The following is a 57671-nucleotide window of genomic DNA, read 5'->3' as shown; positions in this document are numbered from 1 at the left end:
GCGCCGAAGAGCATCATCGAGAGATTCGTTTTTCTTAACGACTGTCTTTGCCATATGATATCCCTCCCTCCGACACTGTGTAACTACTGACAGATTACCCCACCAACAGTTCTAAGCTATGATACCAAACCTGAGAAAACGCGTCAATAAGCCATTACTGATTTTCGACAAAAGTTTCACTCATTTCACAGCAGCATGTGCATGTCGACGGCGGCTTTGAGCTATTCCGCTGAAATCGTGGCGAATCAAAGAAACCCCATCAAAAATGTGCTAGAATGAGCTTATCACCAATAAAAGCGCTCTCAGCGTTAATCAATCTTGGAGGATCGTCAATGGCAGAAGAACTCAACTTCTACATCATCTCAGACTCAGTGGGTGAAACTGGCTTGAAACTGGCCCAAGCTGTCGCCGCCCAATACGAAGACGTCGCCCCGCGGTATTTACGCTTTCCTTTCGCGCATACCGAAGCGAAACTGGAAGAAATCATCGACCAAGCAAAAAAGGACAATGCCGTCGTGATCGCAACCTTAGTCACCCCAGGCCTTGGGCAATACGCCAAAGCCTACGCGAAGCAACAAGGCGTGACCTTCAATGAAGTCATGGCCCCACTGCTAAAAGAAGCCACCGCGCATATTCACCAACAGCCTTCTGGCGTCGCGGGTACCGTGCACAACTTAAACGCCAAATATTTCGATCGCATTTCCGCGATGGAATTTGCCGTGTTGTACGATGACGGTAAAGATCCGAAAGGCTTTTTGGAAGCAGATATCGTCTTGCTTGGGGTTTCTCGCACCAGCAAGACGCCATTGTCTTTGTTCTTGGCCAACCGCAACCTCAAAGTCGCCAACTTACCACTGGTGCCAAACGCGCATATTCCAGATGAAATCTACAAAGTCGACCGCAAAAAGATCTTCGGTTTGACCACTGATGCGTCGGTCTTAATGGAATTTCGCCGCCAGCGCATGATCGCTTATGGCTTAAATCCTGACACCGCCTACTCCGCCCGCGATCAAGTCAACGAAGAGCTGGGCTTTGCAGAAAAGTTATACAAAGAACTTGGCTGTGAAGTGATCAACACGGCGCATCGCTCGATTGAAGAAACCGCGACTTTGATTTTAGAAAAACTCGGCTTAGACGAATTCGACAATCAATAACCATGCCACTCAAAAACGGCGCTTAAAACCAAATCGGTTTGGTTTTAAGCGGCCGTTTTTTTTTGCGCCTTGGCAACGTGTTAATTGATGTGGCCGTCGTGGAACAATTGCGGCTCGCGCGGCCGTGAAAAGAAGTAGCCCTGGCCTCTGGTGATGCCAAAATGTGAAGCCAATTCAATGTCTTTTTGATCTTCTATGCCTTCAAACGTAAATAACATTTGTTGTTCTTCTGATTTGCGGAACCAAAAAACCAGTTCTTCGATTTCCGCGGGTGTGGTCGGCTCGCCGTGGCGCAGATTTTGCATGGCAAACTTCACCTTATTCACATAAGGCAGCATGTCTTTGACGTTCGCATACATGTTATCTGAGCCCACATCATCTAGCGCCAACAAAATCCCAGCAGCGCGGTAGCTGGCACTGACATGTTTGAGGACGGCAAACTCTGGACACGTGACCAGCTCCACGGTCAGCTGGCGCGGTAACATGTTTTCGCGGACAAAATCGGTGATTGCCAAAGTAAACACGGGATCGGCAAACTGCTTGGCCGTTAAGTTAATGCTGACGTGGTGATCGTCGAGCTTGGCGAGTGCCGTTTGAAGTAAATGCACCAGCGTTTGGGCGTTGATTTCAAATGACGCCGGCGTTTGCCAAGCTTGGCGCTCATCGCTCCATTCGCGCAACAATAATTCGTACAAAATGATGTGATTGGTGCTGATATTTTCAATTGGTTGTGCGAAATAACTGTATGTCCCCAAGATAATGCCCCCATAGTCATATATGTTTCACATTATACCGCTATTTTGGCAAACAATGTCACAAAAGCTGTTCTGAGATTCGAATTTCTGCCACCTGAATTTTTCCAAACTGATCAATTGTTGGATTCAAGCTGGGCTGATAGCGCCTTAAGGTCTGGCAGTTCACTCAAAGGTTGCACCGCAGTTGGCGCTTGTAAGTGATCGCGATTGATCCAGAACCGCTGCCAACCGCGGCGAGTGGCTGGCATGATATCCCACCAAAAGCCGTGCGCCACATGGATGTGTTCACCTGCCGGCAGATGGGCGTCGACATAATCAAAAAATGCGGTTTGTGGCTTATAACAGCCAGTATCATCGGCAGTGATCACTTGATCAAACACCGGCGCCATGTGCTTCAAGTGTGCGTTCATCAAAGCGCGCGTAGAATTTGACATTAAAATCAGCTGATGCCCAGCGTCATGGAGTTGTTTCAAGGCTGGATTAACATCTGCAAATGGGACCAATGCCTCATACGCGGCCAGCACTTGCGGAAATGCTTGTTGAAACGCATCTCCAGTGTTCATTTCCATATCGACGTAGGCTAAATTCGTGCCAATGAGCTGACTGTAGGGCGTCACTGATTCGACATACATCAAGCGATCTTCATAGGCTGAATATGTCGCCACTGCTTGAACGGGGCCCACTTTTTACTGGCGAGCAAGCGCCATCAGGCAAGTATCGACACCACCATATTCAATAAGGTCCCATAACAGTCAAAAGTTAAAATCATCGTTTACGCTTCTTTCCACAGTGCGGTCAATTCATCGGGTTGGTATTGGCCAGTCTTGAGCCAATTGATTTCTACGCCATAAGGCGCAAAATCACGTGACTCGTTTGCGCCAACATACGGTGTTTCCAAAATTTTAGGAATATCGACAAGTGCAGGGTGATGCGCAATCCGATTGAGCACGTCAAAGCCTAATGTGCCCAATCCCAAGTTCGTGTGGCGATCTTTATGCGCGCCTTGCGGATTTTTAGAATCATTGAGATGCAAGACTTTGAGTTTATCCAAGCCGATGACATCATCGAATTCTTTCAACACGCCGTCAAAATCATCGCGCACTGGATAGCCGGCATCTGACATATGACAGGTATCCATACAAACACCCACTTTATCCTTTAAATCCACGCGGTCAATGATCGCAGCCAATTCTTCAAAGCGCCGGCCGACTTCTGTGCCTTTGCCCGCCATGGTTTCCAGCGCAATGATGACGTTTTGATCAGGCGTCAGGATCTGATTCAAGCCGTCCGCGATTTGTTGAATCGCAGCGTCAGCACCTGCGCCAACATGCGCCCCTGGGTGAAAAGGCATGGCATACGCATGCAGCGCATCGGCCCGCGCCACTTCTTCTTTCATGAATTGCACCGCAAAGGCAAAATTTTTCGGCTTTTTCGTGTTGCCAAGATTGACGATATAAGGGGCATGGATCACCAAATGACTCAAACCGCCTGCTTGCATCTCGTCTAAGCCGGCAGGAATTTTCATTTGGTCGATCGGCTTGCGCCGGGTATTTTGCGGGGCGCCGGTGTAAAACTGCAACGTATTGGCGCTATAACTCAAGGCTTCTTCAACGGCACCGGGAAACATTTTTGGGGCTTTCATCGACACATTAGCCCCAATCAAAAATTCAGACATGGTCATCCTCCATTTTAATCATCATAGTCATCGCCGTGATATTGCGATTCTTCAACCGGATCCGCCAAGCGCAAAATAGATTTGGTTTTCTCTGGCGGATATGGTGCAAGCAGCGGTGAATAGTAGTCCATCGCCACGATCGTACCATATTGCGTTGAATAAGTTGTCGGCACCACCACGCGATCACCGATGGCAAAATCTGGGGTCGTCAGATAACTGTATGGATGCTCACCGTGATGAAAAACCACTTTGGCATACAACAAGTCACCAGGCTGCGGTGTGTGTCGAGTAATCAAGCGCTGATCGATCATATTGGGATAAAACCTCATTAACCACTGACCAATTAAGCTAGCGACATCTTGCCAGTTGATGATCGGGTGATCTAGACTCAGCGTCCCATAGAACTTCTGGGAGGATGTGTAGCGATAACGGGCCGTCACCGCCAATGGCAATGTCGCATCTGGCGTTGTTTGGCCAACAAATTTCTTGTGTAGCAGCGCATCCATCAAAACCACGACTTGCGGATCCGCGACTGCCACGCGACTTTTAGTTTGGCCGTGCTTAGTCGTTAAGCTCAAAGTTTGGCTATGCCGATCGATCACCAATTTCTCACGTGTCTTTGTATTTGGCGTAAATTCTGCGATCAGTCGCGTCAAGTACTCTGGCGCGTTATCAAATAGCAGCAATTGTGGAAATGGCAGAACTTTGCGAATCGCTTCAGACAATTTAGGATGTTGATCCAAATCGCCAGACATCGTTTCAGTTCCACCTTCGCCTTGAAGCGTTAACTGCCAAGTGCCGGGAATCGCTTTGACTTCGGCTGGGCTGGATGCTTCCAGTGTCGACAGCCATTTAATTAAGTTTTTCGCCTGAACGTCTGAAATCTTTGCGTTTTGGTGGTCAATGTACCCACTACCAAACTGAATCTTTAAGCTGACGTCCCCCGTGTCTTGAAGTTCAAGTTGTTGGCTGACCAGCGCACTTTCGGCAAAATGAAAAGGTTGCGTCCGCCGTGAATCAACGGTCACTGCATGGATATCGCCTAAAGGTTGCGTCAATTTGGCCAATTGCGCAAAAGCAATGTCAAACCACTGGCGGTTGACGGTATCTCCTAACGACTGTTGATGCCAATAAGTCACTTGCCGCCACATGGAATAGATCCCATTCCCCAATGCTTGGCTATCCGTGACCGCTTGGATAAACGCGTTCGTCGCCGAAACGTCTTGTTTATCCGGCAATTGCACCTGATCCGGCGTCAAACTAGCAAACTGGTCCATCTCAAAGCCTGCCGCCTTCAAATCATCTTCAAGTGTCTGACTGTAACCAGCACTTTGAGCGACGGCGTTGGTTTCAAACAAGTGTTGCCACTTTTGAGCAAAGGTATGAATTTCTGCGCGCATGACCATCAGCTGATTCCTCCAAGGTTTGAATTAATTCCATTGTCCCCGGAATCGGCGCAAACTGCAACCACGAAAAAAGCATCCCCTAGAATCAGGAATGCTTTGTCGGTTAATCTGTTTTCGGCTCATAAAAGCGGCCCATGATTTTGATCGAATCGCTCATCGACACGAACGCATAAGGATCGCTAGTTTTCATCGCTGTTTCAAAATCGTACATTTCCGCGCGTGAAATAATCGTAAATAGAATCGTTTTTTCTTCGTGACGGAAGGCCCCTTCAGCGTCATGGACAATCGTGATCCCACGGCGCAAGGTGTTTTGAATTTCGTTGATCACGGCCTTGGGATGTTCCGTGACGATCATCACTTGTAAGCGTTGCTGGCGGGTGTAAACTGAATCCAAGATTTTCCCGTTGATGAAAATGGCCAAGGCGGAATACAAGGCATGTGGCCAGTCATTGACAAAGCCGGCAAAAAACAAGATCACGACGTTGACGGCAATATTCACCGTCCCGATAGTCGTGCCAGTTTTCTTGCGCAACACAATACCGATGATGTCCAAGCCACCCGTCGACAAATTATTCCGCAGCGCAAAGCCAGTGCCTAAGCCGTTGACGACCGCCCCGAAGATCCCGCAGACGATCGGATCGGTGGTGAGGGGTTTGACAATGCCCAACCAACGAATAGAAATCGAACTGAAAATAACCGCAAGGAACGTGAAAATCGTGAAGCGGTGGCCGATTTTGCGCCAAGCTAAAACGAATAATGGCACGTTCAACAGGAACAATAGCGTCCCGGTATTGAGCAAGTCCGTGGTGCGCAACCCGGCGATTGGCGTGGCAAAATCAAACCATTTGCGCACAATGGTCGCAAGCAGCTGAGCGGCCCCAGTGACCCCACTGGCAAAAACCCCAGCTGGTTCCCAAAACATATTCAAGGCAATGCCGACACAAATCGCGTAAAAAATGGCGGCCGTAAAGCGACTCCAATTTTGATGGCGGCGAATGAGTCGATCAATTTCATGCATGACGAGATTCCTTTCTGAAAACGCAATGCGAGTAGTATAACACGCTACTCAGAAAATAGCGTAAGAAATTCCTCATAACCGGCTTTTTTTAGCTCATCAACCGGGATAAATTTCAACGCTGCCGAATTGATACAATAACGCAAACCACCTGCATCCACTGGTCCATCGGTAAACACGTGACCGAGATGCGAGTTGGCTTTGCTGGATCGGACTTCAGTACGCGGCATGAGTAACTTGTGATCAACGTGCTCGGTCAATTTTGCGATCGGTTTGGTGAAGCTCGGCCAACCACATCCTGCATCGTATTTGTCCAGTGAACTAAACAACGGCTCGCCAGATACGACATCCACATAGATTCCCGGTTCGTCAAAATCATCGTACTCACCTGTGAAGGGATGCTCGGTGGCGGCATGTTGCGTCACTTCATATTGTAACGGCGTCAATCGTTTCTTCAAATCATCTTCAGGCATCGGCGTAACCTCCCTTTCCCCTGATTGTACTAAAAGCACGCTCACAATGGAAATTTCAAACTTCTGCGTTCTTAGGCAAATGACCAAAAAAGCCGTTTTCGATCAAGGTTTCCAAGTTGTGTTGCGTGCGGCCTTCATCGATCAAAATATGTTGGCCGCTATCGATGCCGAAGCGTTCGACTTGACCTTCATAAGTGAGCGTCAACAAAAAATAATTCCATTCAGCCGTTAATGACCAGTCGGACGTTTCTGCCAAAGGGATGCGGGCAATCTCCGGTTCCGGTTTGGAAAAACGCAAAATGACGGTCAATTCTGTTTCAGTCATGATCAATAAAACACTTTGGTTGCCAAAGAAAGCATCGGTGAGATCATGATGTAGCCACTGTCCCCATCCCCGACGAATCGTCGCAAACAGCATCAAAGCATTTTCAGAAAAACCGGCATGAGCTAAAGCATCTGATTCTTGTTGTCGTAGATTGCGCATCGCTATTCTCCTTAAAACTGCGAAGAGGTCATTGAAAGTTCCAATCGCGTCGTGTATCGTGACACTGTAAATTAAACATGGGACAATCTGACAAAACTGAAATGAGGCGATTTCCCAATGTCCCAGGAATTTGTAAAAAAAGTTGAGTTATGCGAACATAAAACCGCCGTGATGCATGGCTTTGTCGCAATTGAGCGCGAATTTAACCATACGAGAAACCGTCTTGATGAAACTGATCGGCAAACTTAGACGACTCACCTCTGCCTTGGAAGACTCTGATCTGAAATCACGACGCCAGCAAAATCAAATCGGGTTTCTGCTAGGCGCGGTGACCGGGGCAGTCCTTTGGCTCATAGCCTTTTCATCTTTGTGATGGCGAGCCATTAACCATTGGACACGGCTTCACCTCCAGTTAAGCATATTCTACCCTACTGCCACCCATAAGCAACCAAAAAAGCCTGACTCAATGCGAGTCAGACTTTTTTCAATTTCGGTTACGCTTCTGGATCGTCGTCATGTTCGTGTTCTGGATCAACACCAGCACGTACTTCGATACCAAGGTCAACCAATTGCTTGTCAGCAACTGGATAAGGCGCTTTGGTCATTGGTTCGGAAGCTTTGGAGTTCTTAGGGAAGGCAATGACATCACGAATGTTGTCACGACCAGTCAAAAGCATGGCAAAGCGATCCAAGCCGATCGCCAAGCCGCCATGCGGTGGGAACCCGAAGTCTAACGCACTCAATAAGAAACCAAAGGCTTTTTCAGCCCGTTCTGGGGTGAAGCCCAAGGCATGAAGCATTTTTTCTTGGATCTCGCGCGTGTGAATACGAATCGACCCGCCGCCTAATTCATAACCGTTCAACACGATATCATAAGATTGGGCATGCGCCGCGTGTGGGTCGGTATCCAGCAAGTGGACATCTTCAACATTAGGCATGGTGAATGGATGGTGGGCTGGGACCCAACGATCGATCCCGTCATCATATTCAAACAATGGCCAATCGACGACCCAGCAGAAGGCAAATTGACTTTCATCGATCAAGTTCAAAACATGTCCAAAATGCGTCCGCAAGTAGCCGAGTGATGCCGCCACAACAGCTGGTTGATCTGCAACAAACAAGATCAAGTCTCCTGACTTCGCAGATAAAGCGCTAGTCAATTCTGCCCCATCGCCAAAGAACTTGGCAATGGGCCCAGTGATGCCATCATCGGTGACTTTAAGCCATGCTAAGCCTTTAGCACCGAAACGCTTGATGTAGTCTTGTTGGGCATCGATCTTCTTGCGCGAATAGGCAGCAGCCGCGCCTGGTGCGACGATTGCGCGCACTTGGCCACCGTTGGCAACAGCGCCTGCGAAGACTTTGAAATCAGAGTCTTTGACTAAATCAGAGACATCTTGAATTTCCATGCCGAAGCGCAAGTCAGGCTTGTCAGAGCCGTACTTGTCCATCGCATCTTGCCAGTTGATCCGTTGGAATGGCGTTTTGACGTCGATGCCTTTGACATCTTTCATGACCTTTTTGATCAAGCCTTCCGTCAAATCTTGGATTTCTTCAGCAGACAAGAAGCTGGTTTCCATATCGATTTGGGTGAATTCTGGTTGGCGATCGCCACGCAGGTCTTCATCACGGAAGCACCGCGCGATTTGATAATAACGATCAAAGCCGGCACCCATCAACAATTGTTTAAACAATTGTGGGGATTGTGGCAAGGCGTAGAAGCTCCCAGGATAGATCCGAGAAGGCACCAAATAATCGCGGGCCCCTTCTGGTGTGGACGCGGTCAAAGTTGGCGTTTCCACATCGATAAAGCCTTCGGAATCAAAGTATGCATGCGTTGCGGTCATGATCTTGGAGCGTGTGATCAAGGCTTGTTGCATTTCCGGACGGCGCAAGTCCAAGTAGCGATACTTGAGCTTGGTTTCTTCAGATGCGTTCACGCCATCGACGATGTCAAAAGGTACCGTTTTGGCTTTGTTCAAAACCGTCACATTTGAAATGGCCACTTCAACTTGGCCAGTTTTCATTTTGTTGTTGATGGCAGCAGCATCCCGCGCGCGCACCAATCCGGTGGCTTCGATCACATATTCACTGCGCAAGTCTTCAGCAACTGCCAAGGCATCGGCGTTGATTTCTTGAGAGAATACCAATTGGACGATCCCGGCACGGTCGCGTAAATCGATAAAAATCAAATTCCCCAGGTCGCGGCGCTTTTGCACCCAACCTTTTAAGGTAACAGTTTCACCGATATGTTCTTCGGTGACGTCGCCTGCATAATAAGTTCGCTTAGCCACGATTAATCCTCCAATGTTTCTTTGTATAAACTAGCAAAATTTTCAATGACGACTTTTTGATCGACCGTTTGCTGTTCACCGGTTGCCATGTCTTTGACTTGCACCGTGCCATCAGCGATTTCACTTTCGCCTAACGTCAACACTAAGCGAGCACCGGCTTTGTTGGCCGACTTGAATTGGGCTTTGGCTTTGCGGCCTAAGTAATCCATATCCACGGCATAACCTTGCTTGCGAATGGCAGTGGCGAGTTTCAAAGCAGTTGGCGCGCTGGATTCGTCGATTGAGACAATGTAAGCTGGCAACACACTAGGCTTTTGTTTGCCTTGCATCAACAGCATCAAGCGTTCAACACCCATCCCGAAGCCGACCCCTGGCGTTTCTGGGCCGCCGAGTTCTTCAACTAAGCCGTTGTAGCGTCCGCCGCCTAAAATCGTGGTATAGCCACCACCAAATACGGGATCGCCTGACATCACTTCAAAAATGGTGTGGTTGTAATAATCCAACCCGCGCACCATATCAGGATCCACAACATATTCGATGCCAAGGTTTTCCAAGTTGGCTTTGACGGCATCAAAGTGTGCTTGGGCTTCTGGGGTCAAGTAGTCCAAGATTTTTGGCGCGTTGGCCACGATTTCTTGGTCATGTTTATCTTTAGAGTCTAAAACCCGCAATGGATTTTTTTCTAAGCGGATCTTAGAATCTTCAGATAATTCATCCTTGAAAGGCGTCAAGAAGTCGATCAAAGCTTTGTGGTAAGCCGCGCGACTATCCGGATCGCCTAATGTGTTGATTGCAAAGCGTAATTTCGTGGCACCCATACTTTCCAGCAAGTCTTTGGCCAAAGAAATCACTTCGGCGTCTAACACTGGGCTTTCAGAGCCGAATGCTTCCACGCCGATTTGATGGAATTCGCGTTGACGCCCAGATTGAGGCCGTTCGTAGCGGAACATTGAGCCCATGTAAAAGACCTTCACCGGCTTGGCATGTTCTGGTCCGTATAATTTGTTTTCAACATAGGCGCGCACAACGCCGGCAGTCCCTTCTGGACGCAACGCCATGGTGCGGCCGCCTTTGTCGTCAAAGACATACATTTCTTTGGTGACGATATCTGAAGTATCGCCAGCCGAGCGGGAGAAGACTTCGACGTTTTCAAATAACGGCGTGCGGATCTCTTGGTAGCGGTAGCGCGTCAAAATGTCGCGCGCTGTCGCTTCAACTTGTTGCCACAGTTCACTTTGGCCAGGCAGAATATCTGCGGTGCCTTTTGGTCGTTGGTAGCTCATCTAACTATCTCCTTTTTTCGTCCATCCGTAAAAAAAGACACCCCTCGATTGAACGAAGGGTGCAAGCACGGTACCACCTTGTGATTTAACTCACGCCATAACGGTGGCGACCGGAGTAACTCTGCCTCCACTGCGTCTTGTCGATCATTGTCAGCTTTCACCAGCTCTGACTCGCTTAGGCGATCTCTCTTACAGTTTCTATGGCTCGGATGTCTTAATTACTTATTGAGAATAGCCCAGATAATGCGTGATTGTCAAGGGTTTTCGCCGGGATCGCCTGGCACTTGCTAAAAATCTAACGGAATCCTTGAATTGCCTGAATTGGTGTCGTGTTCATAGGCAAAATTTGGTATAATTATGACAGAAAATTAAGGACTGATACGATGAAATTCAAACAATTACACCGCTGGCCGCTGATGATCCTGTTGGCTGTTTTAATCGGGATCTCAGCGGCGACCACAGTGGTATTAGCCAATAACAACACGTTGACGGTCACCGCCAGTGTCGTCAACGTGCGCTTTGGCCCAGGGCTTTCTTATAACACCATGGGGCAAGTGCAAAAAGGTGGCAACCTCACCATCCTCAAAAAACAAAATTCATGGTATCAAGTGCGCTTGGCTGGCAATCGCGTCGGCTGGGTCGCCTCTTGGCTGGTGCATGAAGATGCTGCGACCACCAGTGCTGCCAAAGTCGCGCGCACCACGACGAATGTCAACGTCCGCCAATACGCGTCAAGTTCGGCTAAACAACTAGGCACCTTGAGCAGTGGTAGCACCGTCAGCGTCTTGTATCAAAGCAATGGTTGGAGTCAGATTCAATACAACAACACAGCGGCTTGGGTCGATTCCAGTTTACTGCAATTAACTGGTGCCACCACCACGATCAACCCGACGCAAACCGCGATCGCCACGGCAAAAGCGACCACCCCGACCTTGAAAGCGACTACTACCTTAGCCGCTAACGTGCGCCAAACGGCTGGGTTAAACGCCGCAGTGGTCACTCGCATTGCCAAAGGTGCCACGGTGACAGTACTCAGTCAATCCGGTGATTGGTATCACGTACGGACCGCCGATGGCAAAACCGGCTACATCGCCAGCTGGATCTTATCCATGCCTGGGGCGTCGACGAATAAAGCTGCCACGAAGTTATCTGAAGCGACCATCGTGATCGATCCAGGTCACGGCGGCAATGATACTGGGGCATTGTCGACTTCTGGCAAATACGAAAAGACTTACACCTTGCAAATGGCCAAAGCAGTCGGCGCCAAACTTGAAGCCGCTGGGGCTAAAGTGGTTTACACCCGGTCAACGGACACTTACGTTGACTTAGCGCCGCGTCCGGTTGTCGCCAAGAAAGTGCACGCGGATGCCTTTATCTCTTTCCATTTTGACTCCACGCCTAATGCCAACACAGCAAGTGGGTTCACGAGCTACTACTACAACGCTTCTAAAGACAAAGCTTTAGCGACTAACTTGAACAAGGCTTTAGGGAGCAATTTGAGTTTGACCAATCGTGGCATCGCCTTTGGGAATTATGAAGTCTTACGCGACAACGATCAACCGAGTGTATTACTCGAAATGGGTTACATCAACGATGATCATGACTTCAAGTTCATCGAATCCAGCACCTATCAACAAACCGTGGCAGCTGACATTGTCAACGGGATGAATGCTTACTTTGCAGCAGGCAATCATCAATAATCACCAGAAAATGATCTCGAAATCTGAGATCATTTTTGTTTGCATGCAAACAAAAAACGCATTGCTTCTATTAAAGAAGTAACGCGTTTTGACAGCCTAGCGACCTAACAATGGCACAATGTCCATCAAGGTTTCGATTTGATGATCTGCCATTGGCGCATCATCGAGCTTGTCGATATTGAAGTAGACGCCTTGGACCTTGGCGGCCTGGCCTGCGATCACGTCTAAGCGACGATCACCGATCATGGCAGTGCGTTCAGGGTTTAATTGATAGCGATCCACCAAATACAAGACGGCATCAGGTTTTGGTTTGCGGGCAAGATGTAAATCACTGGTGACCCCACCTAAGAACAACTTGTCCAACCCGTTGCGAGCTAACAAAGTCCAAGCCTTGTCGTCGCGATGCGTCATCAGTAAGTTGTTACCACCGGCATCAACCACTGCTTGTAAGACTTCAGCGGTTTGCGCATAAGGGGTGGCTTTCATCACTTCCAAAGCTTCGCGGCGGTGATATTCAGCCAGCACTTCATCTTCGTCCAATTTTTGTTGGCGGGCAAAGTTCTTGGCGGTTTCAGTCACGGAACCATGTTTGATGATCTTGTAGAGTTCATCTTGATCGATATGGACATCGATGCTTTCTAAGGTATCGTGCAAGGCTTTGAGGATGCCAGGGTAAGTGTCATACAAGGTCCCGTCGAGGTCCCAAATCGCATTGGTAATCAAAAATTTATTTCTCCTTCGTATCGATCAGAATTGTCACTGGGCCATCATTGACCAAGCTGACTTGCATATCTGCGCCAAACACGCCCACTTCGACCGGGATCCCGGTTTCAGCCATTGAGTGGTTGAACGCGTCGTAAAGTTGTTCGCCTAAAGCAGGCGGTGCGGCTTGAATAAAACTCGGCCGATTGCCATGCGTCGTGCTGGCATAAAGCGTAAATTGCGAAATCGACAAAATACTCCCACCGATTTGGGTGATGTCGAGATTCATTTTGCCTTGGGCATCAGAGAAAACTCGCAACTTGGAAATCTTGTGGACCAAATAATCCACATCTTCCTGCGAATCTTCTGGCCCGACGCCTAACAACACCATAAATCCGGCCGATATTTGGCCGTGAATCGCACCCTCGATGGTCACACTAGCTTGCGTGACCCGTTGAATCACTGCTTTCATAAATCTCCTTCGTCGTGTTCAGCTTTGCAACGCCTTTGCGGATAAGCCGAGACCGCACTTAAAGCACGATCCCGACTTATCCTTTGGGTTAAAACTGCGAACCGTCACACTGGGTTACCCTTTGGTCCGCTTGACCTCATAAATATCTGGAATATTCTTCACAGCATCCATCATGCGATCCAAATGAGCCAAGTTACGAATCCCAACAGTGACATGAATGTCAGCCATTTTATCATGGTCGACGCGGCCAACCACATTGTTGAGGTTCTTAGTTTGGGCATTCAACGTTTGCAAGACATCGTTCAACAACCCAGAACGGTTGTACCCGTAAATTTCCAAATCGGTGTCAAACAATTGCGATTGATCGTTGAGGTTTTGCCAACCGACATCGATCAATCGCCCAGCCATTTCAGAATCTGCAGCGACATTTGGACAATCCGTGCGATGGATAGTCACCCCACGGCCTTTGGTGACATAGCCGACGATTGGGTCGCCAGGCACTGGGTTACAACATTTGGCCAAGTGCACCAGCAAATTGTCGACACCTTCGATCACGATGCCTTCTTGGGTGCGGGACGTTGGCTTGGGTGTTGGCTTGTCGCGGTTAACGGTGGTGACTTTTTGATGCGCGTCTAAAATGGCTTTCTCGCGCGCATCTTGTTCTGCCTTTTCTTTTTCCCTGCGGACTTTTTCCGTCAAGCGGTTGGCAATGATCTTTGGCGTGTATTCGCCGTACCCGATGGCCGACATCAATTCAGATTCTTGCGTGAAGTTCAAACGCTTCAACAAATCTGCCATAGCCGGTTTTGGCGCTAAGAAGTCTTTAGGCGCATAACCGAGATCGAGCAGTTGATGTTCCAACATGTCGCGGCCTTTGATGGCATTTTCTTCTTTGTCTTCTTGTTTGAAGTAACGCCGGATCTTATTGCGTGCCCGGGATGTGAACACCAAGTTGACCCAGTCACGGGAAGGCTTTGAACCACTCGCAGTCAAAACTTCGACAATGTCGCCGTTTTTCAGCTGGTAGTTCAATGGCACGATTTTGCCGTTGACTTTAGCGCCAACGGTCTTATTGCCGACATCGGTGTGGACCATATAGGCAAAGTCCAAGGGTCCGGCACCTTTAGGCAGCTCGTACACATCCCCTCGCGGTGTGAACACATAGACGCGATCGGAGAAAATGTCGCCTTTAACGGATTCCATAAAGTCATTGGCATCGTCGGCTTCATCTTGGATTTCCAAGATTTCGCGGAACATGTCGAGCTTTTTGCCAGACTTGTCGTATTGAACTTCTTGGGTTTGGCCTTCTTTATACGCCCAGTGCGCCGCAACCCCGTATTCAGCGACATGGTGCATTTCTTCCGTGCGGATCTGCACTTCCAAAGGCTTGCCTTTAGGCCCGATCACGGTCGTGTGCAAGGATTGATACATGTTGGCTTTTGGCATGGCGATATAGTCTTTGAACCGCCCTGGCATTGGCTTCCACTTGGTGTGAATGGCGCCAAGCACTGCATAACAATCTTTGATGGTTTCGGTGATCACCCGCACAGCCAGCAAATCGTAGAGTTCATCGAATTGCTTATGCTTGTCGCGCATTTTTTTGTAAATGGAATAAATGTGCTTCGGGCGACCGTAGATCTCATATTTCATGTTGAGATCAGCCAAGGCTGCATTGATTTCTTTGATGGCGCCTTGAATGTATGCCTCGCGCTCACCACGCTTGGACTTCATCAACTGTGCGATGCGGTAATACTGTTGAGGGTTTAAATAACGCAAAGAGAGATCTTCCAGCTCCCACTTGATGGTACTGATCCCTAAGCGATCGGCCAGTGGTGCATAGATTTCCAAGGTTTCGTTGGCAATGCGACGTTGTTTATCTGGGCGCAAGTGCATCAAGGTGCGCATGTTGTGTAAGCGATCAGCCAACTTCACCAAAATGACCCGCATGTCTTTGGCCATCGCCAATAACATTTTACGGTGGTTTTCCGCGAGTTCATCTTTGTGGGCAACGTAAGTGACTTTCGACAACTTGGTCAAGCCGTCGACGATCACTGCCGTTTCTTTGCCGAATACTTCTTGAATGTCACCGAGGGTAATGTTGGTATCTTCGACAACATCATGTAAGTACCCCGAAGCCACCGTCACGGGATCCATTTTCAAATCGGCTAAAATGCCGGCGACTTGAATCGGATGAATAATGTAAGGTTCCCCAGACTTGCGGCGTTGATCATGGTGCACATAAGCGGCAAAGTCGTAGGCTTTCTTGACAAAAGCGAGATGCTCGTCATTCATGTATTTGCGGCACATGTCCATGACTTGATCTTGCGTCAATTCAATTTCTTCTGCCATAATTCCCTCCTCAGACGCCACCGCCGGCGCAAAGCAGCAGCTGCGGCGTGACTTGTTTAGACAAATTCAACATGATTGCACAAAAGCCGAGCGCAGAAAGTCTGGCTCGGCAGTGCTTGTAGCTATTATACCAATGCGGTTGGGTCGCTTCAATCCTTCTTGATCCAACTCAGCATCGTCAGCAACCAATAAATGGGCAAGAACCAATAATTGTACTTGGCAAAACGCAAATAAACCATCAAGCCAAATAACACTGGCATGATCAAACTATACCACCAAGGCAAGTGGGCTTTGCGCATGAGATGGCCGATCCAAAGCGACCATAACCCATTGATGACGATAAATAACAACCCGACGCGCATCGCCACTGACGCGCCAGCAAATTTAAGGACCCAAGGCATGATCAAGGTGAGGATCAAGTCCCCAAACACGATCAAGCCAGCATTGGATTTGGACCAAGAAAGCAATTTTTGCATAAGCGATTAGATCTCCTGTAATTCAACTAGCGCACTGATGGCGCTGAGTAAGTATAGTGGTGCGGTCTCCGTGCGCATAATGCGCGGTCCCAACCCTGCTGGTACAAACCCGATTTGTTGCAATAATGCCACTTCTTGCGGACTCAAGCCGCCTTCTGGTCCAAACACCGCGATCAAACTCTGCGGATGCATTCGTACAGTTTGAACCAACTGCGCCGCTTCGCCACGCTTGGCAGCTTCTTCATAAGCGACGATCCCCACTTGATCGACGTTTAAGGTTAAATCATTCAGTTTGGTGAAGCCGACTGTCGGCACGACATTGCGATGACTTTGCTCAGCAGCCCCTAAAGCCACGGCTTGCAAGCGCGCGAGTTTCTTAGCGACTTTTTCTGGGGCCCATTTTGCCGTGCCCCACTGCGTATTGGCAAAACTGATGCCGGTTGCACCTAGTTCAGTGGCTTTTTGCACGATCCATTCGGCTTTATCGCCTTTCCCCACGCCGCACACCAAATGCACGGCGATCGGCAATTCGACTGCTTTCGTGATTTCACTTTGAATCTGCACAGTCAGTGGTGACACGTCGGTGATTTCCACATCAAAGGCGTGTGCGTCATGCACCAATTCAAAATGATCACCAGCGACTTGGCGCAACACTTTGATCGCATGTTTTTGAATCGAAGCTTCAAGTTCGACTTCAGCGCCGATAGTTAATGATTGTTCGGTAAAGTAGCGATTCATTCGTCAACCACCACTTGCGCCTTTAACGCGCCCCAATCCCCTAAATGCCAATCGGCGACCACGGTTAAGCCCACATCAGCGAGGGCTTGTTTGATCACAGTTTCCTTGTCATAGTAAATGCCAGACAACAATACTGTGCCACCGTCATTCAACCGCTCAGGAATCTGCGGGATCAAAGGCAACAACACTTCCGCCAAAATATTAGCACAAATAATGTCGGCTTGGTCATCGATTCCCGTCAAGAGATCATTGGCGATCACGTGAATGTCCGACACTGGATTCAACGCGAGATTGGATTCGGCGTTTTTAACGGCGATATCATCAACATCAGTTGCTAACACGTGATCCACACCGAGCATTTTGGCGCCAATGGCTAAAATGCCACTACCGGTGCCGATATCGATCATCGCTTCACCACCGCGGATCACTTGTTCCAAGGCTTGCAACATTAAGGCAGTGGTGGGATGTGACCCAGTACCAAAGGCCATGTCTGGGTCTAAGCGCATCACGAGTTCCCCGGCTTGTTGCGGCGTGTAGTCCAACCAGTCAGGCACGACGGTCAAATAGCGCGTAATGCGCAGTGGATGATAATACTTCTTCCACTCATTGGCCCAGTTGGCTTCTGCAATCGCGTCCACTTCAATGGTGCCAGTCCCAGCATCTAGCCCAAAGCTCGGCAGTTGGGCCACGCGAGCGGCGAGATTTTGCTTCAATTCCCCAAGATGGGTATGCGGGGCAAAATATCCTGTCACCGCAGCGCCTTGTTGTAAGTGCGGCACCGTGTCAGGATCGAGCCATTCACCGGTTTTTGTGATCACTTCATGATCAAAGTCCGCACTATCTTGAATTTGCACCCCAGCCGCACCAGCTTCCATCATAAAGTTAGCCACCGCTTCGACTGCTTCAGTACTGGTATTGACGGTTAATGCGATCCAATCGTCCATGATGACCTCCTAAAACTTGGGATAAGGTAAGAAAACTTTTTGGTTGGCGGCAGGCTGCTTCGCGTAAGCTTCATCAAATTTCGCTTGGTCGAAGTTCAATTCGAACACTTCTGCGTCGCTAGTGCCATCGACGAAATCAAAGAGATCACTTTGCCCATCGTCGAGTAAGTCTTGCAAGTAAATGAATAAGGCATCCACTTGCGCTTGTTCGATGCCATTTTTGCCAGAAAAGCCAAAGGTCGCCAAATAGTTATCGGCATAATCTTCACCTTTGAGGCGCGTTTTGTCATAAAACAAAATCGCATCGGCGTAATCGACTTCATCGCCAGCTTGTTTTTCTTCGCCATCTTGGTCTTCGACTTCAAAGCCTTCAGCGGCGTCAACGTACATGGTCATTTCCAGTTCGATCACATGGGCTTGTTTGTCCCAGTTGAGATCCAAGTCGCCATCAAAATCTAAAGCGTCCATTTTATCGCCGATATAATCCAGCATATTTTGAGTTTTCATTCTTGCCATCCTTTATTGGGTAAATTCAAGTCGCGTTTTTTCATCCCTGAGACATTCGGGTTGCCTGCCACAAAATAGCGCAGTGGCGCATCGGTCCACTCACCTTTGTTCGGCACGCCGATACGCGGGCTGACGCCGATATGTTGCGGCGTTTTGAGGCGTGGGATCAAGGTGATCGCATCACGGTTCAACAAACTGCCGTGTAAGGCGGTGGTAATGTCTAACGCTTGGCACAGTTTGCCGGGGCCATTGCATAAGTCGGTGGCTTTGCCACGTCTGGCGATCATTTGATCGACGCCATCCGTTGGCTCGAGTGCGCGCAGTAAAATGCATTCAGGAATGCCTTTGGCTTGCACATTAAAATTCATCAAACAATATTGGCGCATTTGGTACACATAAATCGTGGTCGGGGTTTCCCACAACGGCCAATTGCGCTTGGTTTGATGATTTTGATACGCATGAGCAGCGGCGTCTTTGGCCCCAAGATAAGCTTCGGTTTCCACGATCAAACCGCCGACGCCGTTATGCAAGAGTTTTGCGCCGAGAAGCTCTTGGGCCAATGTTTGGGTGTCGGCGCTAGTCGCCCAAGTTTGCCAATCGATGTTCATATGCTTAACTATACCCGACTTTTGTATCTTATGAAAGTGTGTTACGTTTACAAGCAGATAACACGAGTATTTCCATCAAATTTGGAGGATAACCATCATGGCAAACAAGGCTTTACGCCAATTGATCAGCACCCAAGCCGATCAATTAATTTCTGAAACTTATACAGAAACACATATCACCCAACGCTTACTAGACTGGCAAGCCCATAATCCTGGCGCAGATGCCACGCTTTTGGCCAGCTATCAACTCGCCGAAAGTCGCAACTTTTCAGAAGAATTGCTCGGCCGCGTATTGGAGCAGCTGTCAGACCAAGGTTACCTCAATCAACCCAAAGCCTAAAAAAGAAGCAAGCCGACGTCAAATGTCGACTTGCTTCTTTTAGATTACGAGCGTTCACGACTGAAGCTGATACTGCCATGCACTTTGATCGGCTTTTGGGCACGAGCCAACGCGACGCTGGGATCTTTTGATAACAGTTGCCACGTGGAAATGATCAACAACGCTGACACGAAAATCAACGGGAAGCCGGCAACCGAACAAATCGCTTGCACGGTTTTAAAGCCGCCGACAAACACGATCCCGAAGGAAAACAGCATGAAGATCACCATCCATACCAAGCGGTTGAACAAACTTGGCTGTTCCGTTGCACGCAACTTCAAGGAAGTAAACGCTGAGACGATGTAGGCAGAACTTGAAATAGTCGTCGCTAAGAAAATAAAGCAAGACAACGCGTAAATCACCAGCATCACATACTTAAACGGTAATGTGGACAACACTTGGGCAATCGTTGCCGCTTGCCCATAAGTGGTTAAGGTGTGGATCAAGTTGACCGTCCCACTTTGTTGCAACCACAAGGAGTACCCGCCTAAAATCGCATAAAACGCCATGCAGCCAAGCGCACCAAAGCCTAACATCCCAAAAATCACCTGGCGAATGGTGCGGCCTTTTGAAATACGGGCAATGAACAAGCCCATAAGCGGCATATAAGTCAGCCACCAGCCCCAATAAAAGACGGTTTCTGACTTCACTGGATCAACGCTTGAACCAAAACCACTGGCAAAGCCCGCGCTCATCGGCACAAACTTGGCGATCAACAAAACCAAGCTGTGACCTTCAGCACGAATAATCGTGCCAGTTGGGCCGACTAACAACACGATCACCAAAAAACCGATCGCCGTCCAAATATGGGCCGCACTCAACTTATCGATGCCACCTTTGATGCCTTTGACCATCGTCAGACCAAAAATCGCAAACAAGACGGCAAACATCGCTAGTTTCAAGTAAATCGTATCTTGAATGCCCGTAATGTTGGCAATGATCCGCGCCAAGACTGGAATTTCCATCCCCACACCTGAGCCGATCCCGCCCATGATCCCAAACACGACCAAGAAGTTGATCACTTGCCGAGCGATGTGTTTATACCAAGCATCCCCTTGCAGCATCGGCATGGCATCACTCAATGACGCCACCCGCACATGTTTGACATGCATCATATAACCGATGATCACCGCGGCAGACGCAAACATCATCCACGCCATGGGGCCCCAATCAAATTGACCGAGCATGTGGGCGTTTTGATAGTTTTGTGCAGACATCGCTTTAGCGCCAAATAAAGGTTGTTTGACATACCGCAGTGGATCGACCATGCTCAGCATTAAAATGCTGGCATCGATTGCCGTGGCAAACACCATGCTGCCCCACTGAAAGTTGGAATACATCGGCTTGCCTTTGCCTAACTTGATCCGGCCAAAGCGGCTGAACGCTATATATAGGAAGAAAACTAAATTAATGATGTAAATGCTGAGATACAACCAGCTGAGTTTGCTGGTGATCCCATCCATCATGTTGCTGAGCAAATTTTGGATCCCAGAGCCACCCATCAACAACATCAGCGACATGATCAAAAATAGCCCAACAGTAGGCACAAAAATTCGATAATCGATCTTTTGCTTATTTAAAATAAAAATGCTCCTAGTTCTCGGCGACCGTGAACTAAAATGCCTTCCTGCCAAACGACGGGTCATATACGCCGTCAGCAGGCTTATCCTGAACTTAATCAGAGGCAACCCTGAGCTGCAAAAACATTCCAGTTACCGAATTTTTCGGCTTTATTCTGCGATCACATTCCCGTCAGCATCCAAATGATGAATGATGCGCGCTGGATTGCCGGCGATCACCACGTCTGAACCAAAAGACTTGGTCACCACTGACCCGGCGCCAACGACCACGCGATCCCCTAGCGTCACCCCTGGCAAAATGCTGGCGTGTCCGCCGATCCAAATACTATCGCCTAACGTGATCGGCTTGCCTAATTCCACATCTGCATCGCGCAACTTAGCACTCAATGGATGCACTGGCGTATAAAAGCCGACGTCTGGCCCGACATAGCAATGCGAGCCGATGGTGATCGGACAAGTATCGAGCAAGGTCAAATGATAATTGGCATAGAAATGATCCCCGATATGGATATTGAACCCGTAATCGAATTCCAAACCACCTTCGACAAAGAAGTGCGCACCGGTATCGGCAAACAATGCTTTAACTTTTGCGTTGCGCGCGTCATTGTCATCCAATTGGTTGATGGTGATCAATTCCTTGCGAATCTGCGTCCGTCTGGCGATCAGTTCTGGATCAAATTGTTGATAAGCCTCTCCGGCTGTCATGATTTCTCTTTGAGTTTTCATCATGTAATCAGCATAGCACTGATTGCGTCGCTTGTGAAAAAGCATCTTAGAGCATTCTAATATTGCCGAATTCTGGGCATCGGTCGTTCAATTAATTTCACAAAGTTTCGGGGATGATTTGCATACTCGATAAGATGAAATATATTTGTAACATCTTACGTGATGGTTTTCAACGCATAATGGTCGGTTCCGGCACGAATGTGGTCGAACTCCTTACCGAAATGTCCTGTCATCATTGCCTGCGATTCCCGGTCAGGTCAACGCTTTGTTTGCCTTTTTTCCGGACGCACTAATTTGAAACTGGTGGCTGTTTACTGCGCGTGATTTTCGGCCGTCAACATCGTCAATGACTTCCAAGTAAACCACTTAAACGTTAAAAAGATATCGGCCATTTCGGATTCTGGACGCCATGATTTTGTTGCCCGTCCGCTTCAGCCGATGATGATCGCCCCATAACGAAGTGATTAAAATTTTCTCATTTACTTCCTATTTTTGAAAAATCAATCAAGTTCCAATTGCGAAATGCCGGTGATGCGGGTATATTCCATTTAACCAATCTCAAAAGGAGTCCCGCTGATGGCAAAAATATTATTATTTCTCAACAAAGGTTTTGAAACGATGGCATTTAGTCCCTTCGTCGATATCTGTGGCTGGGCGAGAAATGATCTCGACATCGATATTCATGTCACCACAGTAGGATTCACGAAGCAAGTGATGAGCACTTTCAAGATTCCGGTGATCGTAGACGAATTGATCACTGACATCGATGCGCGAGACTATGACGCTTTGCCCATTCCCGGCGGCTTTGAAGAATATGATTTTTACGACGAAGCGTTTAGCGAGCCCTTTCTTGAGTTGATCCGTCAATTCGACAAGGCTCACAAACCCATCGCCAGTATTTGCACCGGCGCCTTACCGATCGGCAAAAGTGGTGTGTTGGCCAATCGGCGCGGGACTACCTATCACCTCAGCAACGGCCATCGCCAACAACAGCTCGCTAAGTATGGCGTGCATGTGGTCAATGAACCACTAGTGCAAGATGACAACATTATGACTAGCTATTGTCCACAAACCGCGGCTTCAGTTGGGTTTTGGTTGCTTGAACAGCTGACGGATGCTAGGACTGCGCGTGCGGTGAAAACTGCGATGGGCTACTAATCTGAGCTTCCCATTGCAAAATTTGTAAAACTTCTCGTTGAGTGTCCGAATCGCTTATATCATCAAACGTCGTTCGCCAATCTCGGCTACCCATGTTTTTGACAAGAACTATATTTTCATCCGACAAATAAATAGATTGCGTTGCATAACAAAAAAGCCACCACTTCGTTAAGATCCTGTCAGATCAACGTTCGCGATGACTTCAAATATAAAACTAATTTTCAGGAGAGTACAGGATTTGAACCTGCGCGCCGGTATTAGCCGGTTCGACGGATTTCGAGTCGAAACCCTATGGTATCCATAATTTTGCAACTTAAGAGATAGATATAATAACACTAGCCAACACCTACGCGGCCTCACGTATTGCGAGGCTATTTTTATGCCCTCACGCAGCACAAAGATGAAATACTCAAAACGTAACGAGAACGACACCCCGCCCCGTTGTTTATTGTCATAAGCCTATATAGTTTATAGAGCTACAGTCAATATTTTACCCCCAGTAGCTGTGTGGAGGCGTTTGCTCAGACACACAATAAGTTTTCTTTCATGAAATGAGAATGACTGAAACGACGGTGCGTTATTTGGCGATTTAGCTCGTCGAAATTGCGTCTATGCCCAGACGACTCAAGTATACTGCTACAACGTTGCTTGTATTAAATTTAGCCCAAAAGAAGCCCGAAATGACGTATATTGTGCCGTCATTTCGGGCCTTCAAGTTTTAGTCGTTCATAAGAACCACTTATTAGTGAATGCGACGCTTGCGCTCTGCAAGTCCTAGTCCGCCAAACAGAGCAACAATTGCCAGCCCAATCGCACTTACGCCAGCCTCGTTAGCATCACCAGTTTGTGGCATTGCATCACTCGCGGCCTTAGCAGTCGCCTTGCGCGCCATGCTAGAACCAACAGTAGCAGTTTTATCCTTGCCAACAGTCGTGAAGCTTGCAGACTTCGTAACGGTCTTCTTAGGTGTTGTGGTATCAGCAATCACGTTGCTATACTCGTCAACCATCTTGCTGTTTTCAACGTGCCAGCCGCTGATAGTGTTGCCTTTGCTATCCTTTACGGCGCTACCGTCAACGTGGTAGCCGTTTTTCTTGGCCACGGCTTCGCTTTCGAGGCGACGCTGTTCGCGTGCAACCTGTTCCGCCAAAGTTTCGGCATCTTGAGCGGTTTTCAAGTCGGCTTTAACAGCGTCTAACTTGGTCTGGGCAGCAGCAGTAACTGTTTTGGCTGCATCAAGTGCAGCCTTAGCCTTTACAGTGCCTTCCTTGGCGTTAGCCAGAATATCTTCATAATTGGCTTGAGCTGCTTTAGCATCTTCAAGAGCAGACTTTGCATCGGCAAGTTTAGCCTGTGCATCAGCTAGTGCAGACTTGGCAGCTTCAAGCTTTGTTGGTGCATCGATAAGGGCTTGTTGTGCCGACTGTGCATCAGTCAGTGCTTTCTGGGCATCCGTTAGCGCAGACTTGGCCGTGTCCAGCTTAGCTTTATCGGCCGTGAGCTGGGACTGAGCCGTAGTAAGTGTGGACTTGGCATCCGCCAAGTTGGTGTCGGCATCAGCCTTATTCTGCTTAGCGGTCACGAGTACAGCTTGGGCGTGCTTGAGCGTTTGGTCTGCTGCCTTGAGACTGTTGTCATATACGGATTGGACGTTTGCCAAAGTTGACTTAGCTGAGCTGAGCTTGGCTTGGTCGACGGTCAGAGTAGTTGCCGCCGTTGAGGTAATGTTTGCAGCTTTGGCCTGTGCGGCAACGGCATTGTCGTAAGCCGACTTAGCAGTATTTACACTAGTAGTGGCCTTGTCGTATGCGTTTTGAGCACTTGTCAGATTACTATTTGCCGTCTTGAGCGCGGCCGCTTTGTCAGTTGCTGTAGTTTTAGCCGAAGCAAGTGCGGCCTTGGCCGCGGTTAAATTTGCCTGCTTAGTCGCGTCGTGCTGACTGGCCGTAAGATTGGCCTCTGCATTGGCCAAAGCAGCCTTAGCAGTTAAAAGAGACGCCTGTGCCGTAGTAAGTTCGCTACTTGCAGTGGTGACGTTAGCGGCGGTAGCTTTCTGGACCGCAACGGCGTCGCTCATTGCCGACTGCGCCCAGCTAGCAGTGTTAAGGGCACCATCATATTTACTCTCAGCCTGGGCCTGGCTAATCTGGGCTGCGCTCAACTTGGACTGAGCAGCAGCTAATGCGGTCTTGGCATTCTTGACAGATTCTGTAAGAGCAGATGTGTCAGTTGAGCCGCTTGCTGCATCAAGGGTGGCCTGAGCAGTATCAAAGGCCTTTTGCGCGGCAGCCACATTCGACTCAGCGATTAGAGTTTCACCCTTAGCGATGTCAAGAGCGTCATCGGCGATATAGTCTTTACCCCATGCATCATCGGCAGCAGTCTTAGCGGTAGCGTAGTCACTGTCGGCCTGAATCTTAGCGGCTTCAGCTTCAGTCTTGGCACTCGTTGCGGTATCAACTTCAGCCTGAGCCTTAGTTACAGCAGCCTGCGCATTGTCAACAGCCTGCTTTGCGGCCTGCGTGTCAAGAGCAGTGTTGGCAGCATCGACGGCGTCTTGGGCCGATTCAACCGCAGATTGAGCTTTGTCGTTTGCGGTCTTAGCGGTGGTGGCATCTGACTGGGCAGAAATCAAATCATTTTTGGCTGTAGTCTGCGCGCTAGTGGCGTCGTCAAAATTCCCTTTGGCGTCAGCCGCGGTGCCATTTGCCTTGGACTGAGCAGCTTCAGCTTCAGTCTTGGCACTCGTTGCGGTATCAACTTCAGCCTGAGCCTTAGTTACAGCAGCCTGCGCGTTGTCAACAGCCTGCTTGTTACCGGTGATGCCGGTTGCCAAATCAACGTCATTAACGGCTTTTTGTGCATCGTCAACATCAGTCTGGGCGTCGATGTCCTTGGTCTGAGCCGCATCGACATCTGACTGTGCGGCATCGACAGCCTTAGTATCCATATCAACGGTTTTCTGGGTGGCATAGACACCAGTCTGGGCGCTGGTCACGGCGCCTTGAGCGTCCACAACCTTGGTTGCCGCATCAGTCTTAGCTTCAGGCGTTGCACTATCAGCAGTCTTCTGTGCTAATTCTTCGGTCGTGCTTGCCGTCTCAACAGCCTTGGAATCCATATCGACGGTCTTTTGGGCGATATCGGTCTTGGTAGCAGCCACATCAGCATCACTTTGCGCGGTCTTTTGCGCCGACGTTGCAGCGTCATAATCGGTCTGCTGTGTCCTCTCATCAGCCTTGGCGGAATCAACAACACTTTGTGCTGCCGAGACATCAGCTTGAGCTGACTCTACAGGCGTGTGCTTAGCTGTGGCTATAGTAGTATTCGTTGCTGTCGTCTGCTTATCAGTGGTTGTGGCGGCATCTGCTGTGGCAGCATGAACCTGATTCGTGCTGACAAATCCAGTGCCCGCAACAGCCGTTACCGCTACTGCCGCCGCCAGAGTCCTTGCACGACTTCCTGAAATAGTCTGCTTCTGTGTTCTGACCATAAATGTGTCCTCCTATAATTTGTTTCCCCAACATTACTTAACATTGAAATATTAAAAGCTAACACCATCATTATAAACAATTTCTTCACATGTGCTATATTTATCTGCCTTTTTTAGTTCGTATGAGCTATGTTTAATGCTTCCGTTTTTCTTTAGATTTGAGATATGAATCAAAGACTTGCGGAGGAGCCAAAATGATTGAAACTGTTGGGAAAAATATCCGGGCGCATCGCACCGCCCAAAAGATGACAATAGCTGAGTTAGCCGAAAAGGCGGGCGTTTCCGATAGCTTCATCTCACGACTCGAACTTGGAACAGTTGGAGACACCCATGTTTCCAAATTGACTAGTGTTGCTGATGCTTTAGGCTTAACAGTTGGAGAACTCTTCAGCAACACCAACGTCAATCCTTATACTGTGAAACTGATAAGTAAGTTAACTTCGCTTCCTCCCGAAAAACAAATTGTCGTTTCTAAGAGAATACTTGACTTGTTAAATATGCTTATGGTAAAAAATAGCCGTTCTCAGAATATAGGGAACGGCATTTGCATGTAGCGCCAGCATTGACAGCACGATTTGATGCATACTTGCTTGTTTTCGTTTTGTCGACGGGCACTCCATATCATCCCGAATCCAAGAAAATACGGCACAGGCACACTCACGATTGCGAGTGTGCCTGTTTTCAAGTTACCTGAGCATTCATTCTCCAGTGAAAATGCGGTATTGCCAATCCTAGTCGTTCAACAATTGGTGAACCTTGACTCCTTTTATATTCGCGCGTTTCAGACGCTCGATGCACATCATGAGAGCATCAGTATTAGTAGGTACTATCAGCTTCTCAGCTGGTGAATTAATCTGCCACTCGTCAAGGTTATATCCATTCTCACGTGCTTCTTTGATAGACATTTTCGTTGCTTGCACTGACTTGAGAACCAAGCACTGGTCTACATATTTGGCCGCTGCGCTTGGCGATACATCTGCGATAGATTGCGTTGTATCGCGTGCAACCGCCAACGTCATAATTGGCGTATTGTCGGCACTATCGCAAGCACGAGATAACATAAAACCGATAACAGGCCGAGTAACGCCACCAGACAAGTCAGGAAAATACGCACTAACGACATCTCTCCCCAACAACTGACCTAATACTGTATGGCCTAAACGTATATTCAAATTTAATGCGAAGTTTTTTTGTACCATTTGCCAATTAGCTTTACCGAAGTCGCTGACGACATACACGCGATGGTTTGCAATTTCCTTGCCTTGTTTGTCATGAACAATGACTAACTTCTTGCCAGCATCGGTTAATTCGTTATTTTGAGCTAAATGTATGTACCCAGCAATCCGCATCAATACGAGTGCGTTGGACAACTGTTCGTCTGTTGCTTCGGTTGGTCGCTGCATGCAATCCCGAATAATATCACGGGTAAGGTATAGTCCTGTGCCAGCCACGGTAGTAAGCTGTTTCCCCGACACCCGGTTGAAAAGAGCTAATGACACAGCTCGTGCTACGTCGCTCAGAATGCGTTTGTCATTTCTATAAATATCATCCCGACCCATCACTTGAAAAAGTTTACGCTGACTCGCTGGCGTTGTCTTATGGTGGCGGTCAGTTAGAAAGTCAATTGCAACCATATTTGTTAGCCCAAGCTTCAGAGCGGCTACATAGTCTTCACGCTGAACGACGTTGGAATAATATGCTGACAACAGTTGGTGAAGACTAGCCACATTGTCGCCCATGGCCTCAACCAAGGATGGTAGTAATGCAATTGCTTGCCGCGGTGGCGTCGCTAGTTTCTGTTTGCCAATCTTCTGCACTTTACAGCCTAACAACCGCTCTGCATTCGTCGCAGTGAGGATAGCCGTAATTGTGGGCTTCTGAGCCGTCTTGCTGGCGGCATGCCGTGCTAGCTCTTGCATGGCCGGTTTATTGTGTTGCCAGTCGCGTAATAATCCCTGAGTATTATATTTCATTTTATATTTTCTCCTTTTTGCGTTTCCACTTGTCCATATTTCGATTTGCACTGTGACACAGTTAGATTTATGATGCGTTATTATTTTTCAGACTATGGTTCATTCATTACTAACTATTTATAGATTATTTAGTTATTTGTGTAGTAATAATCATCAGACTCTCCCGAATTTTCGGCAAAGAAAAAGACTACCATTAAGTCAACAGTAGTCTTACTTTTATCTCTAACTTAATTATATCACCTTTGAACCCTAAATCTGTCATTGACGCTTGTAGACGTCCGTAACCCTTGCGACTGTAATGGTTGAGCGTCTTAAGCCTCTTTTACCAGTGTGTCCCTTTTAGCTACCATTATAACGACTTATAACGGTAGCACTCTATCAATACTGTCCCAAGGGATACAGCGTTTTTACCCCCTGTTTTATACGCACTATATCTTTTAGTATAAGAGAGTTAACTACAGTAGGTTGATTGCAAAAGTAGTGTTTCAGGGACTTAGGTGATTCGCTACGCTCAACACCCACGTCGGCCTGAGGGATATGGTTTTGAACTGTGTTGCAAAGCAACGGTTTACTAGGGGTTTGAACTTGGGCTTTAAGGTTTTAGGGTTTTTAAGCCTGTTAAGGCTTTCACTTGGGGTTTGAACTTGGTTTTAAGGTTTTAAGGTTTTGAACTTTGCAGTTGGACCTGTAGAGATAAGAGTAATGTTCGCTACGCTCACCTATTACAATGTTTCTACAGTGTGTAAGCCTAATGTATCCGGCGTTGCCGGAAAGAGCACAACTAGGCTATTAACCTGTAGAGTCCTGTATACAGTAATAGTAGGTTTAACCTCAAAGACCTTAAAACCCTAAGACCTAAAACCTAAAACCAAGGTCAAAAGCTATGTCCTGCCCAAAAGCGGGGCAGTCCACAAGGCCGTCGCCTTGAGGACGGTTGAGTTTAAGACCTACTCAACCTAAAAGCCTAAAACCTTAAAGGGATTTCAAAAAACCAAAGCTAAACTGCATTACAGGTTTATAGGGGTAACCTCAATTTATAGCCTCAATGTATCCGGCATTCGCCGGAAAGGATAGGCTACCACCCCTAATTACATACTACAGGGTTAAACTGACTAACGCTTTAAGGGTATCGCTAACGCTCACCCTACAAGCTCTTCAAACATATGCAGGATTTTACCGCCTTACAGGCTCACTACCGTTCGCCTTAGGCTTTACACAGAGACATTACAGGTGGTTATGCTCATAGCGCGTATAATTCGGCGTTGCCGAAAAGGTTGCGCTACCTAATTGTCACAGTTAGCCTTAGTTTTTTGAGGGTTGCCCCTAAGACATACTACAGGTAGTCTCAGAGAGCCTCAGGTCGGCATATAGCGTGATTAAATTGGTCAGCGGCAAATATAACTCCCACACCGCTGTGAGCGCCCTGAAATGGCCTTTCCGGTAGCCGAATATGTGAACCGCCTGACATGCGCTCTCTGTAGTGAGCATTATCGTGATAAAGTCTCATGCTAGCTATTGAGAGAGATTCAAGAACGTTGTGCGAGCTAATAGCCCGTTATCGCATTAAATTAGATTCAAACAATCGACATATTTGTATTGTATCTTGTAAGAGTTCGACGGATTCGCTACACTTTTCCTGTAGGTGTTGGCCTCATATAGGAGGTCAAACAATGGAAAAAATCAGTAAAAAGCCGGTCTCTACCGGCATTCAACAGACAGAAAAAGGAGTGTTCGTATTTCGGTGCTACTTAGGCTCAAGCAATCTTGCCCCGTGGCGCAAACAGAAAACAGTCAAGAACAAGTCAGTTAAGGAAGCCCGCCAGTTGTACGGGCAATGGATAGAAGCTCAAGAACAAGCTTATAAAACTGCTCATGAGCCTGTACAACAGGCTAAAGCGATGCAGAAAGTTGATGCATCCCCGACGTTTGCCGAATATACTTCGCAAGGAGATATACCAGCGCATGACGGTCAATTTTTCCAACAAATCAAGCAAGAAGCAGTGTTATCTGGTTCTGCTGTTTCTAGGAAGCAAGTTGGTTCGATACAGGGCGTTGACCTCCAACACAGAAGTAACCTTAAAATCATCAACCGCGACTATCCAGCCTTCAATCTTAAACCGCTAAACAGTTTCACGCCAGAGGATGTAGACGGGCTGTTGGACAGCATAAAAGCTACTCGGGGATGTACCAACAACACCCTCAATCACTATCTACACAGCGTTTCTAAAGTGTTTCGACTCGCCCAAGATGCTGGCGTAGTTCCCAAACGATTCAACCCATGCCGTAAAGTGGAGGGACGGCAAAAAGAGTATCGGGAAAAGACGGTGATTACAGCTAGCCAGTACGACGGTGTGCTACAAGCTGTTGAGCAGCTACCACCCAAGTTCCGCGCTGGTATGCTTATCAGTCTTATGTGTGGTTTGCGTCGTGAGGAAGTCATGGGTCTAATGTGGACAGATATAGACTTTGAACACTCAATGCTAAACGTGCGCCATACCCTCATTCAATACAAGGGTGAGGACGGGCTACGTGTGAAGACTATCAAGGCAGGCACAAAGAACGGTACTCAGAGAGCTGTAGGCTTACCCGATAAGGTGGCAGAAGCCCTGCACGCATATAGAGCCACCCTCCCTAAACGTTTGCCCACGTGGTGCGATGGCGTCACAGGTGCTCGCTACAATCTGTTGTGGATACGTCTAGATACTGCCGACGTGTACGATATGGATTTATTCGGCCATGTATGGCGTGAGATGCGGCCTAGCTTGATGGAACAAGGTATCTTAACCAAAAAGAGCCGGTTTCACGACCTACGAGCTGGCTTTATCAGTTATATGCTTAATAAACAACAGTTCAGCCCCGTGATAGTTGCTAAGTTGGCAGGTCACCGCTCGGCACAGATGACACTAGATGTTTATGGAGATGCGGATAGCACCGACATAAATAACGCACTGGAGGCGATGAACAATGCTTTCAAGGACTGAACCAACACGACTCATCCCCGCAAAAACTGTGCTTTCTTGCAATTCAACTGTACAGAAAACTACCTACGTAGGAGCTGTACAGCATGCGCGACAAGGCTTCCAGCCTTTAAGACATTGCAAAAAGTTGCATGGAACTAGCTCAATTGTTATGAGGAATGGCAGAGTGGTAATGCAACGGGCGACCATTTTTACACACTAAAAAAGCCTTACAAACGCCGGTATAACGGCATTTGTAAGGCATATGAAGGAGAGTACAGGATTTGAACCTGCGCGCCGGTATTAGCCGGTTCGACGGATTTCGAGTCCGTTGCATTACCACTCTGCCAACTCTCCATGTGGTATCGTACTATTTCAGCACAAAAACTAGTATAGCAAAAAATCCGCTTCCTGCAAACACTTTTCACCAGATTTCCGCGGTAAACCGGATGATACCGGTCATTTTCTTAAGCCTTAGCAAAAAACTTTAAGTTCGCGCGCCGCATGCGTATACTAAAGCTATTAATGTGAAATGGATGGGTGCTCATGAAACTATCTTTGATCAAACTCCCCGCTTTGTTTGGGGTATTATATGCGGCATTTACGGCGATTGTCTTGATCGTGGCTTCAGTTTTTGCTTTCACCAAAGGCTTCTCCACGGCGGCAGTCGGGACGAACTTGATGAACTGGGAGCCGCATTGGTGGTATTTGTCCATTGTCGGCGGCGGTTTGCACTTGATCAGCTTTATCAAATCACGCTCACGTAAATTATTGATCGCCAATACCATCGGCATCTGCTTATTCATCGGCTATGCGCTGGTGCCAAATTACGCGCTGATTTTACTGGTCATTCATGTAATCGTTATCCAAGTGATGGCTAAAGCCGACGTTCACCCCACCACAATTTCAAATGAGGTGGCATGATGGCTTGGTTTAAACATAAATCCACTCAAGAACCAGAACTGCCAGATAATCACTATGATTTCGCCAAAATGGTCAAGGCTGCTCGCGAAACTGACCCGGGTAAGTTCAAAAAGCTACAAGGTTTATTCAAAAAACAACCGCGTATCATCAAACCAAAAGACAAAAAGTAAATGTTTTGCACGCTGCCAAGGCGTGCTTTTTATTTACCTTCGGGCATAAAAGGCCTATACCAGAAAATTTTTGCGTGTTTTTTGATTATATGATTTAAATTATGTTGATTATAGGCAGAACCCATGTTAAAGTTAACACATACCTAACTTAATTGTTTTGATTGGAGGGAACTTATATGTTAATCGACACATATATCAAGACCATGAACCGTCAAATCGATCGTCTCGCGGTGTACGACCTGGTATTCGATCAATATACGCTCACATGCCACAAACTTGAAATCGGCAACTGTCTCGCTACTGAAAGCTACGAGCAACTGCATGACTACTTCAGCCGCAATATGTTACGGTTCAATAAATTCGTCCAAGAATGCAATGATGTGATCCCGCCAGTCGAACTGGAAAGCTTCAACAACAGTTTCTTGGCAGCGTTAGCCTTGAATCAACAAGCCGCCATGACGATGCTGATTGCCATTGAAGCTGATGGCGTCAATCATCGTTTGTATAATCGCGGTGTTGCTGAGAAAAAGCGCGCCCATCAAGATATCCAAGTCGCCATTGCGCAGATCTTAGCCACTGCCATGTAACAGCAAAACGGCCCGAAACTTTGGAAATGAAGTTTCGGGCCGTTTTTTAATTTTAGTCGTTATGCCCTTCTTCAGGCAAAAGGATGGTCTGATTGTTGCCGTCATCATAAGCCATCACGGTATCAGGAAAGGCACTTTGATAAGTGAATGGCAAATCGACAGCCATCGTGGTGTCGCTGCCTTTTTCAGAGAACGCGACGGTGAGTTTGCCACCGTTGTTCAACAAGTCAAAGCGCAACAAGTTGGTCAACGGCACCACACCTTGAAGATTTTGGTCGATGATCAACCAGATACTGTCGATGATCGGGCCTGGTAAATGTGCAATGACCCCATAAGTGGCAAAGCGACTGCGATCAGATGTAAACATGCCGATTCCCCCTGACGTTTTATTCTTGTGGTTCAAGTGCCGTAATGTCGGCAAATTGAGCTTTCACACTTTTGGCTAAAGCCTTGGGATCTAGGCCTACGGAACGGCCAATTTTCCCAGCAGAGACAATGATTTCAGACTCGCCTTGCGCTTCGGTGCCGATAAAGATCGGATAGTTGTGTCGCGCGTGAATGCCGACTGGTGTGTTGGCGCCATGCACAAAGCCGGTGGTTTTCTCCAAGTCTTTCAGCGGCACCATGCCGACTTTCTTGTTCCCGGAGACTTTACTGAGCTTTTTGTAGTCGATGTGTCGATCGATCGGCACGACGCCCACCAATGGGCCAGTTTTGTTGCCGATCAAGGCTAAGGTTTTGTAGATCTTGTGTTCATCGACATCTAAGTGGTCGACTTGCACTTGTTGCACATCCCCAACTTCAGCGGTTGGAAAGGTGTAGCTTTGATAGGAAATGTTTTGTTTGTCGAGCATTTTCTCGACTAAGGTTTTATCCTCTTTTTTATGCTTTGCCATAACGGACTCCTTCAATATCTTCATTATACCACACTCAAAAAGTAAGTGGTATTGAACGTCCAGTAAACAAAAAGAGAGACCTGCTGGCCTCCCTCAAGTTTATGCGCCTTCGTAACTCATCAACGTGAAGACATCATGGTCGGCGATTTTATCGCGGCCGTGTAAGTCACTGAGTTCCACTAAGAAAGCCGTGCCGACGACAATACCGCCGAGCTTTTCGACTAAGGCAATGGTTGCAGCGATCGTGCCGCCAGTGGCCAATAAGTCATCACAAACCAACACGCGTTGGCCGGGGCGAATCGCGTCTTTGTGTAAGTATAAGGTCGCTTGGCCGTATTCCAAGTCGTAGCTGGCACTGACTGTTTCGCGAGGGAGTTTCCCCTTTTTACGCGCTGGGGCAAAGCCGACGCCGAGCTTGTAAGCCACTGGGCAGCCGACGATAAAGCCGCGGGCTTCTGGGCCAACGATCATTTCGACGCCTTTGTCTTTGGCATATTCTACGATTTCATCAGTGGCGGCGGCATAAGCTTTGCCATCTGCCATCAATGGGGAAATGTCTCGGAACGTGATACCTGGTTCTGGAAAGTCTGGAACACTAGCGATATAGTCTTTAAAATTAATAGCCATGGAGATTTAGCCTCACCTTTTAGTAGTCATGACGCGCTGTTGGATCACGTTGGCAGGATCTTGTTGCAAATGCTTGGCCAACGTTAAAAAGGCAACGCGCTGTTGGTATGCCGTTGCGGATTCCAACGGCTTTTTTTCTGGATGGTCACTGACTGAAATCAGCGCACCCTCTATTCTAACAAATTGCAACTCGAAAAACACCTGTACGGCGAAAATTGCTTGTTGCGTTGTCACATGAACCATTTGCGCTAAAGCTGGTAAATGATGTTTGTCAAAATGAGGATGTTGTCGCAAGAACACTAACACCCGTCCAAACTCTGCGCGCGACGGGATGGCGACTAAGTTTGCCGGATCTTGAGCAAACACTACTCGCACTGGCAATTTCACCTGTTGCATCAAAGTTTTTAGTTCTTCTTGCGTATGTGGCAAGTCCACTAAGACGACATTTTTAATCGGTGCAGTCACGTCTTTAGCCAATATGGTCGGGCCGCCAAATTGAAAGCGCCCAGTCATTTGCCGATAAGCCATGCGATCAAAGAACACATAAGTGAATGCGCCCCGAAATTGTTCTGCACTAGGTTGAGGTAAGCGCAAATCGATCACATCTGGCGCCTTGAGTTGCCAATCTTGCAGACGCAACTGCAAACTGGTGCGGTTTTGCCAAGTGTTTTGATCTAAAGTCACCGCCAATTTCACTTGTGCCGCATCACTCAAGGCTTGGGCTTGATCCCCTAATCCAAAGGCGATCACGTCGATACCATCAGCGGTAAACTTCAAATGATCTTTCGTTTTGCCGATTTGGCGAATCCCGGTCAATGCTTGCGGGCGAATACTGAAGACGGGTTCAGGATTCCCTTGGCCAAATGGGGCAAGTTGACGCATGGCTTGATAATTATCCAGAGTCAACTCGTTAGCCTCAAGTCTGGCGACCACGTCAAGCTTTGGGGCACCAGCATCTTTTAAGGTGATGGCAGCAGCGGTTTCCATCGCTTGATGGATCACGTCAAGATTTTCAGTCGGCACCGTTAACCCGACCGCCATCGCATGCCCGCCAAAATGCGTCATCGATTCAGTTGCCGGCTGTAAACTCTTGAACAAGTGATAGCCTTCAACTGAGCGCCCAGACCCTTTGGCACTGGTACCATCAGCGGAAATATTCAATACCAGCGTCGGCTTGCCAGTGTTTTGCACCACATGGCTGGCGACGATCCCTAACACCCCTTCATGCCAGCCTGATTTGGCTAACACCAAGGTTTTGGCGGCTTGATTTTCCGGTGTTTCGGCCATTTGCATCGCTTCAGCCGAGATTTTTTTAACCAGGCCTTGACGCTCAGTGTTGCGCGCGTCGACGTTTTTCGCCAAACGGGCAGCTTCTTCATCGTCAAAGGTCGTCAACAGCGTGACCCCAGGCGTGGCATCTCCAAGTCGGCCGATGGCATTTAACCGCGGACCGATGACAAAACCGACAGTTTGTTCATCGACAGTTTGGGGATCGATGCCCGCTGCTTCAAGCAAAGCCCCTAACCCGACGCGAGCACCTGAGCGAATCTGTGCCAAGCCGAGTTGAACCAAGGTGCGATTTTCATCCGTTAAGCTGACCAAATCACAAATCGCCCCAAGCGCTGCTAAATCCAGGGCATCCATCGGGGGACCATCCAGTAAGGCCGTTGCCACTTTAAAGGCGACGCCAGCACCGGACAAATCACCAAAAGGATAATCACTGCCCGGATAGCGCGGATGCACCACGGCGACGGCATTCGGAAGCTCATCTGGGAGTTCATGGTGATCGGTCACCACCACATCCATCCCCGCTTCCATGGCTGGATCGATCACGGCTTTGCCGCCGACGCCGTTATCGACTGTGATCAACAACTGGGTCCCATTGGCGTGTAAATATTTATAAACATCTGCATTTGGCCCATAACCATCAGCGAAGCGATCAGGAATGAAGACTTCGGGTTCAGCGCCGATACTTTCCAAGGCTTCTTTCATGATCGAAGTCGAGGTCAGCCCATCAACGTCATAATCGCCATAAATCGTGATTTTTTCTTGGTCGGTGACGGCTTGTTGAATGCGCGCCACGGCTTTATCCATGTCATGCAACAGCATCGGATCATGCAGGCTAGAGGCGCTGGGATTGGTGAAAGCGGCCCACTGATCAGGGTCGGTGATGCCACGCTGCCACAATAAGCGCGCCAAAAAAGGACTGACCTTTAACGTTTCGGCTAAGTCCTGCATGGTTTGCGATTCGGGTTGCTTCATTAATGCCCAATCAAAATGTGCCAATCGGTGTCCTCCGTTCAAAAAACTACCCAACTAGTATACCAAAAAATTCCCGGCAAAAACCGATGGTGGTGTTATAATTACAATGTAAACTAAATCAACAGCCCAACTCCAACCAGCGACTGCAACAAAAGGAGTTGTTTCATCATGTCTGCAACTGCAGAAATGGTTAAAAAAGCTGATGACGCTGTGAACGCCACCGGTTATGTTACGGAAAAAGAAATCCCTGAACTTCACGATATGGCTTATGCCCGAGAATTGGCTGAAGCCTTGAGCAAATCTCGTGAAAAATCGTCTGAGGAAGGCTACATTTATACCGAGCCTTTTGATTTCGTCGGCGGGAAGATCTCAAATATTGTTTGGAACATGGACAAGATCCAAACGCGTGCCGACGCTGAAGAAACTTTAGCTGAAGATATGCACTGGCAAGTGGTTAAGCCACAATTGTCCCAAGCAGACCAAAAAGAATTCTAAATTACTTTCCGTCGACATGCGCCGGCGGATTTTTCATTAAAAGGAGCCGTTATGCCAACTATCGACGAATTTTTCAACACTGCTAAAGCTGAACTCGCCCTCGATCCTGATCTGACCTATCGCCACGCGGAAAGTTTCGGCGATTCTCCGAAATTAGCAAACACCATTGCCGACTTGATCGTTTCAGGAAAGAAAACGGCCACCAGTAGCGGCTTTGAGCTTTACATGCATGACCATGACCCGATGCCTGAAGTCGGCGATATCAATGTGGTGTTGAATGGCCAACAACAGCCAGTCGCCGTCACCTATTTGGAAGACACGTTCATTGTTCCCTTTGCCTCAGTCGATGCCACCCAAGCTCAGCTTGAAGGTGAAGGCGATATGAGTTTGGCTTACTGGCGGCGAGAACACGCCCGCTTTTTTAAAGACGCTTATGCGCAAGCCGGGTTGACCTTCGACCCTGCCAGTTCCATGGTGGTGATCGAGCGCTTTCGGGTGCTTTACCCTTTCACTAACTAAACTTGCGTAAGCGAACTATTGTTTGTATAATGGATCATGAGGTGATATAGATGAAACTTCCTATTACCATCGCCAATTGGACCATTACCAAACAACACGCTAGCCGCGGCATGGTGCGGCTTCATTCACAAAACAGCGTCGGTGAGCTTGAAGCTGACAAACTGTTGGACGATCTTCCTCGGGTGATCGGTCGCCCGTTGACCATCGACGAACAAGTGGCCTTGACTTTGGCGGTACCAGGATTGGCAGCATAATTTAAAAATCGGAACCCCTACGACTCGACTAAATTTCAGTCGAGTTTTTTGATGCACTGAAACATGTCGGTTTTGGAGCCTACAAGTGAAAAAAGCCCAATTATTTTTTAAAGTTGATGGTTATCAGTATTTTATTCATCTCTTGTCATAATTGGTCTAGTTTCACCCCGTTAATAAAATTGCCTCTAAGCGTTTAATTTGTTAATCTGTACGTACAAGATTATGAAGCTGTACGCTGTTGAATTGACACGATTTGACGATCTTGTACGTACAGGATATTCTATACATGTCGAAAGCGATTACAGAGGGTATCACATGACAAAACTAGATTTGGTCTATCAAGACTTAAAGCAAAAAATCGACACCGGCGTTTATGCCACTGACACCTTGTTACCCAGCGAAAATGCCTTAGCCAGCCTATACGGCGCATCGCGCGATACAATTCGCAAAGCGCTAGCGAAACTGCGTGATCAAGGCTTCATCCAATCGCAAAAAGGTCGCGGCTCGGTAGTGATCAACCGCCAGCAATATGTGTTTCCAGTGTCTGGTGTGATCAGTTATAAAGAACTCAGCCAACGGTTGAATTTTAAAACCACCACCACGATGATCGAAAACACGCAGATGCCGTTGCCGATCGCCAACTTCAAAGCCGTCGACCCGCACGCTAAGCCTTGCACCACCACGCGTCTGGTGCGCTTGCGCGAAGTCAATGGTGAGCCGGTGATTATCGATATCGACTATATCAACGGCGATGTGGTGCCAGCGATTTCCAAAGCTGTCGCCGAAGATTCGCTTTACGCGTATTTTGAAGGGCAGCTGCATTTGACCATTGCCTACGCCAAAAAAGAAATCACCGTAGAGCCTGCAACTGCGCAAGATCAACAATTGCTTCACTTAGACGCCAATGCTTCCGTGGTGGTGGTCAAAAGTGTCACCAGTTTAGAAGATACCACCGCGTTTCAGTATACAGAGTCACGCCATCGTGCTGACCGCTTTCGCTTTCAAGAATTTGCCCGGCGTGCATAGGAGGACGTTATGCAACAAGATCAAGTGATCTATCAGCTTTATCCAAAATCATTTTACGATTCAAACGGCGATGGCATTGGCGATCTCCGTGGCATTATTCAAAAGCTCGACTATTTGGTCAGCTTAAATGTCGATATGATCTGGTTCAACCCCTTTTTCGTTTCGCCACAAAATGATAGCGGTTACGATGTTGCGGATTATCGGGCCATCGACCCCCGCTTTGGCACCATGGCCGACTTTGAAGAACTGATCGACAAACTCTCGCAACATCATATGGGCGTCATGTTGGATATGGTGCTCAATCACACATCCACCGCTCACGCCTGGTTTCAAAAAGCGTTATCTGGCGACGCCAAGTATCAAGCTTATTACTACTTGCGCGATCCTAAACCCAATGGCGACTTGCCGACCAACTGGCAATCGAAATTCGGCGGCCCCGCTTGGTCAGCTTTTGGCAACACCGGCAAATATTATCTGCACTTATATGACCGCACCCAAGCCGACTTGGACTGGCACAACCCAGAAGTTCGTCAAGAAGCGGCGGCAGTGGTCAACTTCTGGCGTGCCAAAGGCGTGCGTGGTTTCCGCTTTGATGTGTTGAATGTGATCGGCAAAGCTGAACAGTTGGTTGACGCAGAACCAGGCAAAGAAAGCAAATTTTTGTACACCGACACGCCGATCGTGCAAACTTATATTAAGGAGTTAGCGGCGAATTCCTTTGGTCAAGATCCCGATTCCGTCACAGTTGGTGAAATGAGCTCGACTGGTTTGCAACAAGCGATCGCCTACACCAAGCCTGATAACCAGGAGCTTTCAATGGTGTTTCAATTCCATCATTTGAAAGTTGATTACGTCGATGGTCAAAAATGGACCGCCATGCGCTATGATTTCAACGCGCTGCGCAAGCTCTTGCACACTTGGGGGACTGGCATGGCGCAAGGCGGCGGTTGGCAAGCGTTATTTTGGAACAACCATGATCAGCCGCGGGCCATCGATCGCTTCGCCGATCCTAAATCTGACCGTTTTGCCAGTGCGACCCTGTTAGCCGCCAGCATTCATCTCAGTCGCGGCACGCCTTACATCTACATGGGCGAAGAACTCGGTATGTCTGACCCGGATTACACATCGATGGATGATTATGTCGATGTCGAAGCCCACAATGCTTACAAGGCGTTGCTTGAACAAGGGCTGTCTGATCATGACGCCTTCACCATTGTCCATGCCAAAGCCCGCGATAACTCGCGCACCCCGATGCAATGGGATGATTCCGCAACTGCTGGCTTTACCACTGGCACCCCTTGGCTACATTCGACTAACCAGGCTGAAGTCAACGTGCAAGCCCCAGTCAGCCAAAAGATTTTCGCCTTTTATCAGAAACTGATCACCTTGCGCAAACAATATCATGTAATCTCCCAAGGCGACTATCAGCCATTTGGCGAAAACATCGATTGGCTTTACGGATATGTTCGCCATTATCAAGCTCAAAATTTACTGGTATTGAACAATTTTGCCGACCATGAGATCCAAGTCCCAATTCCAGACCAGTTCCAAGATGCGCAAGTCTTGATCACCAATTTGTCATCATTTAAACCAACAGCAACGATCACCTTGCCAGCCTATGGCACCGTCGCGTTGTTACATTAAAAGGAGGAGCATCATGAAAAATGCAGTCTTAGTGGCGCCTGCCACCGGATTATTAATGCCGATCACTGACGTCAGCGATCCCATTTTCGCCCAGAAGACCATGGGCGAGGGCTTTGGGGTAGAGCCAACCAGCAACCAAATCGTCGCCCCTGCCAGCGGTCGCATTGTGTTGATCGCCGACACCAAGCACGCCATCGGTATCCGCACTGATAGTGGTGTGGAAATTCTGATTCACATGGGGATCGACACCGTCGAACTCAAAGGCGCCCCATTTGAAATCGATACGCATGTCGACGCCCAAGTGAACGCCGGCGATATTATCGGGTCGATGGATCTGGAAGCGATTCGCGCTGCTGGTATGAAAACGACGATCATTGTCGCCATCACCAACACTGCCGACATTTTAAACAGCATCGATTTACACGCTGGCGAAGTGCAAGCTGGCAACACCGCAGCTGATCTCAGCCTAAAGACACCAACCACTAAACCGGTGACAAACGTGGATGAAAAGAACCAATACGCGGTCACAGCCCGCGATGTCATTGCCGCAGTTGGTGGGCCAAACAACGTCAAGAGTTTGATTCATTGTATCACCCGCTTACGCTTTTACCTCAAAGATGAAAGCGTTCCCGACGACGGCGCGGTGGCAGAAATTCCCGGTGTTATCGATGTGGCGCGCGCGGCTGGTCAATACCAAGTCGTGATCGGCCAAACAGTCACCGATGTTTATGATGAAGCCATCAAACAACTTGGACCTGGCTTTGCCAATCCTGAAGCCACGGCCCAAATTACTGCTGAAACTGAAGCGGCGGCCCAAGATCAAAGCTTGTGGGGTAAAACCAAACGTGGGGCTTCTAGTTTGATCGGTGTGATCACCGGTTCCATGATTCCGATCATCGGCCTGTTAGCGGCTAGTGGGATGCTCAAAGGGATCATGACTATTTTGACCACTTGGGGCGGCGTCTCCACCACCAGCCAAACTTATATGCTGATCAATGCCATGGGGGATGCGACCTTCTACTTCCTGCCAGTGCTCGTCGGCTTTACCGCCGCCCAAAAGCTCGGCAGCGACCCGGTCATCGTAGCCATTATCGGCGCTTTCCTGATTTACCCATCATTGGTGCAAGTGGTCGCTGGCGGGAAATCCTTTGGTACGGTACTGGGGATGACGATCAACTCGAACTTCTTCGGCATTCCGATCCACATCCCCCAATACACTTACTCCATTTTCCCGATGATTTTTGCCGCATGGATGGCGTCAAAAGTCGAACCTTGGATCAAAAAATGGATGCCAGTGATGTTGCGGATGATTTTCTCCCCACTAGTTGAAATTTTCTTAGTCGGTATGACGGTACTCATCGTCGTCGGCCCGATCATCACCTTGATCTCCACTGGGATCTCCGCGGCCTTACAAGCGTTACTCAACTTGAACCTCGCCTTGTCTGGCATGATCATCGGCGGCTTGTATCAAGTGCTGGTTATCTTCGGCTTACACTGGGCGGTGATTCCGATCATTTCGGCACAACTTTCTGTGCCTGGTGGCCACTCCGTCTTAAACGGGATTGTCTCCGTCACCATGATTGCCCAAGGTGCTGGTGCATTGGCCGTTTGGGTGAAGACTCGCAACAACAAAGCCCTTTCTGGTTTGTCCTTGTCTGCTGCGATTTCTGCCTTCGTTGGCATCACCGAACCGGCCATGTATGGGATCAATTTGAAGTATGGCCGTGTGTTCATGTTCTCAAGCATCGGCGCTGCCATCGGTGGGTTGCTCAACGGCTTGCTCGGCGTTGATATGTATGGCTTCACTGGCAGTTGGATCGGTTTCCCTTCGTTTGCCAGCAACGCCAACCCGTCAAACTTGTTGAACTTCTTCATTGTTTCAACCGTGACGACGATTGCCGCATTCACCTTGGTATATCTGTTCGGCTACAAAGAATCGGATAGTTTGAAAGCCAAGACTGCGCCGAAGAAGAAACATCTCGGTGAATAATGAAATCTGTACCACGTGACCTAAGCCTTGGTTGGCTTGGGTCTTTTTGTGTTTTCGGGTGAAAAAAATCACCCTACGCCAAAATAGGATGATTGAGATCAGCTATGCAATTTGTTTGGACGGCCGTGTGAGCCACAACGCCCAAAGTAGCGTGACACCACTGAAAACAAGGTAAATCACGATGCTAACAAAATTCGGATTACCCGCAACGGCTTGACTGCCCTGCAACCCCGCCGCATCGATCAGCCAATGACACAAAATTGTGGGCAATAAGCTTTGCGTCCGGTAAGTCACCGCAGCAAACAGCATCCCTAAAGCAAATGCATAGATCACTTGCAGCAACGTGCCTTGCCAAGCTGCACTGTGAAATAAGTTGAACAGATGCATGCCACCAAAAATCACTGCCGACACTGCCATTTGTCCCCATAGCTGAGCAGGCCATTTCATCTCTTGCAGCGTGCCGAAGATGACACCTCGAAATAACCCTTCTTCAAAGATTGCAACCATCAAGGCGACCACTACGGCCAAAATTCGATGGCTGATTGAAGCGTCTGTTTGAATTCCAGCCATCATATTAATCAATATGATGAACGCAGCCGGCCAAATCATGGCGATGCCAACGCCTAAATGTTTCGGTGAAATCGTCATGATTTGACGCCAATGACTGCCCATCAGTAAAATCAGTAAAGCCAGACTGATCACTTCACCGATTGCTAAAACAGTCAGAGTTTTGAGTCCGAACCCTTTTAACACAAAACTGGCAATCTCATGCCCAAACAACACTGCCACGACCCCCGCAGCAGTTAAACGCCAACTTTTTGATACCAAATATTTCAACCCTCTCCAGTTTCTGAAAACACAATGGTTTTATTGTACTGCTAAGAAACAGAGTTTGAAATGGTATTCGCTGGACTCGACTATCATTCAATTCCGGATTTTAAAGAACATTCTGAAAACACCCAATCATCGCATCAATGATTTCTGCGTGGTTATGGTCGTTCAACGTAATGGCAAAATGATCAGTGTTCATTTGCATTTCTTGGGGCAATCGACCACTTTGCATATGTGGTTGCGCCAACACTCTTGGTAACACGCCTGCCAAGCCTTTTGGTGCAAAAAATTTTCAAACACAATCGACTCCTATCGAAAAAACATCCCCAATGCCCAAACTCAAGTTTTGGTATTGGAGATGCTTTTTGATTAATGCTGTACCGAAAATTTACTTGCCTTTAGTATCTTCCGAGTGCATGTTGAGGATCGACATAAAGGCGGCTTGCGGAACTTCGACAGAGCCCACAGATTTCATCCGCTTCTTACCCGCTTTTTGTTTCTCCAGTAATTTACGCTTCCGAGTAATATCGCCACCGTAACACTTGGCCAGCACATTCTTGCGGTAAGCTTTAACGGTCGAGCGCGCGATGATCTTGTTGCCAATGGCCGCTTGGATCGGCACTTCAAATTGTTGCCGCGGAATGGTTTGCTTCAAACTGGCAACAATGGCCTTGCCGCGTTCAAAGGCAAAATCTTTATGAACGATCGTCGACAACGCATCGACGGGATCGCCGTTCAATAAGATATCCATCTTGACCAAATCAGAAGCACGGTAGCCGGTGATTTCATAATCTAAGCTGGCGTAACCTTTGGTCGAAGACTTCAAGTCATCAAAAAAATCGTAAATGATTTCGGACAATGGCAAGTTATAGATCACATTGACACGGTATTTGTCCAAGTAATCCATTGTCACGAATTCACCACGTTTGCGTTGGGCAATTTCCATCACTGGGCCGACGTAATCATTCGGCACCATGATCGAGGCTTTCACGTATGGTTCACGAATTTCTTTGATTTCAGAAGCGTCTGGCAATTCAGACGGGTTATCAATGGTGATTTGCGTGCCATCAGTTTGATCGACTTGATAATCCACACTCGGCGCGGTCATGATCAAGTCCAAGTTAAATTCACGCTCAAGCCGTTCTTGCACGACATCCATATGGAGCAACCCTAAGAAGCCGACACGGAAACCAAAGCCCAATGCTTGCGAAGTTTCTGGTTCAAATTCCAAGGACGCGTCGTTTAATTGCAGTTTTTCCAAGGCTTCGCGCAAGTCCACGAACTTGGCGTTGTCCACTGGGAAGACCCCAGAGTAAACCATCGGTGTGATTTGGCGGAAACCATCCAAGGCTTTTTCCGCAGGATTATCGGCCAAGGTCACCGTATCGCCGACGCGGGTGTCTTGAATGGTTTTGATGGAGGCCGTGATATAGCCCACATCCCCGACCATCAAGAAATCGCGGGCAACAGCTTTAGGTGACATCACCCCAACTTCGGTGACCTCAAATTGTTTGCCGTTGGACATCAATTCGATTTTGTCGCCAGGTTTGACGATCCCTTGCTTAACGCGAACGGCTAAAACCACCCCACGATAAGAATCGTACACCGAGTCAAAAATCAACGCTTCCAGCGGCGCATCAATGTCGCCACTAGGTGCTGGAATGTCTGAGACGATACGTTCCAACACTTCGGGGATGCCTAAGCCAGTTTTGGCCGATGTTAAGACGGCTTCAGAGGCATCCAAGCCGATCATTTCTTCGATTTCTTCCTTGACGACTTCTGGTTGGGCACTTGGCAAGTCGACTTTGTTGATGATCGGCACGATTTCCAAATCATCATCCAAAGCCAAATACACGTTAGCCAACGTCTGGGCTTCAACACCTTGCGCCGCATCAACTAACAGCAGTGCCCCTTCGCACGCGGCCAAAGAACGTGAAACTTCATAAGAGAAGTCCACGTGCCCTGGGGTGTCGATCAAATGAAAAATGTAAGTTTCGCCGTCGTTGGCTTGATAATGCAATTCCACGGCGTTTAACTTAATCGTGATCCCGCGTTCCCGCTCCAGTGCCATGTCATCGAGGACTTGTGCTTGCATGTCGCGTTTGGCGATGGTGTCGGTCAATTCCAAGATCCGATCCGCCAGCGTTGATTTCCCGTGGTCGATATGCGCCACGATCGAAAAGTTGCGGATGTGTTTTTGGCGATCTAGTAAGGCTTCTTTATCCATTGTTCGCTCTCTTTCAAAATCTCTTTCTTACAGTATACCAAAGTTTCGCATGTGGCGTGATTTTAGCCCCTTGGATTTTTTTCACAAAAAGGCTTGCTCTCATGAGGTTTTGGGAGTATAGTCAGCGTAAATTAATCGTTCGCTCATAAACCGTTGAGACGGAGAATGGGTCAAGCCGCGCGCACAGAGAGTCGTTATTGTTGAGAATACGACCGTGGCACTTGATCAAATGGACCGTCGAGGGGACTTCGGAACGCCTAGCTAGTATGAAGTCACGTGGAGGAATACGTCAGTTTCCGGGAGGTTGTTGGACCTTCGCAAAGTGCGCACAGTTTTGTGCGAATCCAGGTGGTACCGCGGATCTCAGTCCGTCCTTGACAAGTGTTTAGGGCGGACTTTTTGTATTCCAGAGCAATTGACACTGCATTTAGCGGTAATTTGCTCGACGACTTGGAGGAAAAACATGTTCAAACGATGGCAACTCGGGTGCTGACAGTCACTGATCCGTCTTTGGAGGACACCCGATGAAATATACTGATTTAATTGAATACCAAAATGAATTCCCTGCAGTTCCTGTTGTGATCCAATATCGCCAACCTGATTTTGATAGCTTGGCGGTACTCAACCGATTAAATATTGACGACAAACGTGCGGTTTTGTTGCGCTCAGCCGATGAAGGCACTACCTTGATCGCCGCTGAAACGACTGCAGAATATGATTACCGCGATGGCCAATTGACCACCACCATCAACGGTAGCACGCAAACTACTACTGAACCCCTTGGCCCAGTGATCGACCAATTGTTAAAAGCACAACGTACCCCGCATCTCGAAGGTTTACCGGTATTTACTGGTGGCGTCGCTGGGTATTTCGCTTATGAATACGCCCAATACGCCAAGAACCACTTGGACTTACAAGCCGAAGATGATCATGAACTGCCCGACGCGCAATTATTTGTGGTGCCAACGGTAATCGCTTATGAACGCGACAAGCAAATGGTCACCATCAGCCACATTGTCCCAACTGCTGAACTGACGCAAACAACTTTTGATAAAATCATCGCCAAATTAAGTGCCTTACGCGAACAAATCACTTATGGCGCCGCCACTTACCGCCCAACACCATTCAAGTTCACAACACCGCTGCAGATGACTTTTGATGAAGATACCTTTGAAGCGCGGGTCCGCCAAGCCCAAAAGCATATCGTGGCTGGGGATATTTTCCAATTGATCATGGCCAACCAACAACGCGCCACGATTTCAGGCGACTTGCGCAGCCAAGCGGCCAGTCTTTTTGCCAAGAACCCGACGCCTTATCAATTTTATTTTCAAGCTGGGGATTATGAAGCGCTTGGGGCTTCACCAGAAACTCTGATCCGTCGCCGTGAGGATACCTTGTTCACCTACCCGTTAGCTGGGACGCGTCGTCGCGGCCGCACGTCTGAAGAAGATGAAGCGTTAGCCGATGAACTTCAACACTCCGAAAAAGAACTTTCCGAACATAACATGTTGATCGACCTCGGGCGCAACGATCTCGGCGCGGTCAGTCAATTCGGCACCGTCGCCGTCACCCGTACGCGCGCCTTGTTGAAATTCGCCAACGTCATGCATTTAGGCTCTGTGGTTGAAGCCAAAGCCAAGCCAACGACCACCAGCATGCAGATCATCGACTCATTGCTACCTGCTGGGACGTTATCAGGGGCGCCGAAGCAAAGTGCGATGAGTATTATCGATGAACTCGAACCGCAGAAGCGTGGTCTTTATGGTGGCGCACTAGGGTATTTTGATTACAATGGGGATTTGGACTTTGCCATTGGGATCCGCTTGTGCTTCCGCAAAGGCGACACGATTTTCATGCAATCAGGGGCTGGGATCGTGGCGGATTCGGATCCGCGCTTGGAATACAAAGAATTCAACAACAAGATCTCTGGGGTCAAGGATGCTTTGGAGGCGCGCGCATGATTTATTTAATCGATAATTACGACAGCTTCACCTATAACTTGTATCAACTGATGGGCACCTTGACGAATGAGCCGATCACCGTGGTGCACAATGATGACCTCACGGCAGAGGAACTATTGGCCAAACAACCAAGTGGGGTCGTCTTCTCCCCTGGCCCTGGCCGCCCAGAAAATGCGGGCAATATGCCGGCAATGATTCAAGCCCTGATCGGCAAAGTGCCGATTTTTGGGGTGTGCCTCGGCGAACAAGCCATCGGTCAAGCATTCGGCGGAAAAGTCGTTGCCGCCAAACATTTGATGCATGGTAAACCTTCAACCATCACCGTCCAAGGTAAAAGTAATCTATTTAAAGATTGCCCGACCCAATTCACTGGCGCGCGCTATCATTCGTTAGTCGTCGATGAAGCGCCTGACGATCTCACCTTAACGGCAGTGGCAGACGACGGCAGCATTATGGCCATCGAAAACGACGTCAAAAAAGTTTACGGCGTCCAATTCCATCCTGAATCGATTATGACCGACCCTGAAGTGGGCAAGCAGATTTTGGTCAACTTCTTAGCCCAATGTCACTGACGACAAAAGCCTTCCACACGAGAAATGTGGAAGGCTTTTGTCAATGCTGGGCGCGCGCAACCAAGTCGGTAAACAAGCTGAATTGCGTCGGATCTTGTTGCCAAAGATTTTCTGGATGCCACTGCACGCCTAAGAAATGCTCCCCTTCCAAGGCTTCGATCACCCCATCTTGGGCCTGCGCGGTGACGCTTAAGCCTGGTGCTGGTTGGGCAACCGCTTGGTGATGCGGGGAGTTGACGAAACTACTGGTGCCAACTAGCGAGGCGATGCGACTGGCAGGCACACATTTGACATGATGCGTCGGAAAATTTCCTGGCGCCGCTTGGATATGTTTGATTGTGGCGACGCCTTGTAAATCTTGATACAACGTTCCGCCCATCGCCACATTAGCAATTTGTAATCCTCGACAAATCGCAAAAATCGGTTTTCCCGCTTTTAGCACAGCCTTGACCAAGGCGATTTCAAACGCGTCTTTCAGATAATTCGTCCGCCCTAATCGCGGCTGAGGCTCCTGTCCGTAAGTCGTTGGGTCAACATCTGGCCCCCCTGGTAAAATCAAGCCATCAAAGCGAGGCCCCAACGCCGCCACCATCACATCAACGTCTTCAAGTGAACTGGGCACCGGGAAAATGATCGGTACCCCACCGGCGGCAAGCACCGCTTCCTTGATCGGACTTGGCGCCATATCCGCATTGTGTTGATTGATCATCGGTGAATGATCGATCAGTGTATCGGCAGTGATAGCAATAATGGGCAACATATAGACGACTTCCTTTTTGGTGAATTGTCGTTAGCCTACCACTTCGCGAAAATTGGCGCAACAAAAAAGCGATGACCGGCATCAACCAGATCATCACTTTACGGTTACTTGCCTTTAAACGCGTCTTTCACACGATCAAACAAGCTTCCCTCTCGAGGGGTCACGTCTTCACCGCTAGCAGCGGCAAAAGCCATCAAGGCCTCTTTTTGTTTACTATTCAAATTTTTTGGCGTTTGGACATTGACCGTGACGATTTGATCCCCCATGCCACTGCCTTGCAAGCGCGGTGCCCCTTTGCCTCGCAAGCGGAACTTGCTTTGGGTTTGGGTGCCGGCTGGAATCTTCAATTCGACTTGGCCGTGAACGGTGTCGACTTTGATGGCATCCCCTAAAGCCGCTTGAGCAAAAGAAATCGGGATCTTTAAGTAAATCGTCGCGCCATCGCGTTCGAACTTGTCGCTTGGGGCAACGCGGAAGACAATGTACAGATCCCCATAAGGGCCGCCATTGGTTCCGGCTTCACCAGCTTCGCGCAAACGCATTTGTTGCCCGTCTTCAACACCAGCAGGCACTTTGACGTCGATGGTGTGGCGTTCGTTCTTGTGACCAGTGCCGTGGCAATCCACACACTTGTCTTTGATTTCTTTACCAGTCCCACGGCAAACGTCGCAGACTTCTTGGCTCATCATCGCACCAAGTGGGGTGTTGCGTTGCACTTGAATGTAGCCTGAGCCATGGCACTTGTGACAAGTGATTGGGCTAGTGCCAGGTTTGGCGCCAGAGCCACCACAAGTGTGACACAACGCTTGGCGATCATAAGAGATCTTGGTGTCTTTGCCAAACACCGCTTCTTCAAACTTCAAGTCCATGCGGTATTGTAAGTCTGCCCCTTGGCGAGGGGAATTGGCCCGTTGTTGTTGGCCACCGCCGCCAAAGAACTGACTGAAGATATCTTCAAACCCAGTGCCTTGACCACTGAAACCTTGGCCACCAAAGCCGCTAAAGCCTTGACCGCCGCCACCGAATCCGCCTTGCGGACCGTCAGCAGAGCCATATTGGTCAAATGCCGCCCGTTTTTGCGGATCAGACAAGACCTGATAAGCTTCATTGATCTCTTTGAATTTTTCTTCGGCCCCAGGTTCATGGTTGATATCTGGGTGATATTTCTTAGAAAGTTGCCGGAAGGCCTTCTTGATGGTGGCATCATCAGCATCGCGACTAACGCCTAAGACATCATAGTAATCTTTTTGAGCCATTATTGCCTCCTAAACTCTGCACCAAAAGCTAATCCAGAATAACACATTTCGTCGAGTACGACTAGCCTCTGGATTCAAACAAAAAGCCAAAGCCAGCTGGCTTTGGCTTCGTCGAGATTCGCGACGCAACGCAGGCGCAGCTAGCTACGATGATCGATTCGCCCCAAAGTGCGGGTCAAACCGATCATCTAGGCTACCTGACCTGCTAAAAGCGCGTCGAGAATCTCTTGTTTTTTGCAGAGACTACTTCTTATCGTTGACGTCTTTGTATTCGCCATCGATGGTGTCGTCATCATCGGACTTCTTGTCGTCGCTAGCAGCACTCGCATCGCCTTGGGCACCACTTGCTTGTTGGGCTTGTTGTTCCTTTTGGGCTTGTTCGTACAGCTTAACGGTTAAGTCTTGGACGATCTTGTTCAAATCATCGCGCTTGGCTTTCATGTCTTCGATGTTGTTTTCTTGTTGGGCCTTCTTCAAGGCTTCCTTAGCATCTTCAGCCTTCTTGATCTCGTCGTCAGAAACCTTACCCTTCAAGTCCTTCAAGGTCTTGTCAGTTTGGAATAAGAGCTGGTCGACATCGTTCTTTAAGTCCACTTCTTCTTTGCGGGCTTTGTCGGCTTCTTCGTTTTCCTTGGCTTCTTTCATCATGCGATCGATTTCCTCGTCGGATAAGCCACTAGAACTCTTGATGGTGATATCTTGTGACTTGCCGGTGCCCATATCCTTAGCGGAAACTTGGACGATCCCGTTTTTATCGATATCGAATTTAACTTCGATTTGTGGCACGCCACGAGGGGCAGCAGGAATATCAGTGAGTTGGAAGCGACCTAATGTCTTGTTGTCAGCGGCCATTGGGCGTTCGCCTTGCAAGACATGGATGTCAACAGCTGGTTGGTTGTCAGCAGCTGTGGAGAAGACTTGAGACTTGGACGTTGGAATCGTGGTGTTACGATCGATCAACTTAGTGAACACACCGCCCATGGTTTCGATCCCAAGAGATAATGGCGTGACATCCAAGAGGACAACGTCTTTCACATCACCAGAAATGACCCCACCTTGGATAGCAGCACCTAAGGCAACGGCTTCATCAGGGTTGATGGAGTGATCTGGTTCTTTGCCAGTCCAAGACTTAACGGCTTCTTGAACCGCAGGGATCCGAGTGGAACCACCGTTTAAAATGACTTTGTCCAAGTCAGATGCAGTTAAGCCAGCATCCTTTAAGGCATTGTCAACTGGGATCTTAGTCTTTTCAACTAAGTCTTCAGTCATTTGGTCGAACTTGGCCTTAGTCAAAGTCCGTTCCAAATGCAGTGGGCCATTGGCGCCAGCAGAGATAAATGGTAAGGAGATTTGCGTGGAAGAAACACCAGACAAGTCTTTCTTAGCTTTTTCAGCGGCATCCTTTAAGCGTTGCATCGCCATCTTGTCTTTGGACAAGTCGATGTTGTTGTCAGCCTTAAATTCTGCGACTAACCAGTCGATGATCTTGTTATCAAAGTCATCGCCACCAAGCTTAGTATCACCGTTAGTGGACAAGACTTCAAAAACACCATCGCCTAATTGCAGGATGGACACATCAAAAGTCCCACCGCCAAGATCATAAACTAAGACTTTTTCATCAGCGTCGCCTTTGTCCAAGCCATAAGCTAAGGCGGAAGCCGTTGGTTCGTTGACGATCCGAGAAACGTTCAAGCCAGCGATTTTACCAGCGTCTTTAGTGGCTTGGCGTTGGGAGTCGTTGAAGTATGCAGGTACGGTGATAACAGCGTCAGTGACATCTTCGCCTAAATAATCTTGGGCAAAGCCTTTGATGTATTGTAAGATCTGTGCAGAAATTTCTTGAGGGGTATAGTCCTTGTCACCGACTTTAACGGTGTAACCTGCTTCGCCCATGTGACGCTTGATGGACACGATGGTATCTGGGTTGGTGATAGCTTGGCGCTTGGCCACTTCACCAACTTGGATTTCGCCGTCTTTAAAAGCGACGACGGAAGGCGTGGTACGGTTGCCTTCTGGGTTTGTGATGATCTTTGGTTGGCCACCTTCAAGCACCGCAACCGCGGAGTTGGTGGTCCCTAAGTCGATCCCAATAACTTTACTCATTGTTCTACCTTCTTTTAAAATTGATTAACAAATTTACCAGAGTTTTTGAAAACGATCTTAGCAGGCCGGGTAGCCTAGCTCAGCGGTTTGGCCCGCGGTTTGGCCCGCACTTTGGGCCGAAGTGTTGAGCGTAGCTAGCCGGGTCTGCGTTGTTTTCAAAAGCTCGACGACTGATACCGCGAAAACTTTGGTTCCCAGCCAAGCACAAGTCAGCACAACCAAGTGCAAACTTGTGCTTGACTGGAAACCCATCCGCCTTAGCTGGCGACAACCACCATCGCCGGACGTAAGACACGATCTTTCATCTTGTAGCCTTTTTGTAAGACTTGCACGATGGTGTCTTTTGGATGATCGTCATCCGCTGGCACTGTTTGAACTGCTTGATGCATGGTGGGGTCAAACTTGCCTTCTGCTGGCACGGCTTCGACCTTGTTATCCTTCAATGCGGCTTCAAGATGGCTATAAACCATTTCGACGCCTTTTTTCAATGGATCGCTGTCATCTTGTGAGGATTGCAGCGCACGTTCCAAGTTGTCTAACACTGGTAGCACTGCAGTCGCAAGCTTTTGGCCATCGTATTGCAACAAGCTCGCGCGTTCTTTATTGAAACGGTTGTTCATGTTGCTGATTTCTGCGGCGGCGCGCAAGTACTTGTCTTCAAAGTCGTCGCGTTCTTTTTGCAAGACTTTGATGTCAACTGGTTCTTCTTTGACTTGCTCGTCGAGGTCAGCTTTCATTTCTGCTTCGATTTCTTCTTTTAATGAAGGTTCAGGTTGCTTTTGATCCTTCTTTTCTTCTGGTTCGTCTGCCATGAGCGGCCTCCTTCTTATTGATCAAAATGTGAATAATAATCGGTCAGCCGTTTAGCGAGCTCTTCACGAAAGGCGTCGAGCAAGCCGATCATTTTCGAATACGGCATTTGGGTCGGTCCGAGTAACGCGATCATCCCGGTACCGTGATCACCGACGGAATAACTGGCAGTGATCACAGACAAGTCGTCGAGAACATCAGGGGTCAATTCCTGACCTAAATGCACTTGGACATCTTGTTTGGATGAAATCGGGCCGATCAAGCGGTTGATGTCGCCGGTGTCATCGTCGAACAAGCTGAAGATCTGCTTGACGCGGCGCACGTCGGAATCATCCAAGTAATCCATTAGATTCAACCGCCCGCCAACATAAAAGCGTTCCGCGGCAGCTTGTTTCAAGACGCTACCGAAAATGTCCAAGAACCCATCAGGACTGGACATGTATTGGAATAACAATGCCGGGACATCAGTGGTCAACTTCTGAGCCACTTGCGCCAGCGGTAAGCCGACGAGCTGGTCGTTGACGATGCGGATCGCCTTTTCCACTTCTTCGGAATCGACTTCACCAGGCAGCGTGAACAATTGGTTGACCACGTTGCCGTTGCTGGTGACCAAAATCGCCATCACTTGATGATTGCCCAGCGGTACCATGCGAAAACCGGTTAATTTGAGTTGCGCAACTTCAGGGCCAAGGGTGATGGCCGTGTAGTTGGTTAAATTGGATAAAATGCGCGCCGACTGGGCAACGATTTCATCCATTTTGTAAAAGTGGCCACCGAAACCTTGCTGAATCGCGGCGATTTCGGCAGGTTCTGCCTGCGCCGGTTCGACTAAGTTGTCAAGGTAAAAGCGGTAGCCTTTGGTCGAGGGCACGCGCCCTGAGCTACTGTGCGTCTTAGTGATCAATCCGGCTTCTTCTAACGCTGCCATATCATTGCGGATCGTCGCCGAGCTGACATGGATCGGCAGCTCTTGCATTAAAGTCTTGGACCCGACTGGCTGATTGGTTTCCGTGAAGGAGCGGATGATCTCTTTTAAAACGAGCAGTTGGCGTTTCGTCAACATATTGCCACCTTCTTCTTAGCACACAGCACCATAGGAGTGCTAACTAACAATTACTATACTAGCAACCCCACTTAGCATAGTCAAGGGTAGAGTGCTAAAAATTGCAGTTTTTCCTATTAAATCGGGCTTAGGACTGATTAGCCCTAAGCCCGAGTCTTATACTAACGGATCATCTAAGAGAAATTGTTGGAACACTTCATTGCCTAAAAACATGCCTTGGTTAGACAAACGCACTTGATCGCCATTGAGCTCGACCAAACCTTGCTGACGTAAATCATCGAGCAATTCACCATACACATCTTGGATCTGCAAATGAAATTTATCGGCAAACCGCTGGCGACTGACCCCGGCTCGCGTCCGTAAGCCTAAGAACATTTCTTCTTCGATTTGTTCTTCTAAAGGCACCAAGTGATGTTCGATCACTGGCAGCTTGTGGTCGTGCAATGGCGCCAAATATTGTTGAATCGGGCCGAAGTTGTGATAACGATCACGGCCTAAATAGCCAAAAGCACCGGCGCCGAAGCCAAAGTAATGCGCATTTTGCCAGTAAAGCAAGTTATGTTGGCATTCAAATCCAGGTTTCGCAAAATTAGCAATTTCATATTGTTCGCGACCGTTGGCGTGCATTAAATCGATCGCATCTTGGTACATATCCGCTTCGATATCTTGGCTTGGCAATGTGAGTTTGCCTTTACGCATGAGATTATAAAAAATCGTCTTCCGTTCCAAAATCAGCGAGTATGTCGAATAGTGCGGCAATTGCAAGGCCAAGGTTTCCCGCAAACTATGCAAGAAGTTATCCCGACTTTGTCCCGGCAAGCGGAAAATCAAATCGATCGATAAATTCTCAAAGCCGACTTTGCGCGCATTATCGATAGCAGTGTAAACATCTTTGACGCGATGGATGCGTCCGATGCGCTTCAAAATATCATCATCAAGGCTTTGCACCCCGATGGACAACCGATTGACGCCATTGTCATGCAAGACTTGCAACTTCTCAGTAGCTTGTAAGTCATTAGGATTGGCTTCAAAGGTGAATTCGCCATGTTCAAAATGCAAGATCTCGCGGATCCCTTTACACAGTTGATCGAGTTGCTTGGGTGTCAAAGTCGTCGGCGTGCCCCCACCCACATAAACCGTTTCGATCGGCTCATTGGGATACTGTGGCATTACCAATTGCATTTCGCGCAACAACATCGCCACGTAATCATCGACGGGCTGGCCTTCGATAAAGACTTTGTTGAAATCACAGTAATAACAAATATGCTCACAAAATGGAATATGGATATAAGCCCCTGCCATCAGTTTGCCTCTTTTTCAAGCCAAGTCAGCGAATGCTCGCGGTCTAAATTCAACTGATCGATCAAACCTTGCGCGCCGTCGAACTTCACTTCACCGCGCAAGTAATGTAACCATTCGACCACCACCGATTGCCCGTAAATGTCCGCGTGAAAATCAAATAAGTTGATTTCAAGCGTCACGGCCCGGCCAGCACCAAAGGTCACATTACGGCCCACGGATGCCATGCCTGGCACCCATTGACCATTGACTTGCATGCGCACGGTGTAGATCCCGATGCCAGGTAGCCGTTCAGCGTTTGGTGTATCGATATTGGCTGTGGGAAAACCTAACGTCCGCCCACGCGCTTCACCGTGCACCACGGAACCGGTGGTGTGATAGTGGTAGCCGAGCAGCCGATTGGCCAAATCGACATCCCCAGTATCTAACGCTTCACGAATGCGAGTAGAGGAAATTTTCTCGCCTTCATCTAAATGCGCTGGGACCGAAATGATTTCAAAGCGATTTTGCGCATAGTCTGGTAACGTCTGCATGTTGGCGATCGCCTTTTTGCCGTAAGTATAATCAAAACCGGCGACAACGACTGCCGCATTTAACCCGACTAAATATTGGTCGACAAATGATTGGGGATCAAGGCCGGCAAATTCTGGCGTGAAGTGCACGAAATACAGCACGTCAACTCCGAGCGTGCGCATCAATTCAATTTTGCGGGCGCGCGGCGACAAATACTTTACGCTGTCGGCAGGTTGATGTTGATAGATCACCGCAGGATGCACATCAAAAGTCATCACGGCCAAGGGCATGTTTTTGGCAGTGGCCATTTGTTTGGCTTGGGTGATCACCGCTTGATGACCACGGTGGACGCCATCAAAGAACCCCAAGGCTAAGACTTGCGGCGTTTGCGGATGGTTGACGACTGGGGGTTGAATATCAATGACTTGCATCTATTGGACTTCCTTCGTTGGTTAAATACATCACATCTGGGCGATATAACGTGTCTGCTTGTTGATAGACCGCTTTTAACACGCCTTGATACGTTAAACCGATTTTTTCGGTAGTTTGTTTTAATTGTAAAAAGCGCCCATGCTGCACGCGATCCCACTGATCTGCTGTCAATGCGACTAACGGTAAATCGCCATAGGCATATTCGATTGGGCGTAAGTGTTCCGCGACTGCTTGCGTTGCCGTTTCTGGCGTCAATTCGCGTAGATCAAGTGTTTGCGCTAAGGTGAACCCACCACTAGCGATTCGCGTCAGTTGACTCATCACTGCTGGTACCTCAAGCTTGCGCCCAACATCAACGGCTAATGTGCGAATATACGTCCCCTTCGACACTTTGGCTTCAAAGGTGAACGTCTGCACACCAGATTCGGCATCAAATTTCAATTCACTGGTGCGCTTGAAGCTATATACCGTCACCTGCCGACTGGGACGCTCAACCGTTTCACCTTTGCGCGCATACTCATATAAGCGCCGACCGTTGACCTTCACGGCCGAAAACATCGGCGGGACTTGGGTGATCGTGCCAGTTAAGCTTGCCAGCGCCGCGTCGACTTGAGTTTCATCAAACGGTTGGTTCAAGTGAACGCGTTCAACTTCTGCGCCATCGAGATCTTCAGTTTCAGTGCAGAAGCCTAACGTGACTTCTCCGGTATAAGTTTTGCCTAAAGCCATCAACGCAGGCACCGCTTTAGTCGCTGCGCCTAATGCGATCGGCAACACCCCATCAACACTTGGGTCAAGGGTGCCTGAATGGCCAATTTTTTTCATATGGATGAGTCGCCGCAATTGCGCGATCACATCAAAGCTGGTCATGCCAGCCGGTTTGTAAACTGGGAGAATGCCGTCCATCTACAAGACGCTCCTTTCTGATTCAACGCCTTTCATTATACAAGAAAAATAAGTGAGACACCACGACTGCTCAAAACCCACAATTGTTTGGTTAACTATCCACAAACACCCAGTCGAGACCCATTGATCATAGTTGCCGATTTTCAATACGATTGAAACCATCATCAATCGCCAATGAGTCCGATCCTCCGTAAGCAGGAGATAACCACACGTTCATAACGCCAAAATCGGGTCAAGGCACAT

53 protein-coding genes and 1 tRNA gene (1 of these 54 running past the window's edge) are annotated in these 57671 nt (G+C 48.4%); 17 read left to right on the top strand and 37 right to left on the bottom strand.

Annotated features, from left to right (window positions below; translation table 11 throughout):
- Positions 1–54 carry the 5' end (the start) of a 30S ribosomal protein S21 gene (gene rpsU / locus FD01_RS15025; protein WP_054714142.1) on the bottom strand. Its footprint begins 129 nt before the window's first position, so the window shows 54 of its 183 coding nt (coding positions 1–54); it begins with the start codon at positions 52–54; its stop codon lies beyond the left edge, outside the window.
- Between the two features lie 278 nt (positions 55–332).
- Between rpsU and FD01_RS15020 the strand changes: the two genes are divergently transcribed.
- Positions 333–1154 (top strand): pyruvate, water dikinase regulatory protein, encoded by an 822-nt coding sequence (locus FD01_RS15020; RefSeq protein WP_054714144.1) that lies wholly within the window; start codon positions 333–335, stop codon positions 1152–1154.
- 80 nt (positions 1155–1234) lie between these two features.
- On the opposite strand, the gene FD01_RS15015 is transcribed toward FD01_RS15020, so the two are convergent.
- The 9 genes from FD01_RS15015 to hisS form a co-directional block, all read right to left on the bottom strand.
- On the bottom strand, positions 1235–1909 hold the full coding sequence (locus FD01_RS15015) for an EAL domain-containing protein (RefSeq protein ID WP_225436245.1): 675 nt from the start codon (positions 1907–1909) through the stop codon (positions 1235–1237).
- A gap of 113 nt (positions 1910–2022) precedes the next feature.
- A complete protein-coding gene (locus FD01_RS15010) occupies positions 2023–2574 on the bottom strand; it encodes an HAD family hydrolase (protein WP_152164724.1) in 552 nt (183 codons plus the stop codon).
- 107 nt (positions 2575–2681) lie between these two features.
- A complete protein-coding gene (locus tag FD01_RS15005) occupies positions 2682–3584 on the bottom strand; it encodes a deoxyribonuclease IV (RefSeq protein WP_056965144.1) in 903 nt (300 codons plus the stop codon).
- Between the two features lie 14 nt (positions 3585–3598).
- Positions 3599–4990: a hypothetical protein gene (locus FD01_RS15000; RefSeq protein ID WP_054714150.1), complete on the bottom strand. Its 1392-nt coding sequence runs from the start codon at positions 4988–4990 to the stop codon at positions 3599–3601.
- Between the two features lie 103 nt (positions 4991–5093).
- Positions 5094–6008 (bottom strand): YitT family protein, encoded by a 915-nt coding sequence (locus FD01_RS14995; protein WP_056965142.1) that lies wholly within the window; start codon positions 6006–6008, stop codon positions 5094–5096.
- Positions 6009–6052: 44 nt separating this feature from the next.
- Positions 6053–6478 carry a peptide-methionine (R)-S-oxide reductase MsrB gene (msrB, locus tag FD01_RS14990; RefSeq protein ID WP_054714151.1) on the bottom strand — a complete coding sequence of 142 codons (426 nt, stop codon included), beginning with the start codon at positions 6476–6478 and terminating at the stop codon, positions 6053–6055.
- 55 nt (positions 6479–6533) lie between these two features.
- Positions 6534–6962, bottom strand: coding sequence for a hypothetical protein (locus FD01_RS14985; protein WP_056965140.1), 429 nt, complete (start codon positions 6960–6962; stop codon positions 6534–6536).
- 494 nt (positions 6963–7456) lie between these two features.
- Positions 7457–9256, bottom strand: coding sequence for an aspartate--tRNA ligase (gene aspS, locus FD01_RS14980; protein ID WP_056965138.1), 1800 nt, complete (start codon positions 9254–9256; stop codon positions 7457–7459).
- Between the two features lie 2 nt (positions 9257–9258).
- Positions 9259–10539, bottom strand: a complete 1281-nt coding sequence (gene hisS, locus FD01_RS14975; RefSeq protein WP_056965136.1) for a histidine--tRNA ligase — start codon at positions 10537–10539, stop codon at positions 9259–9261.
- A gap of 383 nt (positions 10540–10922) precedes the next feature.
- Between hisS and FD01_RS14970 the strand changes: the two genes are divergently transcribed.
- Entirely contained in the window at positions 10923–12239 is a 1317-nt protein-coding gene (locus FD01_RS14970; protein WP_056965134.1) for an N-acetylmuramoyl-L-alanine amidase family protein, read from the top strand.
- Between the two features lie 96 nt (positions 12240–12335).
- On the opposite strand, the gene FD01_RS14965 is transcribed toward FD01_RS14970, so the two are convergent.
- The 8 genes from FD01_RS14965 to FD01_RS14930 form a co-directional block, all read right to left on the bottom strand.
- Positions 12336–12962, bottom strand: coding sequence for an HAD hydrolase-like protein (locus FD01_RS14965; RefSeq protein WP_054714156.1), 627 nt, complete (start codon positions 12960–12962; stop codon positions 12336–12338).
- A gap of 4 nt (positions 12963–12966) precedes the next feature.
- The gene (dtd, locus tag FD01_RS14960) at positions 12967–13413 is read right to left on the bottom strand and encodes a D-aminoacyl-tRNA deacylase (RefSeq protein WP_056965132.1); all 447 of its coding nucleotides are present in this window, start codon (positions 13411–13413) and stop codon (positions 12967–12969) included.
- Between the two features lie 114 nt (positions 13414–13527).
- On the bottom strand, positions 13528–15762 hold the full coding sequence (locus FD01_RS14955; RefSeq protein ID WP_056965130.1) for a RelA/SpoT family protein: 2235 nt from the start codon (positions 15760–15762) through the stop codon (positions 13528–13530).
- A gap of 149 nt (positions 15763–15911) precedes the next feature.
- Complete coding sequence (locus FD01_RS14950) at positions 15912–16238, bottom strand: hypothetical protein (RefSeq protein ID WP_056965128.1); 327 nt, start codon at positions 16236–16238, stop codon at positions 15912–15914.
- Positions 16239–16244: 6 nt separating this feature from the next.
- The gene (locus FD01_RS14945; protein WP_054714161.1) at positions 16245–16976 is read right to left on the bottom strand and encodes an RsmE family RNA methyltransferase; all 732 of its coding nucleotides are present in this window, start codon (positions 16974–16976) and stop codon (positions 16245–16247) included.
- The gene (gene prmA / locus FD01_RS14940; protein WP_056965126.1) at positions 16973–17920 is read right to left on the bottom strand and encodes a 50S ribosomal protein L11 methyltransferase; all 948 of its coding nucleotides are present in this window, start codon (positions 17918–17920) and stop codon (positions 16973–16975) included. Before prmA ends, FD01_RS14945 begins: the two co-directional genes overlap by 4 nt.
- 9 nt (positions 17921–17929) lie before the next feature.
- Positions 17930–18427: a DUF3013 family protein gene (locus tag FD01_RS14935; RefSeq protein WP_056965124.1), complete on the bottom strand. Its 498-nt coding sequence runs from the start codon at positions 18425–18427 to the stop codon at positions 17930–17932.
- The gene (locus FD01_RS14930; RefSeq protein ID WP_056965122.1) at positions 18424–19035 is read right to left on the bottom strand and encodes a DNA-3-methyladenine glycosylase; all 612 of its coding nucleotides are present in this window, start codon (positions 19033–19035) and stop codon (positions 18424–18426) included. Before FD01_RS14930 ends, FD01_RS14935 begins: the two co-directional genes overlap by 4 nt.
- Before the next feature lie 97 nt (positions 19036–19132).
- On the opposite strand from FD01_RS14930, the gene FD01_RS14925 reads away from it, so the two are divergent.
- On the top strand, positions 19133–19375 hold the full coding sequence (locus FD01_RS14925; protein WP_054714165.1) for a hypothetical protein: 243 nt from the start codon (positions 19133–19135) through the stop codon (positions 19373–19375).
- Between the two features lie 44 nt (positions 19376–19419).
- Here the strand turns inward: FD01_RS14925 and FD01_RS14920 are convergent, their stop codons facing one another.
- Together FD01_RS14920 and FD01_RS14915 are read right to left on the bottom strand one after the other, a co-directional pair.
- Positions 19420–21060 (bottom strand): BCCT family transporter, encoded by a 1641-nt coding sequence (locus tag FD01_RS14920; RefSeq protein ID WP_056965120.1) that lies wholly within the window; start codon positions 21058–21060, stop codon positions 19420–19422.
- Between the two features lie 84 nt (positions 21061–21144).
- A complete protein-coding gene (locus tag FD01_RS14915) occupies positions 21145–21723 on the bottom strand; it encodes a sugar O-acetyltransferase (RefSeq protein WP_054714250.1) in 579 nt (192 codons plus the stop codon).
- 573 nt (positions 21724–22296) lie between these two features.
- Here FD01_RS14915 and FD01_RS14910 point away from each other — a divergent pair.
- Complete coding sequence (locus FD01_RS14910; RefSeq protein WP_054714174.1) at positions 22297–22878, top strand: DJ-1/PfpI family protein; 582 nt, start codon at positions 22297–22299, stop codon at positions 22876–22878.
- Between the two features lie 742 nt (positions 22879–23620).
- Here FD01_RS14910 and FD01_RS14905 read toward each other — a convergent pair.
- On the bottom strand, positions 23621–26371 hold the full coding sequence (locus FD01_RS14905; RefSeq protein ID WP_033572981.1) for an LPXTG cell wall anchor domain-containing protein: 2751 nt from the start codon (positions 26369–26371) through the stop codon (positions 23621–23623).
- Between the two features lie 194 nt (positions 26372–26565).
- Here FD01_RS14905 and FD01_RS14900 point away from each other — a divergent pair, with 194 nt between their 5' ends.
- Entirely contained in the window at positions 26566–26925 is a 360-nt protein-coding gene (locus tag FD01_RS14900) for a helix-turn-helix domain-containing protein (protein ID WP_050512705.1), read from the top strand.
- 177 nt (positions 26926–27102) lie between these two features.
- Here the strand turns inward: FD01_RS14900 and FD01_RS14895 are convergent, their stop codons facing one another.
- Positions 27103–28344, bottom strand: coding sequence for a hypothetical protein (locus tag FD01_RS14895; protein ID WP_033572979.1), 1242 nt, complete (start codon positions 28342–28344; stop codon positions 27103–27105).
- Positions 28345–30014: 1670 nt separating this feature from the next.
- Between FD01_RS14895 and FD01_RS14890 the strand changes: the two genes are divergently transcribed.
- Positions 30015–31325: a tyrosine-type recombinase/integrase gene (locus FD01_RS14890; protein WP_033572978.1), complete on the top strand. Its 1311-nt coding sequence runs from the start codon at positions 30015–30017 to the stop codon at positions 31323–31325.
- Positions 31326–31570: 245 nt separating this feature from the next.
- On the opposite strand, the gene FD01_RS14885 is transcribed toward FD01_RS14890, so the two are convergent.
- A tRNA-Ser gene (locus tag FD01_RS14885) sits at positions 31571–31658 on the bottom strand.
- A gap of 189 nt (positions 31659–31847) precedes the next feature.
- Here FD01_RS14885 and FD01_RS14880 point away from each other — a divergent pair.
- The 3 genes from FD01_RS14880 to FD01_RS14875 all read left to right on the top strand — a co-directional run bounded on the left by FD01_RS14880 (position 31848) and on the right by FD01_RS14875 (position 32982).
- Positions 31848–32225, top strand: a complete 378-nt coding sequence (locus tag FD01_RS14880) for a hypothetical protein (RefSeq protein ID WP_056965117.1) — start codon at positions 31848–31850, stop codon at positions 32223–32225.
- The gene (locus FD01_RS16230; protein ID WP_156647337.1) at positions 32222–32395 is read left to right on the top strand and encodes a hypothetical protein; all 174 of its coding nucleotides are present in this window, start codon (positions 32222–32224) and stop codon (positions 32393–32395) included. Before FD01_RS14880 ends, FD01_RS16230 begins: the two co-directional genes overlap by 4 nt.
- A gap of 176 nt (positions 32396–32571) precedes the next feature.
- Entirely contained in the window at positions 32572–32982 is a 411-nt protein-coding gene (locus tag FD01_RS14875) for a hypothetical protein (RefSeq protein ID WP_054714197.1), read from the top strand.
- Positions 32983–33034: 52 nt separating this feature from the next.
- On the opposite strand, the gene FD01_RS14870 is transcribed toward FD01_RS14875, so the two are convergent.
- The 4 genes from FD01_RS14870 to recJ form a co-directional block, all read right to left on the bottom strand.
- A complete protein-coding gene (locus tag FD01_RS14870) occupies positions 33035–33349 on the bottom strand; it encodes a DUF960 domain-containing protein (RefSeq protein ID WP_054714200.1) in 315 nt (104 codons plus the stop codon).
- A 19-nt stretch (positions 33350–33368) separates the two neighbouring features.
- Positions 33369–33878, bottom strand: a complete 510-nt coding sequence (gene ybaK, locus FD01_RS14865; RefSeq protein WP_056965115.1) for a Cys-tRNA(Pro) deacylase — start codon at positions 33876–33878, stop codon at positions 33369–33371.
- A 99-nt stretch (positions 33879–33977) separates the two neighbouring features.
- Entirely contained in the window at positions 33978–34505 is a 528-nt protein-coding gene (locus tag FD01_RS14860; protein ID WP_054714206.1) for an adenine phosphoribosyltransferase, read from the bottom strand.
- Positions 34506–34517: 12 nt separating this feature from the next.
- Positions 34518–36791 carry a single-stranded-DNA-specific exonuclease RecJ gene (gene recJ, locus FD01_RS14855; protein WP_404820833.1) on the bottom strand — a complete coding sequence of 758 codons (2274 nt, stop codon included), beginning with the start codon at positions 36789–36791 and terminating at the stop codon, positions 34518–34520.
- A 144-nt stretch (positions 36792–36935) separates the two neighbouring features.
- On the opposite strand from recJ, the gene FD01_RS14850 reads away from it, so the two are divergent.
- The 6 genes from FD01_RS14850 (at position 36936) to FD01_RS14825 (ending at position 42695) form a co-directional block, all read left to right on the top strand.
- On the top strand, positions 36936–37262 hold the full coding sequence (locus tag FD01_RS14850) for a hypothetical protein (protein ID WP_056965112.1): 327 nt from the start codon (positions 36936–36938) through the stop codon (positions 37260–37262).
- A gap of 51 nt (positions 37263–37313) precedes the next feature.
- Positions 37314–37781: an ASCH domain-containing protein gene (locus FD01_RS14845; protein WP_056965111.1), complete on the top strand. Its 468-nt coding sequence runs from the start codon at positions 37314–37316 to the stop codon at positions 37779–37781.
- A 50-nt stretch (positions 37782–37831) separates the two neighbouring features.
- Positions 37832–38035, top strand: coding sequence for a hypothetical protein (locus FD01_RS14840; protein WP_054714215.1), 204 nt, complete (start codon positions 37832–37834; stop codon positions 38033–38035).
- A gap of 315 nt (positions 38036–38350) precedes the next feature.
- Complete coding sequence (gene treR, locus FD01_RS14835; protein ID WP_056965109.1) at positions 38351–39061, top strand: trehalose operon repressor; 711 nt, start codon at positions 38351–38353, stop codon at positions 39059–39061.
- Between the two features lie 9 nt (positions 39062–39070).
- A complete protein-coding gene (treC, locus tag FD01_RS14830) occupies positions 39071–40705 on the top strand; it encodes an alpha,alpha-phosphotrehalase (RefSeq protein ID WP_056965107.1) in 1635 nt (544 codons plus the stop codon).
- Positions 40706–40718: 13 nt separating this feature from the next.
- A complete protein-coding gene (locus FD01_RS14825; protein WP_054714221.1) occupies positions 40719–42695 on the top strand; it encodes a PTS sugar transporter subunit IIABC in 1977 nt (658 codons plus the stop codon).
- Between the two features lie 102 nt (positions 42696–42797).
- Here the strand turns inward: FD01_RS14825 and FD01_RS14820 are convergent, their stop codons facing one another.
- Complete coding sequence (locus tag FD01_RS14820) at positions 42798–43532, bottom strand: CPBP family intramembrane glutamic endopeptidase (RefSeq protein WP_054714224.1); 735 nt, start codon at positions 43530–43532, stop codon at positions 42798–42800.
- Between the two features lie 382 nt (positions 43533–43914).
- A complete protein-coding gene (gene lepA, locus FD01_RS14815) occupies positions 43915–45753 on the bottom strand; it encodes a translation elongation factor 4 (protein WP_056965105.1) in 1839 nt (612 codons plus the stop codon).
- A 524-nt stretch (positions 45754–46277) separates the two neighbouring features.
- Here lepA and FD01_RS14810 point away from each other — a divergent pair.
- Positions 46278–47714: an anthranilate synthase component I family protein gene (locus FD01_RS14810; protein ID WP_056965103.1), complete on the top strand. Its 1437-nt coding sequence runs from the start codon at positions 46278–46280 to the stop codon at positions 47712–47714.
- Entirely contained in the window at positions 47711–48286 is a 576-nt protein-coding gene (locus FD01_RS14805; RefSeq protein ID WP_056965101.1) for an anthranilate synthase component II, read from the top strand. Before FD01_RS14810 ends, FD01_RS14805 begins: the two co-directional genes overlap by 4 nt.
- Positions 48287–48326: 40 nt before the next feature.
- Here the strand turns inward: FD01_RS14805 and FD01_RS14800 are convergent, their stop codons facing one another.
- The 8 genes from FD01_RS14800 to truB all read right to left on the bottom strand — a co-directional run bounded on the left by FD01_RS14800 (position 48327) and on the right by truB (position 57428).
- The gene (locus FD01_RS14800) at positions 48327–49046 is read right to left on the bottom strand and encodes a gamma-glutamyl-gamma-aminobutyrate hydrolase family protein (RefSeq protein ID WP_054714239.1); all 720 of its coding nucleotides are present in this window, start codon (positions 49044–49046) and stop codon (positions 48327–48329) included.
- 104 nt (positions 49047–49150) lie between these two features.
- Entirely contained in the window at positions 49151–50302 is a 1152-nt protein-coding gene (gene dnaJ, locus FD01_RS14795; RefSeq protein WP_056965099.1) for a molecular chaperone DnaJ, read from the bottom strand.
- Between the two features lie 243 nt (positions 50303–50545).
- Entirely contained in the window at positions 50546–52405 is a 1860-nt protein-coding gene (dnaK, locus tag FD01_RS14790; protein WP_056965097.1) for a molecular chaperone DnaK, read from the bottom strand.
- Positions 52406–52662: 257 nt separating this feature from the next.
- The gene (grpE, locus tag FD01_RS14785; RefSeq protein WP_056965095.1) at positions 52663–53217 is read right to left on the bottom strand and encodes a nucleotide exchange factor GrpE; all 555 of its coding nucleotides are present in this window, start codon (positions 53215–53217) and stop codon (positions 52663–52665) included.
- Between the two features lie 14 nt (positions 53218–53231).
- Positions 53232–54278: a heat-inducible transcriptional repressor HrcA gene (gene hrcA, locus FD01_RS14780; protein ID WP_054714245.1), complete on the bottom strand. Its 1047-nt coding sequence runs from the start codon at positions 54276–54278 to the stop codon at positions 53232–53234.
- 156 nt (positions 54279–54434) lie between these two features.
- Positions 54435–55580 carry a radical SAM family heme chaperone HemW gene (hemW, locus tag FD01_RS14775; RefSeq protein WP_056965093.1) on the bottom strand — a complete coding sequence of 382 codons (1146 nt, stop codon included), beginning with the start codon at positions 55578–55580 and terminating at the stop codon, positions 54435–54437.
- Positions 55580–56521: a riboflavin biosynthesis protein RibF gene (ribF, locus tag FD01_RS14770; RefSeq protein WP_056965091.1), complete on the bottom strand. Its 942-nt coding sequence runs from the start codon at positions 56519–56521 to the stop codon at positions 55580–55582. The genes hemW and ribF overlap by 1 nt, the downstream gene beginning before the upstream one ends.
- On the bottom strand, positions 56508–57428 hold the full coding sequence (truB, locus tag FD01_RS14765; RefSeq protein WP_056965089.1) for a tRNA pseudouridine(55) synthase TruB: 921 nt from the start codon (positions 57426–57428) through the stop codon (positions 56508–56510). Before truB ends, ribF begins: the two co-directional genes overlap by 14 nt.
- Positions 57429–57671 lie beyond the last annotated feature (243 nt).

The sequence above is a fragment of the Lacticaseibacillus manihotivorans DSM 13343 = JCM 12514 genome (assembly GCF_001435035.1).
GTDB classification, from domain to species: Bacteria; Bacillota; Bacilli; order Lactobacillales; family Lactobacillaceae; genus Lacticaseibacillus; species Lacticaseibacillus manihotivorans.
This window is presented reverse-complemented; position numbering and strand designations above follow the sequence as displayed.

Bases quoted from the DNA above. Each gene is read 5' to 3' on its own strand.
- FD01_RS15020 (WP_054714144.1), top strand. From the start codon at position 333: ATGGCAGAAGAACTCAACTTCTACATCATCTCAGACTCAGTGGGTGAA.
- FD01_RS15005 (WP_056965144.1), bottom strand. From the start codon at position 3,584: ATGTCTGAATTTTTGATTGGGGCTAATGTGTCGATGAAAGCCCCAAAA.
- FD01_RS15000 (WP_054714150.1), bottom strand. From the start codon at position 4,990: ATGGTCATGCGCGCAGAAATTCATACCTTTGCTCAAAAGTGGCAACAC.
- FD01_RS14995 (WP_056965142.1), bottom strand. From the start codon at position 6,008: ATGCATGAAATTGATCGACTCATTCGCCGCCATCAAAATTGGAGTCGC.
- msrB (WP_054714151.1), bottom strand. From the start codon at position 6,478: ATGCCTGAAGATGATTTGAAGAAACGATTGACGCCGTTACAATATGAA.
- FD01_RS14985 (WP_056965140.1), bottom strand. From the start codon at position 6,962: ATGCGCAATCTACGACAACAAGAATCAGATGCTTTAGCTCATGCCGGT.
- hisS (WP_056965136.1), bottom strand. From the start codon at position 10,539: ATGAGCTACCAACGACCAAAAGGCACCGCAGATATTCTGCCTGGCCAA.
- FD01_RS14970 (WP_056965134.1), top strand. From the start codon at position 10,923: ATGAAATTCAAACAATTACACCGCTGGCCGCTGATGATCCTGTTGGCT.
- dtd (WP_056965132.1), bottom strand. From the start codon at position 13,413: ATGAAAGCAGTGATTCAACGGGTCACGCAAGCTAGTGTGACCATCGAG.
- FD01_RS14955 (WP_056965130.1), bottom strand. From the start codon at position 15,762: ATGGCAGAAGAAATTGAATTGACGCAAGATCAAGTCATGGACATGTGC.
- FD01_RS14950 (WP_056965128.1), bottom strand. From the start codon at position 16,238: ATGCAAAAATTGCTTTCTTGGTCCAAATCCAATGCTGGCTTGATCGTG.
- FD01_RS14945 (WP_054714161.1), bottom strand. From the start codon at position 16,976: ATGAATCGCTACTTTACCGAACAATCATTAACTATCGGCGCTGAAGTC.
- prmA (WP_056965126.1), bottom strand. From the start codon at position 17,920: ATGGACGATTGGATCGCATTAACCGTCAATACCAGTACTGAAGCAGTC.
- FD01_RS14935 (WP_056965124.1), bottom strand. From the start codon at position 18,427: ATGAAAACTCAAAATATGCTGGATTATATCGGCGATAAAATGGACGCT.
- FD01_RS14930 (WP_056965122.1), bottom strand. From the start codon at position 19,035: ATGAACATCGATTGGCAAACTTGGGCGACTAGCGCCGACACCCAAACA.
- FD01_RS14925 (WP_054714165.1), top strand. From the start codon at position 19,133: ATGGCAAACAAGGCTTTACGCCAATTGATCAGCACCCAAGCCGATCAA.
- FD01_RS14920 (WP_056965120.1), bottom strand. From the start codon at position 21,060: ATGACCCGTCGTTTGGCAGGAAGGCATTTTAGTTCACGGTCGCCGAGA.
- FD01_RS14915 (WP_054714250.1), bottom strand. From the start codon at position 21,723: ATGATGAAAACTCAAAGAGAAATCATGACAGCCGGAGAGGCTTATCAA.
- FD01_RS14910 (WP_054714174.1), top strand. From the start codon at position 22,297: ATGGCAAAAATATTATTATTTCTCAACAAAGGTTTTGAAACGATGGCA.
- FD01_RS14905 (WP_033572981.1), bottom strand. From the start codon at position 26,371: ATGGTCAGAACACAGAAGCAGACTATTTCAGGAAGTCGTGCAAGGACT.
- FD01_RS14900 (WP_050512705.1), top strand. From the start codon at position 26,566: ATGATTGAAACTGTTGGGAAAAATATCCGGGCGCATCGCACCGCCCAA.
- FD01_RS14895 (WP_033572979.1), bottom strand. From the start codon at position 28,344: ATGAAATATAATACTCAGGGATTATTACGCGACTGGCAACACAATAAA.
- FD01_RS14890 (WP_033572978.1), top strand. From the start codon at position 30,015: ATGGAAAAAATCAGTAAAAAGCCGGTCTCTACCGGCATTCAACAGACA.
- FD01_RS14880 (WP_056965117.1), top strand. From the start codon at position 31,848: ATGAAACTATCTTTGATCAAACTCCCCGCTTTGTTTGGGGTATTATAT.
- FD01_RS16230 (WP_156647337.1), top strand. From the start codon at position 32,222: ATGATGGCTTGGTTTAAACATAAATCCACTCAAGAACCAGAACTGCCA.
- FD01_RS14875 (WP_054714197.1), top strand. From the start codon at position 32,572: ATGTTAATCGACACATATATCAAGACCATGAACCGTCAAATCGATCGT.
- FD01_RS14870 (WP_054714200.1), bottom strand. From the start codon at position 33,349: ATGTTTACATCTGATCGCAGTCGCTTTGCCACTTATGGGGTCATTGCA.
- ybaK (WP_056965115.1), bottom strand. From the start codon at position 33,878: ATGGCAAAGCATAAAAAAGAGGATAAAACCTTAGTCGAGAAAATGCTC.
- FD01_RS14860 (WP_054714206.1), bottom strand. From the start codon at position 34,505: ATGGCTATTAATTTTAAAGACTATATCGCTAGTGTTCCAGACTTTCCA.
- FD01_RS14850 (WP_056965112.1), top strand. From the start codon at position 36,936: ATGTCTGCAACTGCAGAAATGGTTAAAAAAGCTGATGACGCTGTGAAC.
- FD01_RS14845 (WP_056965111.1), top strand. From the start codon at position 37,314: ATGCCAACTATCGACGAATTTTTCAACACTGCTAAAGCTGAACTCGCC.
- FD01_RS14840 (WP_054714215.1), top strand. From the start codon at position 37,832: ATGAAACTTCCTATTACCATCGCCAATTGGACCATTACCAAACAACAC.
- treR (WP_056965109.1), top strand. From the start codon at position 38,351: ATGACAAAACTAGATTTGGTCTATCAAGACTTAAAGCAAAAAATCGAC.
- treC (WP_056965107.1), top strand. From the start codon at position 39,071: ATGCAACAAGATCAAGTGATCTATCAGCTTTATCCAAAATCATTTTAC.
- FD01_RS14825 (WP_054714221.1), top strand. From the start codon at position 40,719: ATGAAAAATGCAGTCTTAGTGGCGCCTGCCACCGGATTATTAATGCCG.
- lepA (WP_056965105.1), bottom strand. From the start codon at position 45,753: ATGGATAAAGAAGCCTTACTAGATCGCCAAAAACACATCCGCAACTTT.
- FD01_RS14810 (WP_056965103.1), top strand. From the start codon at position 46,278: ATGAAATATACTGATTTAATTGAATACCAAAATGAATTCCCTGCAGTT.
- FD01_RS14805 (WP_056965101.1), top strand. From the start codon at position 47,711: ATGATTTATTTAATCGATAATTACGACAGCTTCACCTATAACTTGTAT.
- FD01_RS14800 (WP_054714239.1), bottom strand. From the start codon at position 49,046: ATGTTGCCCATTATTGCTATCACTGCCGATACACTGATCGATCATTCA.
- dnaJ (WP_056965099.1), bottom strand. From the start codon at position 50,302: ATGGCTCAAAAAGATTACTATGATGTCTTAGGCGTTAGTCGCGATGCT.
- dnaK (WP_056965097.1), bottom strand. From the start codon at position 52,405: ATGAGTAAAGTTATTGGGATCGACTTAGGGACCACCAACTCCGCGGTT.
- grpE (WP_056965095.1), bottom strand. From the start codon at position 53,217: ATGGCAGACGAACCAGAAGAAAAGAAGGATCAAAAGCAACCTGAACCT.
- hrcA (WP_054714245.1), bottom strand. From the start codon at position 54,278: ATGTTGACGAAACGCCAACTGCTCGTTTTAAAAGAGATCATCCGCTCC.
- hemW (WP_056965093.1), bottom strand. From the start codon at position 55,580: ATGGCAGGGGCTTATATCCATATTCCATTTTGTGAGCATATTTGTTAT.
- ribF (WP_056965091.1), bottom strand. From the start codon at position 56,521: ATGCAAGTCATTGATATTCAACCCCCAGTCGTCAACCATCCGCAAACG.
- truB (WP_056965089.1), bottom strand. From the start codon at position 57,428: ATGGACGGCATTCTCCCAGTTTACAAACCGGCTGGCATGACCAGCTTT.